The sequence below is a fragment of the Butyricicoccus porcorum genome (genome assembly GCF_051246315.1).
Classification (GTDB): domain Bacteria; phylum Bacillota; class Clostridia; order Oscillospirales; family Butyricicoccaceae; genus Butyricicoccus_A; species Butyricicoccus_A porcorum.
The window spans coordinates 1,836,114-1,893,424 of the sequence record NZ_CP178353.1 but is presented as its reverse complement, the minus strand read 5'-3'; the positions used below and the strand labels follow the sequence as shown (position 1 = coordinate 1,893,424).

The 57,311-nt window shown below is 55.2% G+C and carries 56 protein-coding genes and 1 other annotated feature (1 of these 57 only partly in view); of the genes, 25 read left to right on the top strand and 31 right to left on the bottom strand.

Annotated features, from left to right (window positions below):
• Positions 1-266: 266 nt before the first annotated feature.
• Together ACLM7Z_RS09380 and ACLM7Z_RS09375 are read left to right on the top strand one after the other, a co-directional pair.
• Entirely contained in the window at positions 267-2,882 is a 2,616-nt protein-coding gene (locus ACLM7Z_RS09380; protein WP_435644940.1) for a calcium-translocating P-type ATPase, PMCA-type, read from the top strand.
• 140 nt (positions 2,883-3,022) lie between these two features.
• Positions 3,023-4,183, top strand: a complete 1,161-nt coding sequence (locus ACLM7Z_RS09375; protein WP_087020187.1) for a DUF4317 domain-containing protein — start codon at positions 3,023-3,025, stop codon at positions 4,181-4,183.
• 58 nt (positions 4,184-4,241) lie between these two features.
• Here ACLM7Z_RS09375 and xdhC read toward each other — a convergent pair whose 3' ends face one another.
• The 19 genes from xdhC to ACLM7Z_RS09280 all read right to left on the bottom strand — a co-directional run bounded on the left by xdhC (position 4,242) and on the right by ACLM7Z_RS09280 (position 19,132).
• The gene (xdhC, locus tag ACLM7Z_RS09370) at positions 4,242-4,736 is read right to left on the bottom strand and encodes a xanthine dehydrogenase subunit XdhC (protein ID WP_087020184.1); all 495 of its coding nucleotides are present in this window, start codon (positions 4,734-4,736) and stop codon (positions 4,242-4,244) included.
• A complete protein-coding gene (gene xdhB, locus ACLM7Z_RS09365; RefSeq protein ID WP_435644939.1) occupies positions 4,729-5,619 on the bottom strand; it encodes a xanthine dehydrogenase subunit XdhB in 891 nt (296 codons plus the stop codon). Before xdhB ends, xdhC begins: the two co-directional genes overlap by 8 nt.
• A 26-nt stretch (positions 5,620-5,645) precedes the next feature.
• Complete coding sequence (xdhA, locus tag ACLM7Z_RS09360) at positions 5,646-8,072, bottom strand: xanthine dehydrogenase subunit XdhA (RefSeq protein WP_435644938.1); 2,427 nt, start codon at positions 8,070-8,072, stop codon at positions 5,646-5,648.
• Between the two features lie 58 nt (positions 8,073-8,130).
• Positions 8,131-9,093 carry a GTP 3',8-cyclase MoaA gene (gene moaA, locus ACLM7Z_RS09355; protein ID WP_435644937.1) on the bottom strand — a complete coding sequence of 321 codons (963 nt, stop codon included), beginning with the start codon at positions 9,091-9,093 and terminating at the stop codon, positions 8,131-8,133.
• Positions 9,094-9,251: 158 nt separating this feature from the next.
• On the bottom strand, positions 9,252-9,623 hold the full coding sequence (locus ACLM7Z_RS09350; protein WP_435644936.1) for a DUF4186 domain-containing protein: 372 nt from the start codon (positions 9,621-9,623) through the stop codon (positions 9,252-9,254).
• 20 nt (positions 9,624-9,643) lie between these two features.
• Positions 9,644-10,054 carry a peptide deformylase gene (locus tag ACLM7Z_RS09345; protein WP_087020172.1) on the bottom strand — a complete coding sequence of 137 codons (411 nt, stop codon included), beginning with the start codon at positions 10,052-10,054 and terminating at the stop codon, positions 9,644-9,646.
• 31 nt (positions 10,055-10,085) lie between these two features.
• Positions 10,086-10,445: a YccF domain-containing protein gene (locus ACLM7Z_RS09340; RefSeq protein ID WP_273350496.1), complete on the bottom strand. Its 360-nt coding sequence runs from the start codon at positions 10,443-10,445 to the stop codon at positions 10,086-10,088.
• A 123-nt stretch (positions 10,446-10,568) separates the two neighbouring features.
• Positions 10,569-10,946: a YaiI/YqxD family protein gene (locus ACLM7Z_RS09335; RefSeq protein WP_087020541.1), complete on the bottom strand. Its 378-nt coding sequence runs from the start codon at positions 10,944-10,946 to the stop codon at positions 10,569-10,571.
• A 37-nt stretch (positions 10,947-10,983) separates the two neighbouring features.
• Positions 10,984-11,550, bottom strand: a complete 567-nt coding sequence (locus ACLM7Z_RS09330; protein WP_087020166.1) for a GNAT family N-acetyltransferase — start codon at positions 11,548-11,550, stop codon at positions 10,984-10,986.
• 79 nt (positions 11,551-11,629) lie between these two features.
• Complete coding sequence (locus ACLM7Z_RS09325) at positions 11,630-11,815, bottom strand: hypothetical protein (RefSeq protein WP_087020161.1); 186 nt, start codon at positions 11,813-11,815, stop codon at positions 11,630-11,632.
• Positions 11,816-11,947: 132 nt separating this feature from the next.
• Entirely contained in the window at positions 11,948-12,421 is a 474-nt protein-coding gene (gene ispF / locus ACLM7Z_RS09320; RefSeq protein WP_087020158.1) for a 2-C-methyl-D-erythritol 2,4-cyclodiphosphate synthase, read from the bottom strand.
• A complete protein-coding gene (gene ispD, locus ACLM7Z_RS09315; protein ID WP_087020155.1) occupies positions 12,418-13,161 on the bottom strand; it encodes a 2-C-methyl-D-erythritol 4-phosphate cytidylyltransferase in 744 nt (247 codons plus the stop codon). The genes ispF and ispD overlap by 4 nt, the downstream gene beginning before the upstream one ends.
• Positions 13,162-13,182: 21 nt before the next feature.
• Entirely contained in the window at positions 13,183-13,671 is a 489-nt protein-coding gene (locus ACLM7Z_RS09310) for a CarD family transcriptional regulator (RefSeq protein ID WP_165761114.1), read from the bottom strand.
• A gap of 53 nt (positions 13,672-13,724) precedes the next feature.
• Entirely contained in the window at positions 13,725-14,363 is a 639-nt protein-coding gene (locus tag ACLM7Z_RS09305) for a peptidase M50 (protein WP_273350498.1), read from the bottom strand.
• Positions 14,318-14,524: a hypothetical protein gene (locus ACLM7Z_RS09300; RefSeq protein WP_087020145.1), complete on the bottom strand. Its 207-nt coding sequence runs from the start codon at positions 14,522-14,524 to the stop codon at positions 14,318-14,320. The genes ACLM7Z_RS09305 and ACLM7Z_RS09300 overlap by 46 nt, the downstream gene beginning before the upstream one ends.
• A 103-nt stretch (positions 14,525-14,627) precedes the next feature.
• Entirely contained in the window at positions 14,628-15,578 is a 951-nt protein-coding gene (locus ACLM7Z_RS09295; protein ID WP_087020142.1) for an ROK family glucokinase, read from the bottom strand.
• A gap of 128 nt (positions 15,579-15,706) precedes the next feature.
• The gene (mutY, locus tag ACLM7Z_RS09290; RefSeq protein ID WP_087020139.1) at positions 15,707-16,747 is read right to left on the bottom strand and encodes an A/G-specific adenine glycosylase; all 1,041 of its coding nucleotides are present in this window, start codon (positions 16,745-16,747) and stop codon (positions 15,707-15,709) included.
• Positions 16,744-18,864: a glycogen debranching protein GlgX gene (gene glgX, locus ACLM7Z_RS09285; RefSeq protein WP_435645769.1), complete on the bottom strand. Its 2,121-nt coding sequence runs from the start codon at positions 18,862-18,864 to the stop codon at positions 16,744-16,746. Before glgX ends, mutY begins: the two co-directional genes overlap by 4 nt.
• Positions 18,865-18,961: 97 nt before the next feature.
• Positions 18,962-19,132, bottom strand: a complete 171-nt coding sequence (locus ACLM7Z_RS09280) for a hypothetical protein (protein WP_435644935.1) — start codon at positions 19,130-19,132, stop codon at positions 18,962-18,964.
• A gap of 123 nt (positions 19,133-19,255) precedes the next feature.
• Here ACLM7Z_RS09280 and ACLM7Z_RS09275 point away from each other — a divergent pair, with 123 nt between their 5' ends.
• The 3 genes from ACLM7Z_RS09275 to ACLM7Z_RS09265 are packed head-to-tail and all read left to right on the top strand — an operon-like array spanning position 19,256 to position 22,724.
• Positions 19,256-20,014: an FAD binding domain-containing protein gene (locus ACLM7Z_RS09275; RefSeq protein WP_087020130.1), complete on the top strand. Its 759-nt coding sequence runs from the start codon at positions 19,256-19,258 to the stop codon at positions 20,012-20,014.
• Positions 20,005-20,457: a (2Fe-2S)-binding protein gene (locus tag ACLM7Z_RS09270; protein WP_087020127.1), complete on the top strand. Its 453-nt coding sequence runs from the start codon at positions 20,005-20,007 to the stop codon at positions 20,455-20,457. The genes ACLM7Z_RS09275 and ACLM7Z_RS09270 overlap by 10 nt, the downstream gene beginning before the upstream one ends.
• Positions 20,454-22,724: a xanthine dehydrogenase family protein molybdopterin-binding subunit gene (locus tag ACLM7Z_RS09265; protein WP_435644934.1), complete on the top strand. Its 2,271-nt coding sequence runs from the start codon at positions 20,454-20,456 to the stop codon at positions 22,722-22,724. Before ACLM7Z_RS09270 ends, ACLM7Z_RS09265 begins: the two co-directional genes overlap by 4 nt.
• Positions 22,725-22,773: 49 nt before the next feature.
• On the opposite strand, the gene ACLM7Z_RS09260 is transcribed toward ACLM7Z_RS09265, so the two are convergent.
• The gene (locus tag ACLM7Z_RS09260) at positions 22,774-23,517 is read right to left on the bottom strand and encodes a tRNA threonylcarbamoyladenosine dehydratase (RefSeq protein WP_087020121.1); all 744 of its coding nucleotides are present in this window, start codon (positions 23,515-23,517) and stop codon (positions 22,774-22,776) included.
• Between the two features lie 173 nt (positions 23,518-23,690).
• On the opposite strand from ACLM7Z_RS09260, the gene epsC reads away from it, so the two are divergent.
• Positions 23,691-24,614, top strand: a complete 924-nt coding sequence (epsC, locus tag ACLM7Z_RS09255; RefSeq protein WP_087020118.1) for a serine O-acetyltransferase EpsC — start codon at positions 23,691-23,693, stop codon at positions 24,612-24,614.
• Between the two features lie 53 nt (positions 24,615-24,667).
• Here epsC and ACLM7Z_RS09250 read toward each other — a convergent pair whose 3' ends face one another.
• A complete protein-coding gene (locus tag ACLM7Z_RS09250; RefSeq protein WP_435644933.1) occupies positions 24,668-25,102 on the bottom strand; it encodes an RrF2 family transcriptional regulator in 435 nt (144 codons plus the stop codon).
• A gap of 207 nt (positions 25,103-25,309) precedes the next feature.
• On the opposite strand from ACLM7Z_RS09250, the gene ACLM7Z_RS09245 reads away from it, so the two are divergent.
• Positions 25,310-25,924, top strand: coding sequence for a DUF5067 domain-containing protein (locus ACLM7Z_RS09245; protein WP_273350369.1), 615 nt, complete (start codon positions 25,310-25,312; stop codon positions 25,922-25,924).
• A gap of 48 nt (positions 25,925-25,972) precedes the next feature.
• Here ACLM7Z_RS09245 and ACLM7Z_RS09240 read toward each other — a convergent pair whose 3' ends face one another.
• Positions 25,973-27,301 carry an FtsW/RodA/SpoVE family cell cycle protein gene (locus tag ACLM7Z_RS09240; RefSeq protein ID WP_435644932.1) on the bottom strand — a complete coding sequence of 443 codons (1,329 nt, stop codon included), beginning with the start codon at positions 27,299-27,301 and terminating at the stop codon, positions 25,973-25,975.
• Between the two features lie 345 nt (positions 27,302-27,646).
• On the opposite strand from ACLM7Z_RS09240, the gene ACLM7Z_RS09235 reads away from it, so the two are divergent.
• The 5 genes from ACLM7Z_RS09235 to ACLM7Z_RS09215 all read left to right on the top strand — a co-directional run bounded on the left by ACLM7Z_RS09235 (position 27,647) and on the right by ACLM7Z_RS09215 (position 32,112).
• The gene (locus ACLM7Z_RS09235; protein ID WP_087020109.1) at positions 27,647-29,317 is read left to right on the top strand and encodes a formate--tetrahydrofolate ligase; all 1,671 of its coding nucleotides are present in this window, start codon (positions 27,647-27,649) and stop codon (positions 29,315-29,317) included.
• Between the two features lie 2 nt (positions 29,318-29,319).
• A complete protein-coding gene (gene tsaE, locus ACLM7Z_RS09230) occupies positions 29,320-29,748 on the top strand; it encodes a tRNA (adenosine(37)-N6)-threonylcarbamoyltransferase complex ATPase subunit type 1 TsaE (protein ID WP_087020105.1) in 429 nt (142 codons plus the stop codon).
• Positions 29,745-30,476: a tRNA (adenosine(37)-N6)-threonylcarbamoyltransferase complex dimerization subunit type 1 TsaB gene (tsaB, locus tag ACLM7Z_RS09225; RefSeq protein WP_087020102.1), complete on the top strand. Its 732-nt coding sequence runs from the start codon at positions 29,745-29,747 to the stop codon at positions 30,474-30,476. Before tsaE ends, tsaB begins: the two co-directional genes overlap by 4 nt.
• A 6-nt stretch (positions 30,477-30,482) precedes the next feature.
• Positions 30,483-31,112, top strand: coding sequence for a uracil phosphoribosyltransferase (upp, locus tag ACLM7Z_RS09220; protein WP_087020099.1), 630 nt, complete (start codon positions 30,483-30,485; stop codon positions 31,110-31,112).
• Between the two features lie 76 nt (positions 31,113-31,188).
• Complete coding sequence (locus ACLM7Z_RS09215; protein ID WP_087020096.1) at positions 31,189-32,112, top strand: TIGR01212 family radical SAM protein; 924 nt, start codon at positions 31,189-31,191, stop codon at positions 32,110-32,112.
• Here ACLM7Z_RS09215 and ACLM7Z_RS09210 read toward each other — a convergent pair.
• The 6 genes from ACLM7Z_RS09210 to ACLM7Z_RS09185 all read right to left on the bottom strand — a co-directional run bounded on the left by ACLM7Z_RS09210 (position 32,109) and on the right by ACLM7Z_RS09185 (position 40,991).
• Complete coding sequence (locus tag ACLM7Z_RS09210; RefSeq protein ID WP_273350370.1) at positions 32,109-32,561, bottom strand: DMT family transporter; 453 nt, start codon at positions 32,559-32,561, stop codon at positions 32,109-32,111. The genes ACLM7Z_RS09215 and ACLM7Z_RS09210 overlap by 4 nt on opposite strands.
• Positions 32,562-32,662: 101 nt before the next feature.
• Positions 32,663-33,427 (bottom strand): helix-turn-helix domain-containing protein, encoded by a 765-nt coding sequence (locus ACLM7Z_RS09205; RefSeq protein WP_165761111.1) that lies wholly within the window; start codon positions 33,425-33,427, stop codon positions 32,663-32,665.
• Positions 33,428-33,581: 154 nt separating this feature from the next.
• Entirely contained in the window at positions 33,582-34,523 is a 942-nt protein-coding gene (locus ACLM7Z_RS09200) for a substrate-binding domain-containing protein (protein WP_273350367.1), read from the bottom strand.
• A gap of 14 nt (positions 34,524-34,537) precedes the next feature.
• Positions 34,538-36,013 carry a WG repeat-containing protein gene (locus ACLM7Z_RS09195; RefSeq protein ID WP_087020084.1) on the bottom strand — a complete coding sequence of 492 codons (1,476 nt, stop codon included), beginning with the start codon at positions 36,011-36,013 and terminating at the stop codon, positions 34,538-34,540.
• Positions 36,014-36,181: 168 nt separating this feature from the next.
• Entirely contained in the window at positions 36,182-38,365 is a 2,184-nt protein-coding gene (ppk1, locus tag ACLM7Z_RS09190; RefSeq protein WP_165761110.1) for a polyphosphate kinase 1, read from the bottom strand.
• 244 nt (positions 38,366-38,609) lie between these two features.
• Positions 38,610-40,991, bottom strand: a complete 2,382-nt coding sequence (locus ACLM7Z_RS09185; RefSeq protein WP_087020078.1) for a glycogen/starch/alpha-glucan phosphorylase — start codon at positions 40,989-40,991, stop codon at positions 38,610-38,612.
• A 364-nt stretch (positions 40,992-41,355) separates the two neighbouring features.
• Positions 41,356-41,604: a binding site (T-box leader), on the top strand.
• A 75-nt stretch (positions 41,605-41,679) separates the two neighbouring features.
• Here ACLM7Z_RS09185 and ACLM7Z_RS09180 point away from each other — a divergent pair.
• The 13 genes from ACLM7Z_RS09180 to ACLM7Z_RS09120 all read left to right on the top strand — a co-directional run bounded on the left by ACLM7Z_RS09180 (position 41,680) and on the right by ACLM7Z_RS09120 (position 54,039).
• A complete protein-coding gene (locus ACLM7Z_RS09180) occupies positions 41,680-43,149 on the top strand; it encodes an anthranilate synthase component I family protein (RefSeq protein ID WP_435644931.1) in 1,470 nt (489 codons plus the stop codon).
• A 14-nt stretch (positions 43,150-43,163) separates the two neighbouring features.
• The gene (locus ACLM7Z_RS09175; RefSeq protein ID WP_435644930.1) at positions 43,164-43,724 is read left to right on the top strand and encodes an anthranilate synthase component II; all 561 of its coding nucleotides are present in this window, start codon (positions 43,164-43,166) and stop codon (positions 43,722-43,724) included.
• A 36-nt stretch (positions 43,725-43,760) separates the two neighbouring features.
• Positions 43,761-44,783: an anthranilate phosphoribosyltransferase gene (trpD, locus tag ACLM7Z_RS09170; RefSeq protein ID WP_435644929.1), complete on the top strand. Its 1,023-nt coding sequence runs from the start codon at positions 43,761-43,763 to the stop codon at positions 44,781-44,783.
• Positions 44,784-44,824: 41 nt separating this feature from the next.
• Complete coding sequence (gene trpC / locus ACLM7Z_RS09165; RefSeq protein WP_087020067.1) at positions 44,825-45,607, top strand: indole-3-glycerol phosphate synthase TrpC; 783 nt, start codon at positions 44,825-44,827, stop codon at positions 45,605-45,607.
• 4 nt (positions 45,608-45,611) lie between these two features.
• Entirely contained in the window at positions 45,612-46,208 is a 597-nt protein-coding gene (locus ACLM7Z_RS09160) for a phosphoribosylanthranilate isomerase (protein ID WP_087020064.1), read from the top strand.
• A 2-nt stretch (positions 46,209-46,210) separates the two neighbouring features.
• Positions 46,211-47,395: a tryptophan synthase subunit beta gene (gene trpB / locus ACLM7Z_RS09155; protein WP_087020062.1), complete on the top strand. Its 1,185-nt coding sequence runs from the start codon at positions 46,211-46,213 to the stop codon at positions 47,393-47,395.
• Positions 47,388-48,167 (top strand): tryptophan synthase subunit alpha, encoded by a 780-nt coding sequence (trpA, locus tag ACLM7Z_RS09150; protein ID WP_205703628.1) that lies wholly within the window; start codon positions 47,388-47,390, stop codon positions 48,165-48,167. Before trpB ends, trpA begins: the two co-directional genes overlap by 8 nt.
• A gap of 80 nt (positions 48,168-48,247) precedes the next feature.
• Positions 48,248-49,072, top strand: coding sequence for an MBL fold metallo-hydrolase (locus ACLM7Z_RS09145; RefSeq protein WP_435644928.1), 825 nt, complete (start codon positions 48,248-48,250; stop codon positions 49,070-49,072).
• A gap of 311 nt (positions 49,073-49,383) precedes the next feature.
• On the top strand, positions 49,384-50,772 hold the full coding sequence (locus ACLM7Z_RS09140; protein ID WP_087020056.1) for a pyruvate carboxylase subunit B: 1,389 nt from the start codon (positions 49,384-49,386) through the stop codon (positions 50,770-50,772).
• A 12-nt stretch (positions 50,773-50,784) separates the two neighbouring features.
• On the top strand, positions 50,785-51,120 hold the full coding sequence (locus ACLM7Z_RS09135) for an OadG family transporter subunit (protein WP_435644927.1): 336 nt from the start codon (positions 50,785-50,787) through the stop codon (positions 51,118-51,120).
• Between the two features lie 18 nt (positions 51,121-51,138).
• Positions 51,139-51,534 carry a biotin/lipoyl-containing protein gene (locus ACLM7Z_RS09130; protein WP_273350502.1) on the top strand — a complete coding sequence of 132 codons (396 nt, stop codon included), beginning with the start codon at positions 51,139-51,141 and terminating at the stop codon, positions 51,532-51,534.
• A 15-nt stretch (positions 51,535-51,549) separates the two neighbouring features.
• Complete coding sequence (locus ACLM7Z_RS09125) at positions 51,550-52,710, top strand: sodium ion-translocating decarboxylase subunit beta (RefSeq protein ID WP_087020047.1); 1,161 nt, start codon at positions 51,550-51,552, stop codon at positions 52,708-52,710.
• A gap of 117 nt (positions 52,711-52,827) precedes the next feature.
• Complete coding sequence (locus ACLM7Z_RS09120) at positions 52,828-54,039, top strand: aminotransferase class I/II-fold pyridoxal phosphate-dependent enzyme (RefSeq protein ID WP_273350501.1); 1,212 nt, start codon at positions 52,828-52,830, stop codon at positions 54,037-54,039.
• 104 nt (positions 54,040-54,143) lie between these two features.
• Here ACLM7Z_RS09120 and ACLM7Z_RS09115 read toward each other — a convergent pair whose 3' ends face one another.
• The 3 genes from ACLM7Z_RS09115 to ACLM7Z_RS09105 form a co-directional block, all read right to left on the bottom strand.
• Positions 54,144-55,160, bottom strand: a complete 1,017-nt coding sequence (locus tag ACLM7Z_RS09115) for a Gfo/Idh/MocA family oxidoreductase (protein ID WP_435644926.1) — start codon at positions 55,158-55,160, stop codon at positions 54,144-54,146.
• Between the two features lie 58 nt (positions 55,161-55,218).
• Complete coding sequence (gene iolE, locus ACLM7Z_RS09110; RefSeq protein ID WP_087020039.1) at positions 55,219-56,118, bottom strand: myo-inosose-2 dehydratase; 900 nt, start codon at positions 56,116-56,118, stop codon at positions 55,219-55,221.
• A gap of 350 nt (positions 56,119-56,468) precedes the next feature.
• A protein-coding gene (locus ACLM7Z_RS09105) for an AraC family transcriptional regulator (RefSeq protein ID WP_273349553.1) crosses the window boundary here: on the bottom strand, positions 56,469-57,311 show its 3' portion. Its footprint extends 90 nt past the window's final position; 843 of the gene's 933 nt are visible here — the last part of the coding sequence; its start codon lies beyond the right edge, outside the window — the gene reads right to left on this strand; it ends in the stop codon at positions 56,469-56,471.

The window sequence follows — 57,311 nt, the reverse complement described above, 5'->3', positions numbered from 1 at the left end:
TGTATAATGTCCAAAAGCGCAGCAGATTCTGTAATCTGAGGAAATATCGAACTTTTTCCAGGCGCTATCTAAAAACCAAGAAAATGACGAATATTTCGCAAAGGCGAGGTCGATTCTCGACAAAAGCTCGCAGGAATCCGTTCGGATTTCAAGTGTTTTTAACGATGAAGCGATCCGCACTTGTAGAAAGAGTCAAACGTTTCGACTTTTCTGATACGCCCTAGCTGTCTTGATATTCCAATATTCCCAAACAAGGAGGATGCTCTATGATATTCCATCATGAAACGGGTGAGACCGTCATGCAGGAGCTTGCTTCCAGCCTGTCCGACGGTCTGAGCAGCAGCCAGGCTGTGCAGCGCAAACAGCAGTATGGATCAAACAGGCTGCGTGAAAAGAAGAAAAAAAGCAATCTGCGCCGGTTTATCGATCAATTCAAGGATGTTATGATCCTGATTCTGATTGCAGCTGCCGCAGTTTCCTTTGTCATCGCCTGTATCGAAGGCGATCCGGAAGGCTTCTTTGAGCCAGTGCTCATCCTGCTCATTGTCGTACTCAACGCAATGATGGGTGTCCTGCAGGAGAGCAAGGCAGAAAAAGCGCTCGACGCGCTCAAAAATCTCTCCGCACCGCATGCCCGTGTCCTGCGCGACGGAAAAGAAACCGTTATTGACGCGAGTGAGCTTGTCCCAGGCGACATTATCCGCCTGGAAGCAGGCGATTTTATCCCCGCAGATGCGCGGCTTATCCAGAGTGCCAGTCTGAAAAGTGAAGAATCCGCCCTCACCGGTGAATCCGTCCCCGCAGAAAAGGACGCACAAGCGGTCATTGCAGAGGACGCCCCGCTGGGCGACCGCACCAACATGGTCTTTTCCGGTTGCAGCATCACCTACGGCACCGCAACAGCTGTCGTCACCGCTACCGGTATGAACACCGAGATGGGTAACATTGCCAACCTCCTCGAAGCCGAGGAGGAAAGCATGACGCCGCTCCAGAAAAAGCTGGCGCAGCTCGGCAAATATCTGGGCATTCTCGCACTCGCTGCCTGTGCAATTATCTTTGTTGTCGGCATTCTGAACGGTATCCCGTCGATGGAAATCTTCATGACCGCCGTTTCCCTCGCTGTTTCCGCAATTCCAGAGGGTCTTCCGGCCATTGTCACCATCGTTCTGTCCATCGGCGTGCAGCGCATGGTCAGCAAAAACGCAATTATCCGCCGCCTCCCCGCTGTCGAGACACTGGGAAGTGCGTCTATAATTTGCTCGGATAAAACCGGCACGCTGACCCAAAACCGCATGACGCTCACCAAGGCATGGCTCGACGGTATGGACAGCCCGGAGGACATCTCCACAGACAATTCCAAAGAAATCAAACAGCTGCTGCGATATGGTGCGCTCTGCTGTGATGGCTCCGTTGTATTTGAAAACGGCCAAGAACAGCACATCGGCGACCCGACTGAAACCGCTATTATTCTTGCCGCCCACAAAAACGGCATGCCGAAGAACGAGCTCAACCGGGCATGCCCCCGTTTGGCAGAAATCCCATTCGATTCCGACCGCAAACTCATGAGCACGATAAATAAAATCGATGGCAGGTATGTTGTCATCGTCAAGGGTGCGTTTGATGTGATGGCGTCGCGCTGTATCAGCGGCAATCTGGAAGCCGCACAGCGTATCACCGAACAGCTGAGCGCCTCCGCCCTGCGCGTGCTGGCAGTCGCATACAAAGAAATCGACTGTGTCCCCACCGTGCCGATTCCGGAAGAGCTGGAAAGCAGGCTGATCTTCCTGGGTCTGGTCGGCATGATCGATCCGCCGCGCCCGGAAGCACAGAAAGCCGTCGGCGTCTGCCGCAAAGCCGGCATTAAGCCAGTGATGATTACCGGCGACCATGTTGTAACTGCCACAGCTATCGCGCGCGAACTGGGTATTTTTCAAGACGGCGACCGCGCTGTTACCGGAACTGAGCTCGATGCGATGAGTGAAACGGAACTGGACGCACAGGTGGAACACATCTCCGTCTATGCGCGCGTTTCACCGGAAAATAAAATCCGCATCGTCAAGGCATGGCAACGCAAAGACCAGATCGTGTCCATGACCGGCGACGGCGTCAACGACGCACCCGCACTCAAGGCCGCTGATATCGGCTGCGCGATGGGCATCACCGGCACGGATGTCGCCAAGGGCGCCGCTGATATCACACTGACAGATGACAACTTTGCCACCATTGTCGACGCAGTGCGCGAAGGACGCGGCATTTATGCAAACATCAAAAAGGTCGTCGGCTTCCTGCTCGGAACCAACATCGGCGAGGTCATTGCTGTCTTTGCCGCCATGCTGCTGTGGCACAGATCACCGCTGTTGTCCATGCAGCTGCTGTGGACCAACCTCGTCACCGACAGTCTGCCCGCTATTGCGCTCGGCATGGAGGCAGTTGAATCGGATGTCATGGATCAGAAACCGCGCCCGAAAAATGAGAGCTTATTTGCCCACGGCTTTGGCGTGCGCATCGTACTTCAAGGCGTTCTGTTCGGTGCGTTGTGTCTGCTTGCCTTCCACATCGGACAGACCGTCACCGGCGAGCTGGCTGGCGGACAGACACTGGCATTCCTCGTCCTTTCGCTGTCCCAGGTCATTCAGGCATTTAACATGCGCTCTGAGCACTCGCTGTTCCGCATCGGCGTGTTCCGCAATCGAAGACTGAATCAGGCAGCACTGGTATCCATTGTGCTGGTCGCTCTGGTGCTGTTTACGCCGCTGTCCATCCCGTTCGGACTGGTTCGCCTGCCGGTAAGCCTGTATCTCATCGGGCTGGTGCTGATTTTCGTCCCCGTGGCAGTCATGGAGTTTTCCAAGGCATGTGGTCTGATTCGGCACAGTCACTAAGCCTGTCTGGCTTTTGCCCGGTACCGCGTCATCTGCGCGGACGCCGGGCTTTTTTCTGCGGCACACCCATGTTGACAATTCCTCCGGTTGCGCGGTAAAATGGCAATACATTTTCGATTACCCAGAACAGGAGTTATGCTATGATTGAAAAAGAAGTTTCCGAACTGCGCCGTCAGCTTCGCCCGGATCGCAGTGGAATTTCAAAGGTATATGGCTGCTATGTCAATGAAAACCGCACGATTGTCTCCACCTTCGAGCAGTCTCTCGGGCTGACGACACAAGAGGAATCCGAGGCATATCTCGGGCTGCTGAAAAAAAGTCTTTCGGGCACGCTCGGCAAAAATCTGCTCGATATCCCGTTCAGCAACGAACAGGTGATGCATGGCGAAGCGCACGCGCTGCTGATGAAGCTGCGCGACAGCCGTCTGGAGGACGCCGATGCGCGCAATACCTTCTATCAGAAGGTCATCTCCTGCGTATCGCTTGGGGAAAATTACCTCATCCTGATGGCGCACAACGCCTATGATGTGCCATATCGTGGAAAGGATGACCTCGAGCTGTCCGACGGTTCCGAGGATGTATTCTCCCATATTATTTGCAGCATTTGCCCGGTGAAAAAATCCAAACCGGGGCTGGGCTATGATTATCAGCAGCAGTCGTTCTGCACCATTGCCGGAAACTGGCTGGTTTCCCCGCCGCAGCTCGGCTTCCTGTTCCCCGCCTTCGACGACCGCACGACCAACCTGTATAATTCACTGTGCTATACCCGCAGCGATGACGATGCGCATGAGGAATTTATCAGCACAATTTTCCAGGCAGAAGCGCCCAAACCCGCCATGGAGCAGCGGCGCAGCTTTGAGACAGTGCTGTCCGCTTCTCTGGAAGAAGAGTGCAGCATGGAGGTCGTGCAGGCGGTGCACGAGCAGCTCAGTGATCTGATCCAGATGCACAAGGAAAGCAAAGTGCCCGAACCGCTGATGATTAACCGCGAAACAGTCGAAGAGGTATTGGAGGACTGCGGCGTTTCCGAACAACATCTCGATGCCTTTCAAGAGCAGTTCGATGCCGCTTTTGGCGCAGGACAGACAGTCAGCCCGAAAAACATCATCGACAACCGGCGCTTCGATATCAAAACAACCGGTGTGACCATTCAGGTCAAGCCGGAAGCGCGCGACCTGATTCAGACAAAAACCATCGACGGCATCAAGTACATCCTGATTCGCGCCGAGGACAATGTGGAAGTCAGCGGCGTAACCATCCAGTTTGAGCCGGAGCTTGCCACGGCGCAAGCAGGAGAATAAATTCCCTGTTATGCAGCAATGCACACCCCCGAACGAGGGTGTGCATTTTTATGTGTTGTTATCTGTCGTCCGATGCTGTCTGCTCCCGTTTTTCTCCGGCAATGCGTTCCATGGCGTTTAAAATGCTCTCATAGCCGGTGCAGCGGCACAAATGGCCGGAAATCAGCTTTTTCAGTTGCTCCCTGCTGTATGTCTTACCGGTTCCGACGATTTCTACTGCGGTCAGGATCAGTCCGGGCGTACAGAAGCCGCACTGCACGGCAGCTTCATCAATGAAGGCCTGCTGGATGGGCGACAGCTCACCGTTCGGCCCCTTCAGCCCCTCTACAGTCAGCACATGTTTGCCATCTGCCCACATGGTCAGATACAGGCAGCTGTCTACTGCCTCGCCGTCGACCAGCACCGTACATGCCCCACATTCGCCGACCTCACAGCCTTTTTTGACCGAGGTCAGATGCAAGCGATTCCGCAATGTATCCAGCAGAGACTCACGCACATCAACAGCAAGCTCCTGTTCCTTCCCGTTGACCGTCATATGTACAATGTTAAGCATATGGGATCCCTCCTGCCTTCTGTACTGCTGCGTACAGCGCGCGTTTGGCGAGTTCCTCTACCAGCTGCAAACGAAATTCCTTCGATGCGCGCCACGACGAGCGCGGATTGACCTCAGTCAGCGCGGTTTTGGCAAATGCTGCGGCTGCTTGGCTGTCCGCAACCGCACAGCCGCGCAGCACATCCTCCGCAGCCCGGCAGCGCACCGGCGTCGGTGCGGCCACGCCATAAGCCAGCCGCACATCTTCAAAGCGCGTTTTATCCTGTGACAGCTTGACGCGCACGGCACAGCCGAGCGTCGCAATTTCCATCGCCCGGCGCTTGCCGTACTTGATATACTCGCCCGACCATCCCTCAAAATTTTCCCGCCGGATGAGAAAATGCGTGCAAACCTCCGTCCGCTCGCGCACGGTCTTGCCCGGTCCAGTGTAAAACTCGCACACCGGGACAACACGCTGCCCGTTCGGGCCGCTCAGTACGACCTCTGCTTCCAGTGTGCACATGGTAGACGCAGAATCCGCCGATGTCGCACCGTTGCAGATGTTGCCGCCGATGGTGGCGACATTGCGAATCTGTGGGCCGCCGACCTGATCGACTGCTTCGCCCAGCATCGGCACATATCGTTGAATCAACGGATCTGCGGTGATGTGAGAAAATGCAGTGCCCGCACCAATCCAAAGGTCGCCGTCTTCCGTCAGGCGCACGCCCTTCCATTCGTTCAGATTGTGGATGGAAACGAGTGCTTTCCCGGTGTCGCGTCCATTTCGCACGCGGATGAGCACATCTGTGCCGCCGCTGATAATCTCCGCATCCGGCTCGCGCACCAGCGCATCGACCGCATCCGAAACACTCGAAGCCTCGTAAAACGATTTGATGTCATACATGGTATGCTCCCTCCGATCTCAGAGACTTAAATCAACCCATGCTGCCGGAACGCCGCAATCAGCCGCTGTGCAGTCATGGGCGCCGTGTCCATTGCCACACCGGTCGCGTTCAGAATCGCGTTGCGGATGGCGGGTGCCACCGGGATGGCAGGCGGCTCGCCGAGTGATTTGTTTCCATACGGCCCGGTGGGGTCATCCAGTTCAATAAATTCCACATGCAGATCAGGTGTATCCATCGCAGTCGGAATTTTATAATCCAGCAGGTTGTCATTCCGTACGCGACCGGTCTTTTCATCTATCAGCAACTCTTCAGAAAGACCGTAGCCAAGACCCATGCTCATGCCGCCCTGTACCTGCCCGCGCGCGGTCTGCGGATTGATGATCGTACCCGAATCATGCACATTGATGATATCCTTCACGGTGACAAGTCCGAGCGGGAGGTCAATCTCAATTTCCACGAAGCAGCAGCCGGACGCAAACGAATTGTCCTTGCACTGGTTGGTGACCTCCGCAGTCAGGTGCCGCGAATCATCGAGCGAATAAAACGCCGTCGTAGCGACCTCAGCGACGTCGAACAGCACCGGTTCGCCGCCGGAAACGACAATTTTGTTGTCCACGATGTCCAGCATATCCGCAGAGACCGGCTCGCCGTCACGCAGGCCAATCGACTGCTGTAATTTTTGGACAGCCTGTTTCACCTGACCGGCATAAATGGTCTGCTCCATCTGGATTCCGTCCTGATTGAGCATGCGCACCGCATACGCCAGAATTTTGGCGCGCAGCTCTTCGGCGCACTTTTTACACGCCATGCCGGAGACATAGGTCTGTCGAGAGGCATATGCACCGGTATCAAACGGCGTGATATCCGTATCCTGTGTTGAAACGGCATAGATACGGTCGGGTGTGATGCCGGTTGTTTCTGCCGCCATCTGGGTGAACACGGTATCCGCACCCTGCCCGATTTCCGTCGCTCCCATGCACAACTGTATCGAACCATCCTGGTTGAGCACCATGCGGACGGATGCGGTCTCGAGTGAAATCGGATGCACGCCTGTCTTATAGCAAAAAATCGCCATGCCCACGCCGCGGCGCACAGAGCCGGTCTGATGACGGTAATTTTCCCACTTTTCATCCCAGCCAATGTGTTTTCGTCCCGCTTCGATGCATTTCTTCAGACCATAGGAATGGAATGTGATGCCGTTCGCGGGATCGACAAAGCCAGCCTGCATGCAGTTGTCCAGTCGAAACTGGCAGGGGTCTGCGCCGATGGCATATGCCAGATCATCCGTCAGACATTCCGCCATCCAGATGGACTGCGGAATGCCATAGCCACGCATGGCGCCCGCCGTCGGGGACGAGGTATACACCGTCCAGCAGTCGATTTCCGCGCCCATCTCGTCACGGTACAAATCCTTAAAGACATTGCCGCAGTTGGCACAGATGGCATGCCCGTGCGACGCATACGCACCGTTGTTGGCATACGCCTCCAACTGGCGCGCCAAAATGCGCCCGTCCTTGGTGACGATGCCGCGGCAATGCCCGTCAATGGCATGGCGGGTGCGCGTGCTGACAATGGTCTCCTCACGGCTGATTTCCAGCCTGACTGCCCTGCCGCCGACTGAAAGCGACAGATAGGCATTGAGTGGCTCATACAGGGTATCCTGCTTATTGCCGAAGCCGCCGCCGATATACGGTTTAATGATGCGCACCTGTCCCACCGGGACGCCGAGCGCCTGCGCCGTACACCGGCGCACAATATGCGGAATTTGTGTGGAAGTCACAACGGTAATTTTGCCGTTGGTTTCCACATATGCCCATGAAGTCGGAAGTTCAAGGTGACAATGTGAAACACGCGGGGTATGATAAACCCGGTCGACAACTGCGATGTTGTCCGCCCCGTACTGTTCCTCCGCCTGTTTTCTGCCTTCTTCAAAAGTAAAATCCGACGGTCCCATTGTCATATGGGAATGTACGATGACGTTGTCCTTTCTCAGCTCAGGGTGCAGTGGGGTTGCGCCCTCGCGCATCGCCGCCTCCGTCGTGACAATCGGCTGGTATTCCTCGTATTGTACTTTTACCAGCCGCGCCGCTTTTTCCGCAGCCAGCTCAGTCTCCGCCACAACCGCCGCAATATCATCGCCGTAATAGCGCACGCGCTGATTGAGCAGTTTTCGGTCACGGATATCCTGATGGCGTGTTTCCACGCTCCACGGATGTCCGGCGGTCGGGAACGGATGATCCGGCACATCAAAGCAGGTCACAATTTTGACGACACCGGGTACAGCCAACGCTTTCTCCAGATCAAAACCCGTAACTACACCATTTGCAATGGTGGAGTGCACCACCTTCCCGTGCAGAATACCGGCGGGTTCCAGATCGGCGGTATATTTCGCCTCGCCCGTCACTTTGCCGCGGATATCCACGCGCGGCAGCGCTTTTCCTACGACATGCATACGTTCCCCTCCCTGTTCTGTTATTGTATTCCGCCGACTGTCCTGCCATGCGGATTGTCTATCCGCCGATGCGCGACATACACGCAGTTTCAATCCCGCGCTGCTCAAAGCAATGCGCCTGCGGCTTTTCCTTCAATGCTTCCTGCACAGTGGAAATCAATTCTGCTGTGCGCCCGCCGCGCACCAGCGCCCGCAGGTCGACCATTCGGTCGGATTGCAGGCACAGCCGGAGCTTCCCGTCCGCCGTCAGGCGGATGCGGTTGCAGTCCGCGCAGAATTTGTGACTCACTGCGCTGATAAACCCGACTTTGCCCAAAAAGCCTGCAAACTGTACATAGGTGCTCGGGCCGAACCCCATCGGCTTTTCGCACGGCTGCGCCGCGCCGTAAACAGCCTCGAGTGCGGCGAGCACATCGTCCTGCGCACAGCTCTGTGTATCCTCCTCTGCCAGCGGCATGCGCTCAATGAAGCGCACATGCACCGGACAGCGCTTGGCCAGACCCGCAACGGCTACAGCGGTTTGTTCCCACTGTACGCCGCCCAGCACACAATTCAGCTTTACCGTGACCTGCGGATATTTCTGCATCTGCTCCAGCCCGGCGAGCACGCGGCTGACATCGCCACAACGCGTAATACTCCGGTAAACGGCGGCATCCAGTGTGTCCAGACTGATGTTCACGCCATCCAATCCTGCCGCAACCAGCTGCTGTGCCTGCTCCTCCAGCAAAATCCCGTTGGTGGTCAGCGTAACGGTCTGAAGCCCCGGAACACGCCGGAGCTTTTTCACCAGCCGCCAGCACTGCCGCCGCACCAGCGGCTCGCCGCCCGTGATGCGCACATGCTTCAGCCCGATTTGTGCCATCGCGCGGCAAATAGTCTCAATTTCCTCATAGGTCAGGATATCACCGTGCGCCAGGTACGGAATGCCCTCCTCCGGCATGCAATAGGTACAGCGGAGATTACAGCGGTCGGTAATCGAAATCCGCAGATAATCAATGGTTCTTCCGTAACCGTCTTTCACCGAAATCTGCCGCTCCCTTCCATGCATGTTGCCGTATATTTGTTGATTCTATCATACCATATCGCCGCCAGAAACACCAGACCAACTCCGCCGCAGACCTGCAAAATGAGCCGGAACGGATTATTTTGCCCGTTCCGGCCCTCTGTGTACCTTTGTATTCACTGCATGCGCATCTGCCGCGCAATCCATGCCATCATAACATCCACAACATAGTCCTGCTGTGCCTGTGTCAGCGGCACGCCTGCCGGAATATGATGCCATTTAGACAGGCATCCACGGCAGCAGGTCGCCGTTGCATGCTGTGCAACAAAAGCCGGATGGCCGCGCATTGGCGTCTGCTTCCCGTCGTTCGGGATGACAGCAGGCGCAAGGCGCTGGCGGACAAAATCTTCCGCATGGCGGCGGATGGTATCCATGCCCTTGTCATGCACATACTGTTTTTCCTTTTCGTTCAGATAAAACCGGCTGCGGAATTTTGACCGCGACAGCCGGTAAAACAGATCTCCGAACCGGTCTTCCTCATACATCATCTGCTTACCCAAACCTTCTATCAGATCAGAATGCCGTTGCAGTGGTCGACCTCGTGCTGGATGATCTGTGCCGTCCAGCCGCTGAACGCCTGCCGGTGCGGCTTCAACTGCTGATCCTGATATTCCACTTCAATGCTCTGATAGCGCGTCGTGCGGCGCACGCCGGGCAGCGACAGACAGCCCTCCTCTGCCTCATACGACTCGGATTTTTTGACGATTTCCGGGTTGACCATCAGCAGCTGGATCGGCCCGATGCAGACCGCAATGATGCGCTTCTTCACGCCGATCATATTCGCTGCCATGCCGACGCACTCTTCTCTGTGCGCCTGTAATGTGTCCAGCAGGTCGCGCATGACCTGCGCGTCCGCCGCTGCTGCGGGCTCTGATTTCTGCTGAAGGAAAAAGATATCCTTCATAATTGGTTTTACCATACTTCTCTCACTCCAGTTTTTTCTGTCAATTTCAAACAATGCGCGCACCGAACGGCATCAGCGCCAGCTTTGCCAGCTTGAACTGCTGCAAGCCGAACGGAATGCCGATAATGGTCACACACAGCACAGCGCCGGATGCCAGATGCTCCAGTGCAAGCGGGAAGCCGGACACAATCAGCCAGATGATATTGACCAGCATTGACACCGTACCGCCGCCGTATTCGATTTGCTTGCCGAACGGGAAAAAACTCACTTGTGCAAACTTAAAGCACTGTCTGCCAATCGGAATCCCGACAATCGTAATGCTCCACAGCAGACCGGCAAGACACCAACTCAGACCGGAAAGACATCCGCCGAAAATAAACCAGAGCAGATTTCCCAAAGTTTTCATGTCATTTACACTCCTGTTCCAGAAACGCTTGGTTATAGATTCTATTGCTATCATACGTTTCTTTGTACCCGCAGTCAATGACAGACCGGAAACAAAAGTGTAAAATAAAATCGAATTTTGACGTTATCCCGCAATCACAGCGCGCAGTGCGCGCATAAACTTCCGGTCTTCCTCCTTTGTACGCCGCGCATTCCCGTGCAGGCGCCCGCCGGAGCGACGGACTTTTTTCGCCGTGTGCCGCGCCATCAACAGCGCATCCATGTTGTCCGCCGTGTATTCGAGTCCGTCCTGCCGCAGCACGCGCGCACCGCGCGCCAGACACATGGCGGCAAGCCCGTAGTCCTGTGTAACCACGATATCACCGCGCTGCACGCGGTTGACCAGCGCAAAATCCACGCTGTCCGCGCCCTTGGACACGATCAGGGTCTGCGCACCCGGCTTATCAAACACATGTGAGGTGTCACACAGGATCAGGCATTCCAGTCCCGCTTCACACGCCATGTGCACGGTCAAATCGACGACCGGACAGCCGTCTGCATCAATCAGAATTTTTGGCTTCACACAATTCCTCCCACTGCGCACGCGTGATACACGTGATATATTCGGTGCGGATATCGCCCATCAGCGGCCACGGCTGATCTTTGTTGACATGGTGCGGGCGGAAGCCGCATTTTTCCTGCACCCGGCGTGATTTTTCGTTGCCCGCAAAATAGCCGCACCAGATGGTGTGCAGACCAAGCGTCTCAAATCCATGCCGCATCAGCTCATGTGCCGCCTCAGGAATGAGTCCCTGTCCCCAGAATGGCACGCCAACCCAGTAGCCCAGCTCAGCTTCACCTTCACCAAGCGGCAGATTGCTCGCCGTGCCGAACATCAGACCGATGCTTCCAACCGGTCGATCTGCGCTGTCTCCGCGCAGCACAACCGCATAGGTCTCCTCCTCCGACAGCACCTCCTGGATAATCCGGCGGCTGTTTTGCACATCCGTATGTACTGGCCAGCCCGCGGCCGGCCCGATACGCGGGTCACGCGCATATTCATACAGTGCCGGCGCGTCCGATTCGCGCCACGGGCGCAGGACACACCGTTTTGTCTGCAATATCATGTCTCTTCACCTTCTTTTCCCCCTATTTTAGCACAGCGGGCGGCTTCCGACAACGGAAGCCGCCCTGTTTTCATCCCGGTTAAAGCTCCGGATATTCTGTCCGCTCCTGCATCTCGATTTTCTGCACATACTTCTGAAGCTCGTCAAAAGATGTGATCTCCGCGTCCTTCAACTGGCTGCGGATAAAATCCGGCAGCGCCTGATAATATTCATTCACGGTTCGGTCGCGGTCGAGCATTTCGGTCAGGTTCCTATAATCTGCCATTGCTTTTCTCACCTCGACGTTAGCATTTCCCTGTCAGGCGCAGATGATACCCAAAATTATTTCCGCTTTTTTCATAAAAGCGCATGAAAAATTCCCACAAACCGGCTGAACCGGCTGTGGGAATCGGAGCATTCAAATTGTTTCGAGCAGGCATACCGCATGTGCCGCAATTCCCTCGCCGGAGCCGGTAAAGCCCATGTGTTCCTCCGTCGTTGCCTTGACGCTGACGCACGAAAGATCCGCCTCCAGGCAGTCCGCGAGGTTCTGCCGCATCTGTACGATGTGCGGCGCCATCTTCGGTGCCTGTGCGACGACCGTCGCGTCCAGATTGCCCAGCTTCCAGCCGTGCTCCTTCAGCACGCTGTTGACACGGCGCAGCAGCAGCAGACTATCCGCGCCGAGGAATGCATCGTCATTGTCAGGGAACAGATGTCCGATATCCCCCAGCGCCGCCGCACCGAGCAGCGCATCCATGACGGCATGCGTCAACACATCCGCATCGCTGTGCCCGAGAAGCCCCTTTTCATATGGAATATTCACGCCGCCGATGATACAGGCACGCCCTTCCACAAGGCGATGTACGTCATACCCATGTCCAATTCTCATCGGCGCGACCGTCCTTTCAGAATAACCTCGCCGAGGATGACATCCTCCGGCGTTGTGATCTTAATGTTGTCATAACTGCCGCGCGTCATGCTGACCGGCTGACCGAGCTTTGTGACTGCGCCGCAGTCATCCGTCAGGCTTGTGCCGCTGTCAATCGCCTTCGTCAGCGCCGCACGGATGAGGTCAATGTCAAAACACTGCGGTGTCTGCACCGCCATGATGGTCTCGCGGTCGACATTTTCCATCATTTTTCCCTTCTGGACGCGCTGAATGCTGTCCTTGACGCCGACCGCCGGAGCCGCCGCCGAATCGCGCTTTGCCGCCTCCACAGTCTCCCGGATGATGTCTTCCGTAATCAGCGGGCGTGCGGCATCATGAATGGCGACATAGCCGATTTCCTTTCCGCAGGCAAGCACGCCGTTGAGCACCGAATGCTCACGCGACGGGCCACCCTCGACAATCTTCGCCACTTTGTCAATCTTCCAGTCCGCGCACAGCGAGGCATACGTCTTCTGATCCTGCCTGCGGCAGACCAAAATGATGCCGTCAATTACATCGCACGCATTGAAAACCCGGAGTGTCCGGCACAAAATCGGCTGTCCGCCCAGCTCCATTACCAGCTTATTTCCGCCGCCCATCCTGCGCGAGGAACCCGCGGCCGGAATAATGGCATATACCTTCTTGCCGCGTGTTTCCGGCTCGTGCCTGTCCTGCGGTCTTTTCTTAAATAAATCCAGCATATTTTTCCTCTATCCGTTCTGTTATCTCAGCCGTTTCCACAGTTGTTCGAGTCTCTGTCTTACCTCGTCCCGGCTCAGCCCGGCGGCGAGCATCAGCTCAGAATGCAGGATCCGCTCCGCGCATTCCAGCATGCGTTTTTCACTTCCCGCCAGCGCACGCCTGCGGTTTCTCTGCCGCAGGCAGCACACGACCTGTGCAACCTTTCGGATATCGCCGGAACGCATGCGTTCCATATTGTTTCGATACCGCACGCCCCAATCCGATGGCTGCGGCGGCAAAACGCCAATTTCACCGCACAGAATACACTGTGCCTCCTGCGCACTGCAAACCGGGCGCAGCCCGACCTGTTTGCAGCAGGAAATCGGGACATACACCACCGCACCATCCAGCGCCAGATGCAGCACATAATATTTTTGCGCGCCGCTGCCGGTCTGCCGGACGGAAATCGATGTAATTGTGCCCGCGCCATGCAGCGGATGGAGCACATGATCCCCGACAGAAAAGGTCAATTCATCACCCCTGTTTCCACCGTTTTTCATCCGATGGATGTACAGTATGATTTCTATTGTATCATACCATAATTAGTCAGTTCATGCAACAAAGAGCGGTTCGCGCCGAGTAAAAACAACCCCGCTGCCAGCACGGTCGCATTGCGTCCGGTGTGCAGCAGCAGCGCCGCACCGCCCAAAATCAGCATACATGTGCCGGCAAGCGAGAGCTGTACCAGCGCACGCTGTCCTGTTTCTGCGGCGCGCGGCGGCAGCAAGGCAAGCAGGGCGGCCAAGGCACAGCCGCCGTCCAGCGGCAGAAGCGGCAGACAGTTGAACGCTGACAGAATCACATTGGCACCCGCTGCCGTGGGGAAACCCACGGCTGAGAGCAACAAAGCCGCCGTTATGCCTGCCGTCGGTCCTGCCAATGCAATCGCACAGTCGGACAGATCGCTGAGCGGCCTGCTCTGCCGGAGCACTGCACCACACGCGGACAACCTGACATATTCCACCTGTCCGCCGCACGCATAGATGGCGAACACATGTCCCAGCTCGTGCACCAACGCCGCACCTGCGAATACCGGAAGCACACCTTCGCTGTCCAGCAGGCAGAACACCGCCCAGAATACATAAAACGACGGCTCTGCACGCAGCTTTGCCGCCGTTACTCTCCCTGCGCCGCGAATACTGCCACCAGCTCCTCCGACCATCCGTCCTGTGAAACGGCACTGCCGAGCACCGCAGCTGCCTTCCCCGCATCGTTCTCCGGCAGGAAGGACAGCGCGCCGGACGCACGCAGCATCCGGGCTGTCAGAAGAATTCCCAGACAGACCACGGTGCACCACAGCGCACTCCGAATTGTCTCCCCCATTCGGTCGTCCCTCCTTCCCTGTTATCCTATGCAGCGCGGCGCAAAAAAAGACCGCCTGCACCGGAATGTTCTTCGATGCAGCGCGGTCCAGATCTCCTGTTATTTACTTTTCCTGCGAAACCTGTACCAGACGGACGCCGCCTGTGATACCGGCCTCATTGCCGAGCGTCGCACGCAGCACCGGTGTGTCGCGCAGCGGCGGGAATACCTTTTCGCGGTAGACCTTACGAATCGGCTCGAGCAGCAGTTCCCCCGCTGCCGCCATGCCGCCGCCAAACAGGAACGCTTCCGGGTTGAGCACACAGCCAATGCTTGCAATCGCCGTGCCGAGCGCATCCGTCGTGCGACGGATGCACGCCTGTGCCAGCGTATCGCCCGCTGCGCAGCAGTCACAGACATCCTTGGCAGTCAGATTTTCAATTCCGCGCATGGCAGATGGCGCATCGCTCTCCGCCAGACGCCGCTTTGCATCGCGCAGTACGCCTGTCGCGGAGCCAGCCAGCTCCAGACAGTTGTCCTTGCCGCAGTTGCATGCGCCCTCGCTGTGGTCAAATACCGGCATATGTCCGACCTCGCCTGCACCACCGACAACGCCGGTTACAATTCTGCCATCCAGAATGACGCCGCCGCCAACACCAGTGCCCAGCGTCAACAGGACAACGCTCTGGTATGCACTGCCTGCGCCCTTCCACTGCTCGCCGAGTGCTGCAATGTTTGCATCGTTTGCCACATAAACCGGCAAGTTCGTCAGCCCGCCGAGTACATCGGCGACATTGACCACACCCCAGCCGAGATTGACACAGCCGTTGACCGTGCCGTTGCGCAGGACAGGTCCCGGCACGCCCACGCCGATGCCTGCGACATCGGCCATGGAAATGCCGTGCCCGGCGCAGGTCTGCGCAATCGTATCCGCAACATCCGGCAGAATATATGCTCCGCTTTTTTCCGTACGGGTTGGGATTTCCCATTTTTCAACCCATCCGGCTTCTTCACTATACAGGCCCATTTTTACCGTTGTGCCGCCGATATCTGCGCCAATGTAATACTTTTTCATTGCAATCCCTCTCTTTTGAATCAAATGTATCCTGTTTCAAAAAGCCTCTTGTTCCTGTCCATTGTACCATAAATCCGTCCAAAGCAAAAGGTGTATCTCCGCCGCCGGGGGCGAAAATACACCTGTGTTTACAATTTGAATTGTTCAAGCGCAATGGCGCGATAGGCACAGAACGCACTGGGCAGCGCAATGTCGTGTTCCAGTTGCTCCGGCGTGACCCATGTAAACAGACCGCCGTCCTCCGTTCGTGCAGAAATACCGGTCATATGCCACTCCAGATGAGTGAACACATGCTTTGCACGCTTGAGCGGACGAATTTCCATCAGGCGCACACCGAGCTGTTTTTCCGCGTCTTCTCCCTCCAGAAAGTTTGGGAATTCCCACAGTCCCGCCAGAAGGCCACGATTGGGACGCTTGCGCAGCGCGATTCTGCCGTCCTTCCACAGCAGAACAACCGTGCGGTTTTCCACAGGACGCTGTTTTTTCGGCGCGCGAACCGGGAGCCTCTGCTCAACTCCCGCTGCATGTGCCAGACACAGTCCTGCCACTGGACAGTGATCGCACAGCGGTGCACCGTTCGGCAGGCACACCATCGCGCCCAGCTCCATCAGCGCCTGGTTGCAGTCGCCCGGACAGTCCGCCGGAATCACGGCTGTCAGCTCGCGTTCCGCCTGCCGCTTGACTGCCTGCGCCCGGATATCCCATTCGCGTGCAAACAGGCGAGACAGCACGCGCAGCACATTGCCATCCACAGCCGGGCACGTCTGCCCGCCCGCAATGGACGCCACTGCTCCCGCCGTATACGGGCCGATGCCCGGCAGGGCAAGAAGTTCGTCACGGGTGCATGGCATCTCACCGCCGTACTGTGTGCACACCACGCGTGCCGCTTTTTGCAGGTTGCGCGCACGGCTGTAATAGCCAAGGCCTTCCCACAGCTTCATCAGCTGTTCCTCCGGCACCTCTGCAAGCGCCTGCACCGTCGGCAGTGCGCGCATGAAGCGCTCATAATATGGCAGCACCGCCTGCACGCGCGTCTGCTGAAGCATAATCTCCGACACCCACACATGGTACGGTGTAGGCGTCCGGCGCCATGGCAAATCACGATGCCCGGCGCGATACCAGCGGCACAGCGCATCAACTGCCTCATTCAGACGTTCTTTTTCCGTCATTTGCCCTCTGCTGCCACGAGAATCATCACAGAACGCGGCTCAAGCCAGACAATTCCACTGTGCGATACGGGCATATCCTCAATGTTTTCAATACAATCGCTCTCCGGACCGTTAAACGTATTGACTGCGATCCTCCAATACATGCCGTCCGGCAGCTCCGGCAGCTGCACCTGATGCCCTTCCCAGTGAGAATTGAGGGCAATGTGCACAATATCATCCGCCGTGTCGTCTTCATTGCGCCCGGCAAAGGTCACGCCGATGACGCGTGTATCTTCCTGATAATTGGCATCCCACGGCTTTGCGGAGTGCAGGCTGGTCTCCGGGAAGCGACTCTCTGCCGGCTTGGTATGTCCGCGCAGAATCGGATGCTTTTTGCGGAAATGAATCATATAACGGAAGAAATCATGCAGTGACCGGTTTTTCTCCAGCAGATTCCAGTCCAACCAGGAAATTTCATTGTCCTGACAATATGCATTGTTGTTGCCAAACTGCGTATTGCCGAATTCATCCCCCGCGAGGAACATCGGCGTACCGCGGGAGCACATCAGCACCGCAGCCGCATTTTTTTGCAATCGGCGGCGCAGATCATTGACATCCTGGCGATCTGTTTCGCCCTCCACGCCGCAGTTCCAGCTGTTGTTGTTGGATTCACCGTCCGTGTTGTCCCAGCCGTTGGCATCGTTGTGCTTTTTGTTATAGGTATACAGATCATACAGCGTAAAGCCGTCGTGACAGGTAATAAAGTTGACGGATGCACACTCGCCGCGCTTGGTCGGCGGGTATAGATCCTGCGAACCCAGAATGCGGTAAGATGTGGCTTTTGCCATGCCGCTGTCACCCTTGAGGAAGCAGCGCAGGTCATCGCGGTACTTGCCGTTCCATTCCGCCCAGCGGTCGCCGCGCGATGGGAACGAGCCAACCTGATACAGTCCACCTGCGTCCCATGCCTCCGCAATCAGCTTGACGCCCGCGAGCAGCGGATCAGCTGCGAGCGATTCGAGCAGCGGCGGGTTGTGCATCGGTGTGCCGTCCTCATTGCGCCCGAGAATGGATGCCAGGTCGAAGCGGAAACCATCGATGCGGTATTCAATGACCCAATAGCGCAGGCACTCGACAATCATCTGATGGACAACCGGATGGTTACAGTTGACCGTATTGCCGCAGCCGCTGAAATTATAGTATTTTCCGTCCGGTTCGAGCAGATAATAGACGGAATTGTCCACACCCTTAAACGAGAAAATCGAGCCGTCCTCATTGCCCTCGGCCGTGTGGTTGAACACGACGTCCAGAATGACTTCCATGCCGTTTTTATGCAGCGCACGGACCAGACGGCGCAGCTCGTCTCCCTCGTTGGTAAATTCATGCTCGGCAGAATACGCCGTATTGGGCGCAAAGAATGCCACTGGGTTATATCCCCAGTAATCGAGCAGCAGCTTACCGTCATGCACGCGCATATCGCGCATTTCATCGAACTCGAAAATCGGCATCAGCTCGACGGCGTTGACACCCAGATCCCTGAGATATGGGATTTTTTCCATCAGTCCGTCAAAGGTTCCCGGATGTGTGACATCAGACGATTCATGGCGCGTAAAACCGCGCACATGTGTTTCATAGATGACCAGATCCTGCATCTCAATGTGCGGGGAACGCACGCCATGCCAGTCGAAATTGGACGAAACAATGCGTCCGCGGTACTCAAAGCCGGTCTGCGGGCGCGTGCCCCAGGCAGACTGACCCGCAACCGCACGGGCATACGGATCGAGCAGGAGATTTTTCTTATCATACAGCAGGCCTTTTTTCGGGTCATACGGGCCACCAATCCGATATGCATACTCAAATTCATCGATCTGAAGCCCGAAGACAATCATAGAATAGACGCTGCCGACGCGGTATTCATCGGGAAACGGGAGCACCGCAAACGGCTCCGACTGGCGGCGCTTGAACAGAACCAGCTCGACGCTGGTTGCACCCTGCGACGTAATGGTAAAATTGATGCCGCCCGGCAATTCAAAGGCGCCATTTTGCAGACAGTATCCGGGACAGGTCTTAAAGCCGCCAATCTCCCGCATTGGGTGAAAGAAGTTCTTCCGGTTGCGCACGCGCAGCACGGATTCCATGTTTTGTAAAATCGTTTCCATATCATCCTGCCGCATGGAAGCAGGTATATCTCCCGGTACACTGCTGTAAGAATTCGGCCTTGTGTTCCGACTCTGTTCAGACAAGTGACTCACCTCGTTTTATTCTATAGCGAGCGGTAATCAAAACTCCGCCAGTGTAATAATCTTGCTTATTATTATCATCTTTTTTCACTGGATTGTCAATTGTTTTCAATTTCTGTTTCAAAGAAAAATCCGTTCCTTTCGCGCTATCCGTATGTTTTTCCACACCTTTTACTTTTTTGTCCGATATTATCATTGAAATCGTTTGTTTTTCTTGTTTTCTCAGTAAATTTTGTTATAATGATAGTATTTGTATTATGCTCCATTTTGCAGGAGGAGAAGAGAAAATATGTATACCATCCGTCAGTTTCTATGCCCTTCCAGTCTGGAAGAAGCCTACCAGGCGCTGACTGCGGCGCGCAACAACACGGTTCTGGGCGGCTGCATGTGGCTGCGGCTCGGCCGGCGCGCCATCGGCACCGCCATCGACCTTTCTGCGCTGGGTCTGGACCGCATTACCGATACAGGCGATACCATTGAAATCGGTGCCATGGTTTCCCTGCGCCAGCTCGAAACCAGCGAGCTGCTGCGCCAGCAATACGGAACGCTGTTCCGCGACGCGGTTTCCGGCATCGTCGGCACACAGTTCCGCAACACGGCGACCGTTGGCGGCAGCGTGTACGGGCGTTTCGGCTTTTCCGATGTGCTCACCGCGCTGCTCGCCCTGCCCGCACAGGTCAGGCTATACCATCGCGGCACGGTTTCCATCGAGGACTTCGCCGCTATGCCGTATGAAAAGGATATTCTGGAGTGCATCATCCTGCCCAAACAAGCGTATGCCGCATCCTATCAGCATATGCGCTTTCAGGCAACCGATTTTCCCGTGCTGACCTGTGCGGTTTCCTGTCGGGACGGCATACACCGCATTTCGGTTGGCGCGCGCCCGCAGAAGGCATGTCTCGCCTACCAGGGGCAGGCACCGGACGCACAGGCCATTACCGACAGCCTGAATTTTTCATCCAACATGCGGGCCAGTGCGGAGTACCGCCGCAAAATCTGTCCCGTTCTCATCCGCCGTGCGCTTGAGGAGGTACAGGCATGCAGATAACCATCGCCATCAACGGCAAAAAATATACCCGCCTCGTCGATCCGGACACCACACTATACACCTTTGTCCGTGACTGCGGCTGTTATTCCGTCAAGTGCGGCTGTGAAACCACCAACTGCGGCCTGTGTACGGTCTGGATGGATGGCACGCCCGTGCTGTCCTGCTCGGTGCTCGCGGCGCGTGCCGCAGGGCATGAAATCACCACGCTGGAGGGTGTACTGGAGGAATCCAAAAAATTTACCGATTTCCTCGCCGCAGAGGGCGCAGAGCAGTGCGGCTTCTGCTCCCCCGGCTTTATCATGAATGTGCTCGCAATGAAGCGCGAGCTGTCCAACCCGACAGAAGAGGAAATCCGGCAGTATCTGTCCGGCAACCTGTGCCGCTGCACCGGTTACATGGGGCAGATGCGCGCCATCCGCAAATATATGGAGGTGGAAGCGTGAAATACGTCAATACCGCAGTGAAGAAGCTGGATGCGGATGCGCTGGTACAGGGCAAGCCGGTGTATACCGACGACCTCGCGCCGAAGGACTGCCTGATTATCAAGCTGCTCCGCTCCCCGCATGCACACGCAAAAATTGTCGATATCGACACAAAAATTGCGGAAAAGGTGCCGGGTGTCGAGCTGATCCTCACCTGTAAAAACGCACCGCGCCACCGCTATACCTCCGCAGGGCAGACCTATCCCGAATGGTCGCCCTATGACCGCGTGCTGTGCGATGACACCATGCGCTATGTCGGCGATGTCGCAGCCATCGTCGCGGCGGATACCGAAAAACACGCCGAGCAGGCGTGCAAGCTCATCAAAGTCATATATCAGGTACTCGAACCGGTTCTGGACTTTGAAACGGCGAAGGACAACCCAATCCGTGTGCACGACGATGACAGCTTTGCCAAAGCGCCGTTCGGCTATGCCCCGGAACGCAACATTATTACCTCCGGCAGTGAAGATTTCGGTGACTTCGACGCGGAATTTGCCAAATGTGCTTACACGGTCGACTGTACCTATTACACCCCCGCACAGCAACAGTGCATGATGGAGACCTTCCGTTCCTACGCCTATATGGAATATTCCGGCCGCCTGACGCTGGTCTCTTCCACGCAGGTTCCGTTCCATGCCCGCCGCCATGTGGCAACCATGCTCGGCATCCCATACACAAAGGTACGCATCATCAAGCCGCGCATTGGCGGCGGCTTCGGCGCAAAGCAGACCTCGGTCTCTGAATTTTATCCGGCTGCGGTCACTTGGCTGACCGGCAAGCCGTCCAAGCTGATCTTTACGCGGCAGGAGGCGTTTGCCTGCTCCAACAGCCGCCATCAGATGCGCGTGCGTGCGCGTGCAGGCTGTGACGCAGAGGGCAACATCACCGCAATTTCCATGGAATCACTGTCCAACACCGGCGCATACGGCGAACACGGCTCAACAGTCGTCGGCTTGGTCGGACACAAGACCATCCCGCTGTACAACAAGCTCAAGGGCGGACGGTTTACCTGGGATGTCGTATACACCAACATGGAGCCCGCCGCTGCCTTCCGCGGCTACGGCGCGACACAGGGCACGTTTGCACTGGAATCTACCATCAACCAGCTCGCAGAAAAGGCAGGCATTGACCCGGCAGAGCTGCGCCTGCGCAACATCGCAAAGGAAGGCGCAGAGGTCTTTATGACGCCGGAAATCAAATACCTGAACTCCACCGGCCTGCGCGGCTGCATCACCCGCGGCATGGAGCTGAGCGGCTGGAACGAAAAGCCACACCGCCAGGTCATGCCGGACGGAAAAATCCGCGGCATGGGCATGGCAATCTGCATGCAGGGCTCCGGCATTGCGAATGTCGACACCGCCTCTGTCGAGCTGCGGCTGGAGGATTTCGGTTTTTACACGCTGATGATCGGCGCAACTGACATGGGCACGGGCTGTGATACAATTTTTGCACAGATGGTCGCCGATGCGATGAACTGCCCGATGGAAAAAGTCATGGTGCACGGCGTCGATACCGATGTATCGCCGTATGACCCGGGCTCATATGCCTCTGCTTCCACCTATGTCACCGGCATGGCAGTTGTCAAGGCCTGCGAACACATGCAGGAGCTGATTCTGGATGAGGCGGCAGTGCGCATGGACTGCCCGCGTGAAGCGCTCACCTTTGACGGCGCAGCCGTCACCTCCGAGGACGGGAAATCGCTCGCGCTCGACGATCTCGCATCAGCACTTGTTGCAGGCCCGCAGACACATCAGTTGGTCGCAACCGCATCTCATGGCTCCCCGATCTCTCCACCGCCGTTTATGGCAGGCTTTGTTGAAACCGAGACTGACCCGGAAACCGGCAAAACCGATGTCATTAAAATGGTCGGTGTCGTCGACTGCGGCACGCCGATCAACCGCGCGCTCGCCCGCGTGCAGACCGAAGGCGGACTGTCTCAGGGCATCGGCTTCGCCCTGTTCGAAGACGTACAGTATCAGCAGAACGGCAAAATGATGACCGACAGCTTTATGAATTATAAAATCCCAACCCGTATGGATACGGGCGAAATTGTCGTGGACTTCTCCGAAAGCTACGAGTCGACCGGCCCGTACGGCGCAAAATCCATCGGTGAAGTCGTCATCAACACACCCGCTCCCGCGATTGCACAGGCTGTATGCCAGGCGACCGGCGTGCGTGTGACCACCCTGCCGATCAAACCGGAAAAAATCCTGATGGGACAGAAATAACCAATACAGAAAATGCGGACCGTCGTTATCATTCGACAGTCCGCATTTTTCATGCGCGCGAGGAAATCCCCGCCAGATCCTTGAGCACCTCTCCGGCTAAAATCAGCCCGGCAATGGACGGCACAAACGCCAGACTGCCCGGTGCCTGCTTTTTGCTGTTGCCCGGACGTCCCGCTACAGTAGCGTTTGCAATCTCACGTTTGAGCGCAGACGGCTCTTCTCTGGAATATACTGTTTTCAGATGGCGGATTCCGCGTTTTTTCAGTTCGCGCCGCATAACGCGCGCCAGCGGGTCAACGGATGTCTGATAAATATCCGCCACTTCAAAGCGCGTCGGATCGAGCTTGTTGCCTGCACCCATGGAGCAGATGATCGGCACGCCCGCCTGATTGGCCCGGCATACCAGCTCGATTTTGGCTGACACAGTGTCAACTGCGTCGATGATATAATCATATACGCTCAAATCAATGCGGTCTGCGGTCTCCGGCAGATAAAACAGATTGTGCACTGTGACCGCGCAGTCCGGATTGATATCCAGAATGTGCTCTCGCATGACCTCTGTCTTCTGCCGTCCGAGCGTCGCATGCGTCGCCACAAGCTGCCGGTTGATATTGGAAAGCGACACCGTGTCATCGTCAAACAGATCGAGTGCGCCGACGCCGCTGCGCGCCAGTGCATCCACAGCATGACCGCCCACACCGCCGATGCCGAACACAGCAACCCGTGCCCGTTCCAGCCGTTCCATCGCTTCCGTGCCAAATACTGCTTCAGTGCGCACAAATTCTTCCCGCATAGTTTGTCCTCCCGGTTTGATATCAATTGAATTGTATTTGTTCCAGTATAGTGCAGCAGGCTGCGGACTGTCAATGCACTGGTTGTTGCATTGTGCCGCATTTATTGTTATACTAGTACGGTAGGAAATGGCTGCCTCTCGCAGCCGTTTATATGTATAAGGAGATCACCGCCATGTCCCATTTTAACGACCATCTGGACGATATCGTCCGGCAGCTGCAAACCGGCTACCAGTCCAGTGACTTATTTTTTACCCGCGACGGTCTGGAACGGCCAAACCGCAACGCCATCATTCAGATTCTGAATGATTTCCGCCAGCTTCTGTTCCCCGGCTATTTCGGCGACGAGAAGCCGACACGCACCTCTGCGCCTTATTTCGCAGGCCATATGTTGACCCGCATTTATGAAGAGCTGTGTCCACAGATTGAGCTGGCGCTCGCCTACCGAGAAGGCGGCCGCACAAAAAGCATCACGCTGCGCGCCGAGGAAGCTGCCTCCGAACTGCTCATGGAATTGCCGCGCATTCAAAAGCTGCTACTCATCGATGTAGAAGCCGCACTCAACGGCGACCCTGCCGCAGGCAGCCGTGAGCAGGTCATCTTTTCCTATCCGGGCCTGAATGCGATCTTTGTCCATCGTATTGCACATGAACTGTATCTGCGCGATATTCCGTATATCCCACGCATCATGAGTGAATATGTCCACGGCCTGACCGGCATTGATATTAACTCCGGCGCGACCATCGGTGAATATTTCTTCATCGACCACGGCACCGGCGTCGTGATTGGCGAGACCACCACCATCGGCAACAATGTCAAAATCTATCAGGGCGTCACACTGGGTGCACTTTCCACCCGTGCCGGTCTCAAGCTGGCAGGCAAAAAGCGCCACCCGACCATTGAGGACGACGTCACGATTTATTCCAATGTTTCGATTCTGGGCGGCCAGACTGTCATCGGCAAGGGCTGTACCATCGGCGGCAATGCATTTATTACCTCCTCTATTCCGCCCTTCTCGCGCGTCAGTGTCAAAAATCCCGAGCTGACCGTAGATGACTTCGGAGAAAAGGCCTATGAAGCATCGGGAAACCAGCAGTAAACACAACAGCCGGGGCAATGCCCCGGCTGTTTCGCCGTCAGATGGAATCCGATTTATATGGAATAAAAATCGCCCATGTTCTCGCTGCGCTCGACCAAATCAGCCAGTGTCACATGGTCAACTACGCCGTTGATTGCATCATTGAGCTGCTTCCACAGCGTCAGGGTGACACAGTTTTCTGCCTTCGGACAGGTCTCCACGCCCTCCTCCACGCAGGCAACCGGCACGAGTGAACCCTCCGTCAGGCGCAGGATGTCACCTACCGTGTATTCCTCCGGTGCTTTTGCCAGGCGGTAGCCGCCGGATGAACCGCGCACACTCTTGACAAAACCCGCCTTCGTCAGCATACCAATGATCTGCTCGAGATACTTCCCGCTGATGTTCTGACGCTTTGCGATTGTTTTCAGTGCTATATTTTCGCCGGTGTCATGCAGCGCCAGATCAAGCATCAGGCGAAGCGCATACCGGCCCTTTGTCGAAATTCTCATGCCATCTTCCTCCTTTTCCTATTATACAGTAGGAAAAATAGGCATGCAAGCTCTTTTTGTTCTTTTCTGTACGATGTTGACAGAAACCTTCCGATGCGTATGAAACTTCTGTACAAAAACTCGGCAAAGCCCATTTTTTTACTTGTATCTGTGTTAACAAAATGTTATGATATTATTCGACGTTTCACAAATAGGGAGGTTTCTGCCATGAAAAAGCTGGGCGCAATGCTCGCAACCTGTCTTCTGAGTCTTACTTTAACTGCCTGCGGTACAACGCCAGCCACGCCGGCAGGCTCCGCCGATACATCGGATACCGGTTCAGCTCCCGCTGAGCCTGTCATTCCTTCCGGTTCTGCTGTTCCGTCCCCCGGTTCCGCATCCGGATCGTCATCTGCACAGGAGGATCCCAATACACGTGTCTACCGCGACTGTTCTGTGACCATCCTCGGCTACAGCATCCGTGAAGACCGTGACGGCGAGCCGGCGCTGCGTGTAGAATGCCAATTCCGAAATGATTCCAAATCGTCTGCTTCGTTCAGCACAACCGTCATCCCCAATGCGTATCAGGGTGATCCACAGGAAGCGCTGGACTATGCCACCCCGGCCGAGACTGACCCGGAATACTCTGCCCTGCTCACGCTGCTCGATCCCGGGGAATCTATCGTCTGCGCCGGTTATTTCAAGCTGTCTTCTACCGATCTTCCGGTTGAACTGGAAATTAAGGATCTTCGTGACAGCTCTGCGGATGCCCTGTGCCGCACACTGGACATCGCTGGCATGCCAATGGAAGATTATCCCGAAACAAATGTAAAGAGCAAATAATTCACATATCAGCAAAAAACGGAGTTCGCAACGCGCGAACTCCGCTTTTTATTTGTCTCCGGAATTCTCATCCCGTTTCCCGGAGCTGTCTTTTTTCTTTTTTTGGGGCACCCAATCGATTTTCACACGCGATTTCAGATCCTTTGCCCTGTCTCCGAGCTGCTGGAGCTGCTGCCGCAGCGGCACAGCAGTTTCATTGGAACGCTTTTCGCCCAAACGCTCTGCCTCCTCCGAAACGAGGTGTTCCCCTGCCGGAAGTCCCTTCAGCCTGCGCTTTTTTTCACGCCGGGAAACGCTGACTACCATACCGAGTGCCAGATACATCGTTGCAATCGACGAACCGCCATAGCTGAAAAACGGCAGCGTCAGACCCATAACCGGGCCGATGCCGAGGCACATGAAAATATTTTCATAGGTCTGGAACAGCATCATACTGCCCACACCGACGCATATGAGCGATGAAATTTGTCCGTGTGCATGATATGCAATGAAAAAAGTACGGAATATCAAAGCCATCAGTGCGATTACGATGACCATGCATCCGACCAGTCCCCATTCCTCTCCGGCAACGCCGAAAATAAAATCGGTCTGCTTCTCCGGCAACATGTTGTTTTGCGTCTGGTTGCCCTGGAGGAAACCGGTGCCGAACAGCTTGCCTGAACCGATGGCAATGCGGCTCTGCTCCTGCTGCCAATATGTATCCGGTGCAATCGTCGGATCAAACAGAACCAGAATACGGTTCTTCTGAATGCTACTGAGTACCTGCCACAGGATCGGTACTGCCGCGCAGGCCAGAATCGCACCGCCGGCAAACCACTTTAAGCTGAGGCCTGCGGAGAACAGCATAAGCACAGCGATAAAGACATACGGCAACGACATACCGACATCATGCGACGGCAGGATGATTGCTGCCATGATCGCAAGCAGGTGCGCACCCAGCATCAGCAGGCTGCGCACACGATTGAGCCGATAACGCAGCAGGTTGATGTGCTTGGCAAACGTGAAAATAAACAACAGCTTGCCCAGCTCTGCCGGCTGAATGCCGATTCCACCGAAGCGCAGCCAGCTCTTATTGCCGCCGTCCTCATAGCCAAACAGAATCAGCGACAGCTGGAACAGAACATTCACGACGAGGACAATCCGCCACCAGCCCGCCAGCTTTTCCAGATCGACACAGGACACGATCACAAAGCCGATCAGACCGAGTACAATCGCCAGACCCTGGATGACCATATACCGCGTACTGCCGCCATCCAGGCTGTGGGTTGCGGAATAAATCAAAACCATGCCGAACGCCGAACAAAACAGCGCGATCAGCAGCAGAAAATAGTCCATCGTCCGAAAATACCGGCTCATTTTCTCTTTCAAATGTTGCATGAACTGATACCCTTTCCGGAAAACGGAAATCCGTTTCCGCGGCTGCGGAAGACCTGTACACAGACTGGGATTCAACCGCATCCGTTTCAGATTTAATACCTAATAATCATACCACCTTTGTCGCACGTGGTAAATAGTTTTTTGCTGCAAATCGCATTTTCCCGCACGCGGATTGCCGTCATCTCGCACAAATTTACAGTTTTGTACGGAATTCTCCGTAATTTGCAAAACTTAGGCTTCATTTTCCATATATTCATGGTATAATAGGAAATATATTTGGGCCTCCGGCAACGGATGCCATTCGCACACGAACACAAATCTCAGTTTGAAAAAGGAGTTTTTCTTATGCTTACTGATATCGAAATTGCACAGAATTGTTCCATGCAGCCGATCCGCGACGTTGCGGCAAAGGCGGGCCTTCTGGAGGACGAACTGGAGTACTATGGAAAGTACAAGGCTAAGATTTCCGACGATGCCTGGAAACGACTGAAGGACAAGCCGGACGGCAAGCTGATTCTGGTAACCGCCATCAACCCGACACCTGCGGGCGAAGGCAAAACGACCACGACTGTCGGTCTGGGACAGGCGTTGGACAAGATGGGCAAAAGCTCTATCATCGCGCTGCGCGAGCCGTCGCTCGGCCCGGTATTCGGCGTAAAGGGCGGCGCTGCCGGCGGCGGCTATGCACAGGTTGTCCCGATGGAGGATATCAATCTGCACTTTACCGGTGACATGCACGCCATCGGCGCGGCAAACAATCTGCTGTGCGCAATGATTGACAACCATTTGCAGCAGGGCAACGAGCTTCAGATCGACCCGCGCCGCATTGTCTTTACCCGTGTCGTCGACATGAACGACCGCGCACTGCGCAACATTGTCGTTGGTATGGGCGGTCCGATGAGCGGTGTACCGCGCGAGGATCACTATATGATTACTGTCGCCAGTGAGGTCATGGCAATCCTCTGTCTGGCTACCAGCCTGTCTGACCTGAAAAAGCGCTGCGGCGATATTCTGGTTGCATACCGTTATGACGGCTCTCCGGTATTCGCACGTGACCTCAAGGCAGACGGCGCCATGACTGCCCTGCTCAAGGATGCACTCAAGCCGAATCTGGTACAGACGCTGACCGGTTCTCCTTGCCTGATGCATGGCGGTCCGTTTGCCAATATTGCACACGGCTGTAACTCCATCTCCGCGACGCGTATGGCGCTCAAGCTGGCGGATTATACTGTTACCGAGGCCGGCTTCGGTGCAGACCTCGGCGCAGAAAAATTCTTCGACATCAAGTGCCGCAAGGCCGGTCTGCATCCGGACTGCGTTGTCCTCGTCGCAACCATCCGTGCACTGAAGTACAATGGCGGCGTTGCCAAGGCAGATCTCGGTACGGAAAACCTGGAAGCGCTCAAGGCCGGTTCGGTCAACCTTCAGAAGCACATCGAGAACATCGGCAAGTACCATGTCCCGGTCGTTGTCGCAATCAACCGCTTCGCTTCCGATACTGACGCGGAAATCGAATACCTGCGCACGCTGTGCCACGATATGGGCGCACGCTATGCCCTGTCTGAGGTATTTGCAAAGGGCGCAGACGGCGGCATGGAGCTGGCACAGATGGTCATCGAAGAAGCAGACAGCGGCAAGGCCGCTTTCTCGCCGCTGTATCCGGACGAGATGCCGCTCAGAGAAAAGATTGAGACCGTCGCAAAGGAAATCTATGGCGCAGACGGTGTTTCCTATTCTCCGGCAGCGGAAAAGTCCATCGATGCAATCACGAAGCTGGGCTATGGCAATCTTCCGGTCTGCATCGCAAAAACCCAGTATTCTCTGTCTGATGACGCCGCAAAGCTCGGCCGTCCGACCGGCTTCACTGTCAATGTCCGCACGGTGCGCGTCAGCGCGGGCGCAGGCTTTGTTGTCTGTGAGACCGGTGCAATCATGACCATGCCGGGTCTGCCGAAGAAGCCGGCTGCCTTTAACATCGATGTCGATGAGGAAGGACGCATCACCGGACTGTTCTGATTATGGTAATTCAAACACACAATGTTGCTGACACGGAGCGCGCGGGCGGTATGCTGGCCAAAAAGCTGTCCCCGGGTGCACTCGTGGCTTTTACCGGCGACCTCGGCGCAGGCAAAACGGCATTCTGCCGCGGCTTCCTGCATGCGCTTGGCTATACCGGGCGCGTCACCAGCCCGACCTTTGCCATTGTCAACGAATATGACACCGATCTGTGCCGTGTCTGCCATTTCGATATGTACCGCATCCTGGATGAGGACGCGCTGTACGACATCGGCTGGGATGACTATTTCGACGGCGATACCATTTTGCTCGTCGAATGGAGCGAAAACATTGCAGGTGCTCTGCCGGAGCCGCATGTCACGGTCGATATCCGCCGCGGCGCAGGCGAAACCGACCGCATCATCACGATAGACGGAGGGACTACACTTTGAAAATTCTTACACTGGAATCCTCCTCGCTGTCCGCTTCGGTCTGCGTGACAGAAGACACCAAACTGCTGGCACAGTCATTCCAGAACTGCGGGCTGACGCACAGCGCAACCCTGCTGCCAATGATCGACCATGTCATGGCGGCATCCCAGCTGACGATGGATGACATCGATGCCGTCGCCGCCGTCACCGGCCCCGGTTCCTTCACCGGCATCCGCATCGGCGTCGCTACTGCCAAAGGCATTGCAGACGGCAAAAGCCTGCCGTGCATCGGCGTTTCCAGCCTCGCAGGCGCGGCATGGAATGTCACGCTGACCGACCGCATTATCTGTCCGGTTATGGACGCGCGCCGCAGTCAGCTCTACAACGCGCTGTTTACCAGCTCCGGCGGCAATCTGGAACGACTGACGCCCGATCGGCTGATTACCAAAAGCGATCTCAAAAAAGAACTGATTTCTTTGGGAAAATCCGTTCTTTTGGTTGGAGATGGCGCACAAATGTGCTATAATGAGTTCATCGGTTCGGGGGAACTGGATGTTGTCCCCGCACCACCCGGTTTGATTTTCCCCTGTGCCCACGGCGCTGCCATGGAAGCGCACCGCCTTGCACAGGAAGGGCACCTGATATCTGCCGCGCAGCTGCTGCCGTGCTATTTGCGCCAGCCGCAGGCCGTCCGCGAACGGCTCGCACGCGAGGCTGCTCAAACCACCCACATTACAACAAAGGAGTAACGAATCATGGCTCAGGTTCACGTAATGGATCATCCGCTGATTGTACACAAGCTGTCTCTCATGCGCGACAAGTCTACCGGCCCCAAAGAATTCCGCGAGGCAGTTGAGGAAATCTCCACCTTGCTGTGCTATGAGGCTACCCGCGACCTTCCGCTCAAGGAAGTTGAAATTGAAACCCCGATCGCCCGCACCAAGGCGAGCTTTATTTCCGGCAAAAAGCTGGCTATCGTCTGCATTCTGCGCGCCGGCCTCGGCATGGTTGACGGCGTTCTCGATCTGATCCCGAATGCCAAGATCGGTCATATCGGTCTGTATCGCGATCCGGATACCTTGCAGCCGGTCGAATATTACTGCAAGCTGCCGACTGATATCAGCAGCCGCGATGTCATTATTGTAGACCCGATGCTGGCAACCGGCGGTTCTGCCATCGCTGCCATCCAGTTCCTCAAGAACTACGGCGTGCAGAACATCAAGCTGATTTCCATTCTCGCTGTTCCGGAATCGCTTCAGGCCATTCAGGAAGAGCATCCGGATGTCGAAGTCTACTGCGCAGCCATCGACGAAAAGCTCAATTCCAAGGGCTATATCGTCCCCGGCGTAGGCGACGCAGGAGACCGTCTGTTCGGCACCAAGTAAACACAAACAGAAAGCCGACGCTGCTCGCATCAAACGAAGCCGCGTCGGCTTTTTTCTGTCCGGGGAGGTTTTTTCCATGTCTCTGCCTTTTGACGGCTCGGGCAAACGGTTTTATCCGTATTTCTGGTATCTGAAAACAACATACGGCGGCCGCATCGCAAAGGTTCCGCTGGACGGTGGTTTCACCTGTCCCAACCGCGACGGCACGAAGGGCACCGGCGGATGCAGCTACTGCTCCGCCGCCGGGAGCGGAGATTTTATCGCCGCACCGGAATCCTCTCTGCGCGCACAGTTCGACCGCTATCGCACACAAATGCTCCGCAAATGGGAGCCGGTCGGCTATATCCCCTATTTCCAGTCGTTTACCGGGACATATGCGCCTGTATCCCGCCTGCGCGAGCTGTACACACAGGCACTTTCGCTCCCGGATGCAGTCGGGCTGTCCATTGCCACCCGCCCGGACTGCGTCGGAGAGGAGGTCTGTGCGCTGCTCGCGGAGCTCGCACAACAGGCTGACCTGACCATTGAACTGGGTGTGCAGACGGTATTCGATGCTACTGCCGCGCGGTGCAACATGCACCACACGTTTGCAGATTTCGAGCGTGCACTCGAACGGCTGCGCCGCATGCCGGTATCCGTGTGCGTCCATCTGATCGACGGTCTTCCCGGCGAAACACCGGAACAGATGGTGCAATCCGCCCGTCTGATCGGCAGCATGGGCATCGACGCAGTCAAGCTGCACGCGCTGCACATCCTGCGCGGCACACCGCTCGCCGAAACAGAATATTCATGTCTGACCATGGAACAGTATGTCTCCGTCATCTGTGACCAACTGGAGGTTCTGCCGCCGCATGTGGTCATCCAACGTCTAACCGGTGACGGCAAAGGCGAAGATCTGCTCGCGCCCGACTGGAGCCGCAACAAGCGCGCTGTGCTCGCCGCCATCGACCGCGAGCTCAAACGCCGCGACAGCGTGCAGGGCTGCCGCCTGCGCAGTTAATCCCAGCGGAGCGGGCAGGCCTTCCGGCTTGGTCTGCCCTCCGTCGACGCAAAATATGTCCCGGCTGCCATGATTGCAAGCGCAACGAGGAACGAAACCGATGGCCGCTGTCGAAACAGGAGCAGCGACAGACCAGTTCCGATAAAGGGTGCAATTGCATAATACGCGCTGGTTTTTGCCGCGCCAAGCTCGCGCTGTGCGCGAACATAGAAGAAAATACTCAATCCATATGCGACAAAACCCAGCAGCATTGTAAGCGCAATAAAACCAGGCTCAGGAAACGTCTCCCCTACCGCCAGTGCAAGCAGCAGCGAGCCGCAGCCCGAGCACAGTCCCTTAATGACGACAATCTGCCCGGCATCCTTCTGTGACATGCGGCGCGTGCAGTTATTTTCAAATCCCCAGCAGACGCATGCCGCCCTGCAAAATGCAACCTGAGCTGGTTTTATTCTCCTACCTCAAGGGTTGTTGTGTCATTGTCCGTTTTTGCCGGTTCCGTTCACATCAACTGCAAGGGGTTTATCTTCCTCGAAAGATAAACCCCTTTTTCTCAGTCAGCATATTCACGTACCATTTTAAACAGCTGTGTCCGGTTGCGGATACTCAGCTTTTTGTAAATGTTTAAAATATGTTTCTTCAGCGTGTTATTGGTGATGGTCAGCTGTGCGCAGATGACATCATTCGGCAGACCCTGCATCAGCAGACCGAGGATGGTTGTCTCCCGCGCCGTCAGATGAAAGCGCTCCTCACATTCATGGATGCTCAGCTTCTCGTGCTGGCGCGCACGGTCTTCATAATACCGTGCAGTGCGCAGCGCCAGATGTTCCTTGAACATATCCAGCAGGAAGACATCGTCATACAGGAAATCCGGCTGCCCGCGACGGCGGTAAAATGAAATTTTTGCGAGTACTTTTCCCTCAAATGCGGGCAGGATATGGACACTGTGATGAAAGCCCTCCGCCTTGGAAAAGCGCTGATAACACTCGGTTTCCATGCGTTCGTCCTCAGAAAAGACATCACTCTCGCGGTAAACCATGCTCTTGCCGCCCATAAGCAGGCCGCGGCTGAAGTCCAGCTTCTGATAATTGTCGAGATATTCCTTTGCAACGCGCTCTGAATAGGAATTGCAAACTGCATGCCGCAACTGTGGCAGCTCCTGTTCGGAGGAATAATAAAAGACCGCGCCATCAAAATCCATCAGGAGATGCATCTGTTCCAGAAAATTCCGGCACATTTCATTGAAGTCGCTGATCTGATGGATCTGATATGTGATATTGTTAAAAATTACCCAATCATTGGCTTCCTGTATATGCAAATTTGTCGCCTCCAACATAAAAAAAGAAGGCGTTCTACGGTAAAAAACCATAAAACGCCTTTGTTTTACAGGGATATGATATCATGCTGTCAGCAAACTGTCAAGCACTAACCCAAAATAATTCTGAATAAGTATACTCCTGCAAGAAGGAGTATCAGCTTTCACCGGAACCGGCTTCCTCTTCGCTTTGCGTGTTATCCGCAGCATCCCCGCCCTGGAGTGCAGCAACAGCTTCCGCAAGCCAGTTCATGCCGTCCTCCGACGTCAGCCAGCGATAAAACAGCATCGCGGGATCGTCTTCCTCCAGCCCGCCGCATACGGCAAGAGAATACTGTGCCCGCAGCGGATACACCGCAGAACCTGCGGCCTCTGTCAGCGTCTGCACAGTCGGCATGATACCATCCACCGCAACGACCGCAGTGCCCTGCGGAATGCCGTTTTCCTGCATCTCCAGCCAGGTTGTATAGCAGAGGGTTCCTGCTGTATGCGGGCAAGCCGCTGTCAGCATATCCTCTCCATCCTTTACCTGCACGCCAGCGCTGTCCGCACCAAACAGCTGTGCAAACAGCTTTCGGCTGTCCGCGCTGGGCGCGGATGCATAGCCCTTCCAGTTTGCCGAGCTGCCCTTATAGGCTGCTGCAATCTCGTCCCGTGTCAATGCTGCGGAAGATTCCTGTGCGCTGCCTGCCAGAAAGACCAGTGCATCTGTGCCGACCGGCTGCAATAAAACGCCCTGTTCCTTCAGCTTCGCCTCGGTCTCACTGTCCGGCGCATACGCCAGCACGATATCCAGATCTCCGTCCAGCAGTCGCTGCCACGCCTCCTCACTCGTGCCATAAAACGAAGTGAGGGCGGAAGCATCCTCATAATCGCCGCCAGTCGCCGCGGCTGCCGCCAGATTTCCGGGCAGGCTGAGCGATTCACAGCCGCCAAAGGCTTCCAGTCCGTCTGCGGGAATCTTTTCCACCGTCGCAGACTGTGCCGGTTCCTCAGAAGCCGAGCCTGCTGCGCTTCCCTCCTGCACCGGAGCCGCACCGCAGCCCGCCAGCAGGACGGTGCACAGCACCGCCGCGAACAAACCGTTTCTGTTCTTCATCGTCGCTCGCCTCCTCAATTTATACCCGTGAGCATTGTCCGGACAATCCAATCGCCATTGGAATCCACAATGCCCGACCAGCAGCCGGATACTGCCGCAAAATACGAACCGTCCACGCTGGAAATGCTGTTATATTCCGGCTCGAGCACAATGCGTCCCTTGGTATCGCCGATGCCCTGCAAGCCGGTCTCCGGATCGGTAATCGTAAACACAGAGTCGTCATATGCGGCCTGCGTTTGCGGCGCGGTATATAGATACGGGCGCAGCTTGCCGACCTTGGCCTCTTCGAGATCAAAGACCTGATAGCCGTCCTCCAGAGCGACTATCATCCGCTCTCTGCCCTGCCGGTAAAACGATGCCTCGCCCTCAAACGCAAAGCTCTCGAGATCGTCAAATACAACCGAATTTCCCTCCGCATCAGTATAGGCGAAGTAGCTCTCCGGCAGTGCAATCAGCTGCTGTGCATTCAGATCCTTCGGCAGCATCAGCTTCTGCCCCATCGCGGCGCTGAGAACCATGCATTCGTCCTCTGTTTCCCACAACTGATACAGCGGAAGCGCATCGCCGCACTGCGTGCCATTGCTATACTGGAATTTTGCCACAGTCTTGCCGGATGAATCGAGCACGCCGAACTTGCCTTCGGCATTCTTTGCCAGCGCATAACCGTCACAGCTCTCATCCAGCCAGGCCGCATCCACCTCTGTTACCGTGCCGTCCTCGTCGATAAAGCCCCATTCATTCTCTGTGAGCTGTACCGTCGCAGTACCGTCAGAAAATGCACCGACCTTCACAGCCGCGAGCGCAGCGCGGCTCTCAGTGGAATCTGCGTCACTGATATGCCAGATCGTGGTGTCCTCTGCGCTCTCCCGACTCACAATGATGCCATCCGTGCACGACGAGACAACGCCGTTCACTTGCCCGATGATCTTACCATCGCTGTCATACACCGTTGTGACCGAGTTTCCGGTGCGCTGAACAAAAATACAGCTTTCGTTCACGGTAATGCTGCCGTCAAACGGGCCGAGTACCCAACTGCCGTCGTGTGCGGCACAGGAAACACGTGTACCCTCCTCCGTGTCCTGCACCATCAACCAGATCAGCTGATCCTGACAGGTTTTGCGCTCCACAGAGGTATAAACCGGATTGGTGACCAATTCTCCGGCAGAATCCGCAAGTGCATAGCGGTAAACCGGTGTGCCATCCTGCTTCCAGCCAATCACTTTTGCAGCATACGGCAGAATCTGCCCATAATCGGAGGCGGGCGTCAGTGTATCCCTGACGCCGATGGCGCGCGCAATGCCGACCGGTTCCTGTATCTCAAACAGGACATCCTCTGTATTGGGCCTCAGCTCTGCGGCCGCCGGTTTTTCCTCCGGCGCGGAGCCTGTGTCCTGCGGCGCACGCGGCTGTGGCTGCGCCGCAACAGCCGCGCAGAGCAGCGCAGATACAACAATCATGCCGGCTGCCCGGCCAGCTGCCCGCTTTTTCATACTATCACTCCTACTTGTTTGTATTCGGTATCATTTTATTATTCTAAGCAGGTATTATCGCGCTGTCAAGGTTTGTATTGTAAACATTCTGCCATAATGCAAAAACGGCACAGCCGCCCGTCCGATTTGGGCAGGTCAGCTGTGCCATCTGCGCTGTATAATTTTGTATTATTTTTTGAACAGACTATCCAACAGCCGCCGGAAAAATCCGGGTTTCGGCTGTGATTTCGGCTGCGACGCTTTCGGCGCGGCAGCAACAACCGGCTTCTGTTTCGCTGCGGGTGGAATGGCGGATGCCGTCACGGTATCGCAGTTAAAATAGTCATACAGCTTCATCTGGCTGTTGACTGGGCGTTCTCCTTCGCGACAGACGACGCGCTCATAGGTGCCATCCGGCTGCATCAGCCACGACTGGCTGTTGTCGGTTTCCAATGTCTTCATAATATACAACAGCTGCTTGCGAATTTCCTTCGATTTCGGCTCCGCAAAAATCTCGACGCGGCGCTGCGTATTGCGGTTGAGCAGATCGCCCGAACCGAGATAAATGCGCTGGCGCTCGCCCTCGCCAAAGACAAAGATGCGCGAATGCTCCAGATAGCGGCCAATTATCGCACGAATGGTAATGTTGTCCGTACTGCCCTCAATTCCCGGGCGCAGACAGCAAATACCACGGATATACAGATGGATTTCTACACCCGCCTGTGACGCCTCGATCATTTTTTCCATGATACCGACATCGTTGAACGAATTGATCTTCATCGCTACATAACCATGCCCGCCGTTCTTCTGCACCTCGATCTCGCGGTCGAGCAGCTCCAGCACATGTGTGCGGTAGCAGTGCGGCGCAACCCAAAGCGATTCCGTCTGTTCCGTCGTCTCACCGATGGAGAGATTATTGAACACTTCGGTCGCATCGCGCCCGACGGCCTCCTCGTTGGTGATAAAGCACAGATCGGTATACTGCTCGGACGTCTTCTCGTTATAGTTGCCCGTGCCGACCTGAGTGGTATAGCTGACGTTGCCGTCGGCATCCTTGCGCGTAATCAGGCACAGCTTTGCGTGCACCTTGTAGTCACTCAGTCCGTAGATGACGCGGCAGCCTGCCTCCTCCAGGATTGCGGAATAATCAATGTTGCTCTGCTCGTCGAAGCGCGCACGCAGCTCCAGCATGCACAGCACATCTTTGCCACGGTCCGCCGCATAGCACAGCGCGGAAACCACCTTGCTGTGCCCAGCCAGACGATACAGGGAAATCTTGATGGAAACGACCTCCGGGTCATCTGCCGCCTCATACAGCATGTTGAGGAACGGATTATAGCTGTGGAACGGATACGCCAGCAGGATCTCATTGTCCGCCAGTGTACGGATCGGGATATTCTGATGATACACTGCCGGAACCTGCGGCTTGCGCTCCGGATAAAACAGCGAGATATCGGTTTCCTTCGCCTTCCCGGCAAGGGAAAAGCCAAAGCCAAAATCAAGCGGAATTTTTTGGATGAAAACGCCCGGAAGCGTGACTTCCAGATGCTCACAGAGATATTTCTGAATTTTTTCCGACTTGCAGGACATCTGCAAACGGACAGCAAACAGACGGCGGCGCTTTTTGAGCAGCTCCTGCATCACGCCGCGGAAGTCCATATCATAATCCAGCAATGCCTCATCCACCGCAATATCCGCATTTCTCGTGACGCGAATGGTCGCCTTTTCAACGATTTTCTGCTTGGTAAACAGCTGCCCAATAAAGTGCTCCACAATGTCGCACGTGAACAACACCTTTTTGCGCCCGTCAAAGCTGACGACGAAATAATCCGGCAGATGGCCGATCGGGATAACCCCAAACCGTTCCCCGCCGTTTTTGTTGTTGTGACAGGTGACGACATATTTTTCCTTGTTGCGCAGGAATGGGAACGGATGATGTCGGTCGACAATCTGCGGCGAAAGCAACGGCTTGATCTCCTCGGTAAAATACTTCTGCGCAATCATCTCGTCCATATTGCTGATCTTCTTAAAATTGATGAAGTCGATGCTGTGCTGCTTGAGCTCAATGACAAGGGAGGTATACATCTCTTCGGTCATCGGCTCAAAGGAGTGCACCATTTCGAGCATACGTGCAACCTGTTCTGCCGCATTCCAGCCGGTCTTGTCATCGAGCTTATCGGGATCCATAATGCTCTGGTCGGTCAGCGAGCCGACGCGCACCATGAAGAACTCGTCCAGATTGGAAAAATAGATGGCAGCAAATTTCAGCCGTTCAAACAGCGGCACATCCGCGCGCAGCGCTTCGGAAAGCACTCGTTTATTAAATTCCAGCCAGCTCAACTCCCGGTTGACCAGCAATTCCTTGGGAAGCATGTCAGCCGCCCTCCTTCTTATCCTGTTATTCATTCTGTTGTATCACAGCAGGGCTGTCCCTGTTTCATTATATCGCAATCATGCACAAATTACGAGGGGGCTTTCGTCATTTTTTACATTTTTTCCCGACGCATATATAGAAAAGCCGTATTGTTTCATTATATGACGTTCCTGTGCAAAAAAATGTCGGCATCGCCGCAAGGGCGATGCCGACATTGGCATATCTGTTATTTCAAACGGTGAATTACTCGAACTCAACCGGATCAATGTGCCAGATGTTGGCAGCATAGTCCTGGATGGTGCGGTCAGAGCTGAACTTGCCTGCATTGCAGATGTTCATCCAGCACTTGGATGCAAATGCATACTTGTCGCGGTAATCGCGGTTCAGACGCAGCTTGGTGTCGACATAGCTCTGGAAGTCGTACATGAGGAAGTACTTATCCGGATGGCTCTGACCCCAGTCAACCTTATGGATGATGGAATCATACAGCTCGCGGAAGATACCCGTGCCGCCATCGTTGAGCGTGCCGTTGACCAGTGCTTCCATAACGCGCTTGATCTTCGGATCGCCGTTGTAAATGTTGTACGGGATATAGTTGTTGTTCTCCTGACGCTCGATCTCTTCGACTGTGCCGCCGAAGATGTATTCGTTCTCGAGACCTGCCTCTTCGACAATCTCGACGTTTGCACCGTCCATCGTACCCAGCGTAACTGCGCCGTTGAGCATCAGCTTCATGTTACCGGTACCGGAAGCCTCGGTGCCTGCGGTAGAAATCTGCTCGGATACATTTGCAGCCGCAACCAGCTTCTCCGCATAGGATACGTTGTAGTTGGAGACAAAGACAACGCGGATCTTGTCACGTACCTGACCGTCATTCTCAATCAGACGCGCAATCTCGTTGATGAGCTTGATGATGCCCTTTGCACGGTCATAGCCCGGAGCAGCCTTTGCGCCGAAAATGAACGTGGTCGGGTAGAAGTCCTGGATGGAACCGTCCTTGATACCGTAGTAAATGTACAGGATGGACAGTGCGTTCAGGAACTGGCGCTTGTACTCATGCAGACGCTTGATCTGGATATCATAGATCGAGCCCTTGATCGGCGCAGTGCCGTCGTGCTTGAGCATGAACATGCCGAGCTGGCGCTTCTTCTGGTGCTTGATGTTCCAGAACTCGTCCAGAACCGCTTCGTCATGCGCATACTTCTCCAGCTTCTTGAGCTGAGTCAGGTCGGTAACCCACGCATCCGAGCCAAGCAGGCGGGTAATCAGCGCAGACAGCTCGCGGTTGTTCATCGCCAGCCAGCGGCGCTGCGTGATGCCGTTGGTCTTGTTCTGGAAGCGCTCCGGCCACAGTTCATAGAACGAGTGCAGGGTGTTCTTCTTCAGAATCTCGGTGTGGATCGCAGCAACGCCGTTGACGTAGCTGGAGCCGTACATCGCAAGGTTTGCCATGTGAACCATGTCGTGCTTGATGATCTGTACATCCTGGATGAAATCCGGGTTGCGCTGCTGCTTGTACAGCTCGTCAATGAACATGTTGTTGATCTTCTCGATGATCTCGTAGATTTCCGGTACAACAGCAATCAGCAGATGCTTGTTCCACTTCTCCAGCGCCTCCGGCAGGATGGTGTGGTTGGTGTAAGCGAAGGTCTTCTGCGCAATCTCAACGGCCTGACGGAACTCAACGCCCTCATAGGTGGTCAGCAGGCGGACGAGCTCCGGAATCGAGATAACCGGATGGGTATCGTTCAGCTGGATTGCGTTGAACTCAGCAAAACGGGTGAAATCATTGCCGTGATTTGCCTTGTACTTCTTGATGATGTCCTGAAGGGATGCAGAGCAGAAGAAATACTGCTGCTTCAGGCGGAGCTTCTTGCCCTCGTCGGTGGAGTCGTTCGGGTACAGAACGCGGGAGATGTCCTCTGCGCGGTTCTTCTCGCGGACGGATGCATCGTAATGCTGCGCATTGAACTCGTTGAAGTCGAAGGAAGAGATGGACTCTGCCTGCCACAGGCGCAGGTTGCCGATGTGCTTGGTGCCGTAGCCGATGATCGGAATATCATACGGTACTGCGCGGACGGTCTGGTCTGCAAACTTGACCAGAACTGCATCGGAGTCGGAACGGATGCTCCACGGATCGCCGAAACGGGTCCAGTCATCCGCGGTCTCCTTCTGGAAGCCGTCCTGAATATACTGCTTGAACAGGCCGTAGCGGTAGCGGATGCCATAGCCGTCGAGCGGCAGGTCGAGCGTTGCTGCGGAGTCCAGGAAGCAAGCTGCCAGACGGCCCAGGCCGCCGTTGCCGAGCGATGCGTCCTCAACCTCTTCCAGCATAGACAGGTCGAGACCCCTTTCCTTGAACTTCTCCTCGACCTCGTCGTAGATGCCAAGGCAGAGCAGGTTGTTGTAAATCGCGCGGCCGATGAGGAATTCCGCAGACATATAATATGCATGGCGTCCTGCCTGGTGAAGAAGCAGGCTTTCTTTCCACGGCTCGGCAATTTCTGACATGATCGCCTTGGACAGTGCATGGTGCAGGTCCTGCGCATTGGCCTCGTCGAGGTCTTTGCGAAGGTCACTTCGCAGGTAGACCTCCATGTTGTCCATAATTTTTGAGCAATTCATCGTGTGAATATACCACCTTTCTGATCGTAAGCAACAGGCTCCGCCGGAGGCATACGCAGCGGTTTACGCCGTCGTACTGTCATGCTTCCTCTGCCCAATCCGGCAAGACCCTATCTGAGATATGAATATTATACCATGATTTGAAATGTTTTCAACTAAAACCTGCCTTACATCCCCCATTTTATAACGCATTGCCAAATTCTCCAACATATTTTTACAGATTTTCGTCAGATTTTCTCGGTAAAAAAATTCGTTTTGTGCATATTGCCCTCACTTTTTCAAGATTAGGTTTTTTCTGGTAACACCGTTTTTTCAATTCCCTGTTGACAATGTCGCAATTCTGTGATATCTTTAATGCAATAAAGTAAAACCGTTGAACGAGAGAAGTACGCTTTCGAGATACGCATGCAGAGAGCCGCAGGTGGTGGGATTGCGGCGGCGCACAGATCGCGGAATGGACTCGTGAGGGCAGCCTGAACGCTTCGGCCAGTAGGCGCTGACGGTCTCCGACCGTTATATCGGAACGCACATGATGGTGTGCGGCGAGTGGTCGATTCCTTTCGGATCGGCAATACAGGGTGGCACCGCAGAGGCTTTGGCTTTTGTCCCTTGAGTTTGGAACAAACTCGGGATGAAGGCTTTTTTTGTTGCCCTTCCCGCCGCAAATCGTAAGAAAGGAAGATTCTCCATGCTGAAACCAACTGCTTCAGAAATTCAGGCTTATGCAGCCGATTATTCCACAATTCCGCTGTGCCGCGAAATTTATGCGGATATCACGACGCCGATTGCGCTGCTGCGCAAAATCGCACAGGTCTCCGACCGCTATTTCCTGCTGGAAAGCGTCGAGGGCGGCGAGCGCTGGGGCCGGTATTCGTTCCTCGGCTTCGATCCGATTGTGCACGTAACCTGCAAGGATCATGTCGTCACGACAGAGTACACCGACGGACGCCCCACGGAGACCGTCACGACCGACACCCCGAATGAAGTGCTGCGCACACTGATGGCACAATACAAGGCGCCCCGCATTGAGGGCTTCCCGCCGTTCACCGGCGGTCTGGTCGGCTACTACGCCTACCGCATGATCGGCTATGCCGAACCGACCCTGAACCTGCGCTCGAGCGATGTCGATGACTTCGACCTGATGCTGTTCGACAAGGTCATCGCCTATGACCACCTGTCGCAGAAAATCGACGTCATTGTCAACATGCGGACGGACGATATGCTGGAGAATTACGGCACTGCACGCGCGGAAATCGAAAAAATCATCCGTCTGATCCGCGAGCCGATGCCGCTGCCCGTCACGCGCAGCCACTGCAAGCCGAACTTCACCTGCAATGTAACAAAGGAAGAGTACTGTGACATTGTAAACAAAACCAAGCAATATATTGTAGACGGCGATATCTTCCAGGCAGTCCTTTCACGCCGGTTTGAAACGCCGTATACCGACAGCCTGCTCGATGCCTACCGCGTCCTGCGCACCACTAACCCGTCGCCGTACATGGTTTACCTGCATCAGAACGACATTGAACTGATGAGCACCTCTCCGGAAACACTTGTCCGCCTGCGCAACGGCCGTCTCGCCACCTTCCCGGTCGCCGGCTCCCGCCCGCGCGGTGCAACACAGGCCGAGGATCAGGCGCTGGAAGCTGACCTGCTATCGGATGAGAAGGAGCTTGCCGAGCACAATATGCTCGTCGATCTCGGCAGAAACGACATCGGCCGCCTGTCTGAATTTGGCTCGGTCGAGGTCACCGATTATCAGATGATCCACCGCTATTCACGCATCATGCACATCACTTCCGTGGTTGAAGGCGATATCAAACCGGAGTTTGACGCCTTTGACGCCATCTCCACCCTGCTCCCTGCCGGAACTCTGTCCGGCGCACCCAAGATCCGCGCCTGTGAGATCATCGAGGAGCTGGAGCCGTGCGCACGCGGCGTATATGGCGGCGCACTCGGCTATGTCGATTTCACCGGCAACATGGACACCTGCATTGCCATCCGCATGGCAGTCAAGAAAAACGGCCGTGTTACCGTACAGGCGGGCGGCGGCATTGTCGCCGACTCCGTACCGGAAAACGAATACATGGAATCACAGAACAAGGCAGGCGCGGTCATCTCCGCCATCGAGCGCGCCGCAGAAGTTGATGCGGACTGAGAGGGGGTTGCAGCATGCTTTTACTGATTGATAACTACGACAGCTTTTCCTATAATCTGTACCAGATGTGCGGCGCAATCGAGCCGGATATCCTCGTTGTACGCAACAATGCGATTACATTAGATGAAATCCGTGCACTCGCGCCGTCACATATCATCCTCTCGCCCGGCCCGGGTCGTCCCTGTGACGCCGGTATCTGCGAAGATGTGATCCGCGAATTTGCCGGAAAAATCCCGATGCTCGGCGTATGCCTCGGTCATCAGGCCATCTGTGAGACCTTCGGCGGTACTGTCACCCATGCGCGCCGTCTGATGCACGGCAAGCAGAGCGTCGTTTCACTCGATCCCGCATGCCCCCTGTTTGACGGGCTGCCCGATCACATTCCGGTCGCACGTTACCATTCCCTCATCGGCACCGACCTGCCGGATGCTCTGACCGTTGTTTCCGCTGACAGCGTGGGCGAGGTCATGGCAGTCATGAACCGTGATAAGCAGGTATACGGCCTGCAATTCCATCCGGAATCCATTCTGACGCCGGACGGCGCCGTTATCCTGACGAATTTTCTTGCTCTGTGAGCATGCGTGTATGGATCGGAAAAAGGAGCGTTTACCATGATTAAAGAAGCAATTGAAAAAATCGTTATGAAGGAAGATCTGACCTATGACGAAGCATATCAGGTCATGAATGAAATTATGAGCGGCGAAACCTCGCCCACACAGAATGCTGCATTTCTCGCGGCATTGTCCACCAAGAGCGCCAAGGCAGAAACCGTCGATGAAATCTCCGGCTGTGCCGCTGCAATGCGCAGCCATGCGCTGATGGTCGATACCGGTGACATTGAATGCCTGGAAATTGTCGGAACCGGCGGCGACCGCTCCAACTCGTTCAATATTTCCTCCACTGCTGCACTCGTCATCGCAGCAGCCGACCAGCCGGTTGCAAAGCACGGCAATCGCGCCGCTTCCTCGAAATCCGGCGCAGCGGACTGTCTGGAAGCACTGGGCGTCAATATCGACCAGTCCCCGGAAAAATGTGTGGAAGAACTGAAAACCGCAGGTATCTGCTTCTTCTTCGCACAGAAATATCACACTTCCATGAAGTATGTCGGTGCAATCCGCAGGGAGCTGGGCATCCGCACCGTATTCAATATTCTCGGGCCGATCACCAATCCGGCCAGCCCGTGCTACCAGCTGCTCGGTGTCTATGACGAGTATCTGGTTGAGCCGATGGCACGCGTGCTCACCAATCTGGGTGTCAAGCGCGGCCTGGTTGTCTATGGTCAGGATCGCATGGATGAAATCTCTATCAGCGCACCGACGACAGTCTGCGACTTTGGCGGCGGTGAATACAAGACCTACACCATCCAACCGGAGGACTTCGGCCTGTCCCGCGCACAGAAGAGCGATATCACCGGTGGCAGTGCGGAAGAAAATGCACAGATCACCCGCGCAATCCTGTCCGGCACGGAGCGCGGCGCAAAGCGTGATATCGTCCTGATGAACGCAGGCGCTGCCCTTTACATCAGCGGCAAGGCAGCTTCGATTGCCGATGGCATCAAGCTGGCGGCGGAGATGATCGACTCCGGCAAGGCAATGGAAACGCTGAACGCATATATTGCCGTTTCCAATGCCTGAGTATATCGCGTTGCAAGTATAATATGATAAGGTAGAAAATCATGATTTTAGATCAACTTGCCGATTATGCCCGCGTGCGCGTCGCGGCTGACAAAGAAAAAACTTCTCTCGATGCGCTGCAACATCTGTGCGCAGACGGTGCGGCTCCTTCCCGCCCGCCGTTTTGCTTTGAACGAGCGCTGCGCGGCGACGGCCTTTCCTTTATCTGTGAGGTTAAGAAAGCCTCTCCGTCCAAGGGCATTATTTCAAAATCGTTCCCCTATCTGGACATTGCCGCAGAATATGAGCAGGCAGGCGCGGACTGCATCTCCTGTCTCACTGAGCCGAAATGGTTCCTCGGCAGCGACAGAATCTTCACCGATATCCGCAGCCGCGTGAACACACCGATGATTCGGAAGGATTTTACGGTAGACGAATACCAGATTTATCAGGCAAAGCTGATGGGTGCGGACGCCGTCCTGCTCATCTGTGCGCTTCTGGACACACAGACCATCGCGCACCATCTGGAAATTTGCGAAAAGCTCGGCCTGTCCGCTCTCGTGGAAACACATGACGAAGCGGAAATCCGTTCCGCAGTTGAGGCCGGTGCCCGACTCATCGGCGTCAACAACCGAAATCTGAAGGATTTTTCTGTCGACTTTTCCAACGCCGCACGCCTGCGCGACCTGATCCCGGCGGACTGCGTATATGTCGCGGAATCCGGCGTCAAAAACGCGGCTGATGTCGCCGCTCTGCGCAGCATCGGCGCGGACGCCGTGCTGATGGGTGAAGTCCTGATGCGCGCCCCGGATAAAGCTGCTCTGCTGGCACAGATGCGGGGGTAATCCGATGAAAGTAAAAATCTGCGGGCTCAAACGCCCGGAAGACATTCAAGTGGTCAATCAATATCGCCCGGATTACATCGGCTTTGTCATCAACTTTCCCAAAAGCCATCGAAGCCTGACCCCGGAACAGGCATGGCTGCTCCGGACAGACCTGTCCCCTGAAATCCCGGCGGTCGGCGTGACCGTCAACCAACCGCTCGCGTACAACGCCGCACTGCTGAACAGCCACACAGTGGACATCATCCAGCTGCACGGACAGGAGGACGATGCCTTTGTCCAAAAATTGCAGGCGCGCACCGGAAAGCCAGTCTGGAAGGCATTCCGCATTCGGTCACAGGCTGATCTGGACGCGGCACGCCACAGCAGCGCAGATCTCGTGCTGCTGGACAACGGATATGGCACCGGCGAAGTGTTTGACTGGACGCTTGTGCGCGATATCGGCAGACCATTCGCACTCGCAGGCGGACTGCGGGCAGATAATCTCAGTGATGCGGCAAAGATGCAGCCGTATGTCATGGACATTTCCAGCGGCGCGGAAACGGACGGCGTCAAAGACGCTGACAAAATCCGCGCGCTGATCGAACAAATAAGGAGTTTCTAAACATGTCTAACGGAAGATTCGGCATTCACGGCGGACAATACATCCCCGAAACCCTGATGAATGCCATTCATGAACTGGAAGAAGCGTACAACCGCTATAAAGACGATCCGGAATTCAACGCAGAGCTGGACGAACTGATGAGGAACTATGTCGGCCGCCCCTCCCTGCTGTACTATGCCGAGAAAATGACCAAAGACCTCGGCGGTGCAAAGATTTATCTCAAGCGTGAGGATCTCAACCACACCGGCTCACACAAAATCAACAACGCACTCGCACAGTGCCTGCTCGCAAAGAAAATGGGCAAGACACGCGTCATCGCGGAGACCGGCGCAGGTCAGCATGGCGTTGCCACCGCAACCGCAGCCGCACTGCTCGGCCTGGAATGCGAGGTCTATATGGGCCGTCTCGACACCGAGCGTCAGGCGCTCAATGTCTACCGCATGAAGCTGCTGGGCACCAAGGTACACCCGGTCGACAGCGGCACAGCGACGCTCAAGGACGCCGTTTCCGAGACCTTCCGCGAGTGGGTCAGCCGCATCGACGACACGCACTATGTCCTCGGGTCGGTCATGGGTCCACATCCGTTCCCAACGATTGTCCGTGATTTCCAGTCGGTAATCTCGAAGGAAATCAAGCAGGAAATGCTGGAGCGTGAAGGCCGCCTGCCGAATGCGGTTATCGCCTGTGTCGGCGGCGGTTCCAATGCCATCGGCGCGTTTTACAACTTTATTGACGATCCTGAGGTACAGCTGATCGGCTGTGAGGCCGCAGGCCGCGGCATCAATACAAAGGAAACCGCCGCAACGCTGTCCACCGGACGCCTCGGCATTTTCCACGGTATGAAATCCTACTTCTGTCAGGATGAATACGGTCAGATTGCACCGGTTTACTCCATTTCTGCCGGTCTGGACTATCCGGGCATCGGCCCGGAGCACGCGATGCTGTTCGATTCCGGCCGTGCCAAGTATGTCCCTGTCACCGATGAAGAAGCGGTTCAGGCATTCGAGTACCTGTCCCGCACCGAGGGTATCATTCCGGCTATCGAGTCCGCACATGCCATTTCTTATGCGTGCAAGCTCGCACCGACTATGTCGCCTGATCAGATTATTGTAATCAACGTCTCCGGCCGCGGCGACAAGGATGTCGCTGCCATTGCCCGCTACAGAGGGGAGGATCTCCATGACTAAAATTGCAGATGCCTTTGCAAATGGCAAGGCGTTTATCCCGTTTCTGACCTGTGGAGATCCCGATTTGGAGACCACAGAAAAACTCATTTCCGCCATTGCAGACGCAGGAGCAGATCTGATTGAGCTGGGTATCCCGTTCTCTGATCCGACCGCCGAAGGCCCGGTCATTCAGGACGCAAACCTGCGCGCGCTGTCCGGCGGCGTGACCACCGACAAGATTTTTGATATGGTTCGCCGTGTGCGCCAGACGGTCAGCATCCCGATGGTTTTCATGACCTATGCGAATGTCATCTTCTCTTACGGTGCAGAAAAATTCCTCAAAACCGCCGCAGAAATCGGCATGAACGGCATTATTGTGCCGGATGTTCCGTTTGAGGAAAAGCAGGAATTCGAGCCTCTGTGCAAAAAGTATGGTCTGGCACAGATTTCCATGATTGCGCCGACCTCGCATGACCGCATCCGCGCCATTGCGGAGCAGGCAGAGGGCTTCCTGTACTGTGTCTCCTCGCTCGGCGTCACAGGCACGAGAAGCAATATCACCACCGACATCGGCGCGATGGTCAAACTCGTCAAGGAAGTCAACGACATCCCGTGCGCAGTCGGCTTTGGCATCTCCACGCCGGAACAGGCGGAGTCCATGTGCCGTCAGGCAGACGGTGCCATCGTCGGCTCGGCAATTGTCAAGCTGATTGCAAAATACGGTCGTGACAGCGTGCAGCCGGTCGCAGAATATGTGAAGTCCATAAAGGACGCCTGCCGCCGCGCGGATTGATTTCCCGCCTCCAATTTGATACACTGACAGTGCAGGAATGCTTCCTGCACTGTTTTTTTACTGAGAAAGGATATTTGAAAATGAAGCTGATTTCCCTGCTGGAAAATACCTCGCATGTGCCGGAAATCCAATCGCGGCACGGGCTGTCGCTGTATCTGGAAACTGCGGCGCACCGCATTGTATTCGATTTCGGTCCGGATGACACATTCCTGCACAACGCGGCGGAACTGGGTGTGGATATCGCCGCGGCAGACCTCGCAATTCTGTCGCACGGGCACTATGACCATGGCGGCGGACTGCCTGCTTTTTTGCAGGTTAATGACCATGCACCGATTTACCTGCACAAAAATGCCTTCATCCCTCATTGGTCATCCGCCACGCGGTATATCGGACTGGAACAGTCTCTGAAAACAAGCCCGCGCCTGCATTACACCGACGGTGTGACGCATCTGGGGGATGGATTGACGCTGATTTCCGGCGCACCCGGACACCGATTCCTCGCCTCCTCCTGCGCAGGCCTGCAAATGGAGCAGGCAGACGGCTCCCGCCTGCCGGATGATTTTTCTCATGAGCAGAGCCTGATCGTCGAAGAGGGCGATATCTGTCTGCTGGTCGCAGGCTGTGCACACACCGGCATCCTCAACATCATGGAGCAGGCACAGCAGGTCGCAGGCCGCCCGATGACACACGTTGTCTCTGGTTTCCATCTGTGCCAGCCCTCGCGCGGCATCCATGAACCGGAGGAGACTGTCTGTGCGATTGCCGACGAGCTCCGACGCACTCCAGCGCGCTATTTCACCTGCCACTGCACCGGCATGCCGTCCTATGAAATCCTGCGTCGCGAGCTGGGTGCACAGGTTTCCTATCTGTCCGGCGGCATGCAGATTGCGCTTGCAACGGGTTAATTCTTGCATCACTTGCACCAATTTTGTCAACAATACCATAGTTTACACTTTATTCACATTTTTCTTTGTGCATTTCTACAGCAAAGATTTCAATCGATTGCAAACTCTGTTAATTTTCAGGCAAAAATGCCTGATTTTTCGAATTTTTCGTTGCAAATGCACACGATTCTGTTGTATAATATTCCTGTTTGGTGGAGGTGTTTTTCGCCCGGATTACCATCATTTTCACCAGAATCGACTGGTATCGGCATTTCCCCTTCCAAACTGTATCTATTTGTCATCTTTTATCTTTCAAAAGGAGCTGATACACTGTGCCAAAAAAACTGAAGATCACAGAGACCGTCCTTCGTGACGCCAACCAGTCTCTGTGCGCAACCCGTCTCCCGATGTCGGAGTTCAAGCCGATTCTCGAGACCATGAACAAGGTTGGTTATCATTCCGTCGAATGCTGGGGCGGTGCAACGTTCGATTCCTGCCTTCGTTACCTGAACGAAGATCCGTGGGTTCGTCTGCGCACCATCCGTGAGCTGATGCCGGATACCAAGCTGCAGATGCTGCTTCGCGGCCAGAACATCCTGGGCTACAAGCATTATTCTGACGATACCGTCCGCGCATTTGTCCGCAAGAGCGTGGAAAACGGCATCGACATCATCCGCATCTTCGACGCACTGAATGACATGCGCAACATCGAGACCGCTGTTGACGAGTGTCAGAAGGCTGGCGGCGAAGCGCAGGGCACCATTTCCTACACCCAGTCCCCGGTACATACGCTTGAGAACTACGCAAAGCTCGGCAAGCGCATCGAAGAGCTGGGCTGCACCTCCCTGTGCATCAAGGACATGGCCGGCGTCATGAGCCCGCAGGAGGCATTTGACCTCGTCACTGCGCTCAAGTCCGAGGTCAAGATTCCGATTGTCGTTCACACCCATGCCACCACCGGTCTGGGCTCCATGACCTACCTGAAGGCTGTCGAGGCAGGCGCTGAGGTCATTGACTGCGCGATCTCCCCGTTCGCCGGCGGTACGTCCCAGCCGTGCACCGAGGCAATGGATCACGTTCTGACTCAGATGGGCTATGAAACCGGTCTGGACAGAGCGGAAATGCGCAAGGTCAACGAGTTCTTTGAGCCGATCAAGAAGGCTTATGTCACCGAGGGCAAGATCAATCCGTTCGTCATGAACGTCAACACCAACGCCCTGCACTACAAGATTCCGGGAGGCATGCTGTCCAACCTGATCGCAAACCTGACCGATATGAAGGCACTTGATCGCCTGAACGAGGTTCTGGCAGAGGTTCCGAATGTCCGCAAGGATATGGGTTACCCGCCGCTGGTTACCCCGCTGAGCCAGATGGTTGGTTCGCAGGCTGTTAACAACGTCCTGATGGGCGAGCGCTACAAGAACATCACCAAGGAAATCCGCGCTTATATCCGCGGCGAGTACGGCACCTCCCCGGCACCTGTCAATCCGGAACTGGTCAAGAAGGTTATGGGCGATGAGAAGCCGATGGAAGGCCGTTACGCTGAGACCCTCGAGCCGGAAATCCCGGCAGCTGTCGAGAAGCTGGGCGATCTGGCTACCTGCGAAGAGGACGTTCTGTCCTATGTTGCTTTCCCGCAGCAGGCAGAGAAGTTCTTCCAGTACCGCGAAGAGCATAAGGGCATGAAGGTAACGTATTCCATCCAGAAGGTTGACGACTAAGGAGGGGCAACTATGAACATTGGCGTAGGCGAAGCCCTGCTGATTTCTCTCTGTGGCTTTGTAACCGTATTCCTCCTTCTCCTGTTCCTGATTCTCGTCATCAAGGTCATTTCTGCTGTCGTTATGACAATCGAGGGAAAGGGCAAGGCTGCCGCTCCGGCTGCTGAGACCGCAGCTCCGGCTCCCGCTCCGGCGAAGGAAGAGGAAAAGCCCTCCAAGCCGTGGGACGGCAAGCTTCAGCTCATCGATGTCGATGAGGAAACTGCTGCCTGCATTATGGCCATCATCAGCGATGAGACCGATATTCCGCTGGGCGAGCTTCAGTTCAGACGCATTCAGGCGCTTTAATTGGGAGGTACAAACAACATGAAATATATTGTAACGCTGAATGACAAACAGTATGAGGTCGAAGTAGAAAAGGGCAAGGCTGTTGCTGCTTACATCGGCGAAGCACCTGCTCCGGCTCCGGTTGCTGCTGCTCCGGCTCCGGCCGCTGCACCGGCTGCCGCTCCGGCTCCGGCTGCTGCTCCGGCCGCTCCGGCAGGCGCAGGCGATCCAATCACTGCTCCGATGCCGGGCACCATCCTCGATGTCCGCTGCCAGCAGGGCCAGACCGTCAAGAACGGCGACATCCTGTTCATCCTGGAAGCAATGAAGATGGAGAACGAAATCTTCGCCAGCAAGGACGGTACGGTCACTTCCGTATGTGTATCCAAGGGCGCGTCGGTTGATACCGGCAGTGTTCTGTGCACCATCTCTTAACGGAGGTCGCGTGTAATGGATTTTTCTTTCACTGCCGTTCTCGGCAAAATTCTCGGAGAATCCGGCTATGCAGGCTTTTTCATGGATGGCGGTTGGAAAAACCTGCTTATGATTCTCATCGCGTTTGTCCTACTGTATCTGGGCATCGCAAAGAAATTCGAGCCGCTGCTGCTCGTCACCATCGCTTTCGGCATGCTGCTGGCGAATCTGCCGTTCTCCAACATGATTTCCAATGTGGATAATGACGGATTGCTGCACTGGCTGTATACCGGCGTAAAGCTGGATATTTACCCGCCTTTGATCTTTATGGGTGTCGGCGCGATGACCGACTTCGGTCCGCTGATTGCGCGCCCGTCCTCGCTGATCCTTGGCGCTGCCGCACAGTTCGGTATCTTCACCGCATTCCTCGGCTCGCTGCTGATCTTTAAGTTCCCGGTCAACGTCGCCGCTGCCATCGGCATCATCGGCGGCGCAGACGGCCCGACTGCCATCATGGTTACCTCCAAGCTGGCACCGGAGTATCTGTCCGCAATCGCAATCGCCGCGTACTCATACATGGCGCTGATCCCAATGATTCAGCCGCCGATTATGCGTCTGTTTACCCGCAAGAAGGATCGTCAGATCAGGATGACCCAGCTGCGCGAGGTATCCAACACCGAGAAGATCGTCTTCCCGATCGCGGTTGCAACTGTCGTCATCCTGCTGCTGCCGGATACCGCTCCGCTGATCGGCATGCTGATGCTCGGCAACCTGTTCCACGTCTGCGGCGTAACCGCTCGTCTGGACGAAACCGTACAGAATGCCCTGATGAATATCGTCACCATTTTCCTGGGTCTGTCTGTCGGCGCTACTGCTGCTGCTGATACGTTCCTGACTTGGCAGACGCTCGAGATCATCCTGATGGGTCTGGTTGCATTTGCACTGTCTACCTTCGGCGGCGTCATTTTCGGCGATATCATGTGCTGGATTAGCAAGGGCAAGATCAACCCGCTGATTGGTTCCGCAGGCGTATCTGCCGTACCGATGGCTGCACGTGTTGCACAGATTGAAGGCCAGAAGGAAAACCCGTCCAACTTCCTGCTCATGCACGCCATGGGCCCGAACGTTGCCGGTGTTATCGGCTCCGCTGCTGCGGCAGGCTTCTTCTTGAAGCTCGTCCCGATGCTGATGGGCTGAGTCTTTTCATACGGCTTGTATCCCCTTCCGGAAAATCCGGAAGGGGATTTTTTTGCCCGCAAACGATATGTGTGTTACAATAGGTGCAATCACATAACAGAGAAAGGAGCATCTGCCATGAAATATGATTTCACTTCGATTCTGGATCGCCATGGCAAGGACGCCATCGCAGTTGACAGCCTTGGAACTATGCCCGGCTTTGCGCCGGAAGCGCCCAAGGAGGGCTTTGATGCCATTCCGATGTGGGTTGCAGATATGAATTTCCCCACTGTTCCTACCATTCCGCAGGCGATTCTTGCACGCGCCCAGCATCCGGCGTTCGGCTATTTCAATCCAACCAAAGAATATTACCAATCGATCATTCAATGGCAGGAATGCCGCAACGGTGTGACCGGCCTGACAGCCAGCTGTATCGGCTATGAAAACGGTGTGCTTGGCTGTGTTATTTCCGCGCTAACCGCATTCGCCGCCCCGGGCGACGCCGTGCTGCTGCACAGCCCGACCTACATTGGCTTTACCAACAGCATCGAAGACAACGGCTTCCACATTGTCCACAGCCCGCTCCAATTGGATACAGACGGTGTCTGGCGCATGGATTTCGATGACATGGATGCAAAAATCAAACAGCATCACATCCATGTTGCTGTCTTTTGCAGCCCACATAACCCCACCGGGCGCGTCTGGGAGCGCTGGGAGCTGGACAAGGCCATGGAGGTCTATCGTGCCAACGACTGCGTTGTTATTTCGGACGAAATCTGGTCAGATCTTCTGCTGTCCGGACACAAACACATCCCCACCCAGTCGGTCAGTGAGGACGCAAAGAACCGTACAGTTGCCGTCTATGCTCCGAGCAAGACATTCAATCTCGCCGGTCTGGTCGGAAGCTACCACATTATCTACAACCGCTATCTGCGCGACCGCGTGCGTGCAAAGAGCGGCAAGCCGCATTACAACAGCATGAATGTGCTTTCCATGCACGCACTCATTGGTGCATATCAGCCTGAGGGATATGAATGGGTGGACGAGCTGTGTCAGGTTCTGACGCAAAATATAGACTATGCGTATGACTTCATTGTACAGCATTTTGATGGCATCCGGGTCAGCAAGCCAGAGGGTACCTATATGCTGTTCCTCGACTGTACGGAATGGTGTGAAGCGCACGGCAAGACCGTGCAGGAACTGCAAAAAGCCGGCTGGAATGTCGGCGTTGCCTGGCAGGATGGCTGCATGTTCCAAGCCCCCTGTGCCATCCGCATGAACCTTGCCCTGCCCTTCAGCCGTGTGCAGGAAGCATTCCGCCGTCTGGACAAATACGTTTTCAATACCTGAACATGGAAAAGCCTCGCCAGCTTCCAAACGAAGCGGCGGGGCTTTTCAGAGACTTATATTCAGATAGGAGATATTAGCAATAAAATGGGGGAATCGAACTGGATTTACTCCAGCATCAGCAGCTCATTCTTGAGGAACGATTCCTTGCAGCGGAACGCGATGTTGGTGGATGCAGTGCCGTCATATACATTCGGGCTGCCCTGACGACCCTTTGCAACACAGTCACAGAACTCTTCCATCTCGGTGATGTAAGCATCATGCCAACGGGTAACGAAGTCCTGATAGCACTCACGGCATACGCCATGCTCGCTCATAACTTCAACCATGGAGCTTGCCGGTACGCCTGCGATGCGCAGCGTGCCACGGGTGCCGACGATTTCGGTCTCAACATGGGAGCCATGTGCTGCTGCACGGCCTGCGAAGAAGAATGCCATTGCATCGTTCTCGCACTGCATCAGGCAGGAAACATTGTCGCCGTCGTCCCAATCCTTGTACTGCTTGAACTCGAAGCAGCCGCCGATTGCCCACAGCTTCTTCGGCTCGGAGCCGGTCAGCCAGCGGATCAGGTCGATATCATGAATGGACATGTCGATGAACTGTCCACCGGAGCGCGGTGCATACTCGAGCGTGCCCTGAATGATGGAAATCGGATCCTGAGAATAGCAGCGAACGAGGATAACATCGCCGATGTCACCATTTTCCATCTTCTGCTTGGCAACCTGATAGGAATGATCGTAGCGGCGCATGAAGCCCAGCATGAAGATCAGTTCCGGATGGGACTCGATGATCTTCTCCGCTTCTTTGCACTTCTCAACCGTGTCTGCCAGCGGCTTTTCGCAGAAGACATGCTTGCCTGCATCCATGGCAATCTGAATCATTTCAACATGGGATGCAGTGTTGGTGACGATGGCAACCGCCTCAACCTCCGGATTTGCACACATTTCCTTCGGATCGCTGTAAACAGCGGTCACACCCAGTTCCTCTGCAACTTCCTTTGCACGTGCAAAATTACCATCACAGATTGCAACCAGTTCAGAACCCGGTACGCGGTTTGCGATATTGCAGGCATGCTCATAGCCCAGACGGCCGACACCAATGATACCGATTTTCAGCTTTTTCATACGAACTCTCTCCTTACGTATGGTTATATGATAGAAATAAACTCGTTATTGTGTCCGATTACAGGCCAGTATACTTGTTGACATAGGCGCGCGCCATGCGTGCATAGTCAAGCGGATTTGCCTTTGCCGGATCCTGCTCCGCTTCGACAACCAGCCAGCCTTCATAATTGTACTCATCCAGCAGCTTGAAGACGGTCGGGAAGTCTACGCAGCCCTCCGGGTCGCCCGGTACCGTGAATACGCCTTCCGGAATCGAGCGCAGGAAGCTCTTGTTTTCTGCATAACACTTTTCCATTGCCGGCTTGCGGACATTCTTCAGATGTACATGGCCGATGCGGTCGTGATGCTTCTTGAGGATTTCAATCGGATCTTCGCCGGAGAAGGTCAGATGACCGGTATCATAAATCAGGCTGACATACTTCGGATCAGTCATCTCCATCAGGCGGTCGATCTCCCCCGTCTTCTGTACGGTGGTCGTCATGTGGTGATGATAAACGATCTTCATGCCGCTGTCATAAGCGATCTTGCCCAGATGATCGAGGCCCTTGGTGAGAACCTCCCACTCATCATCGTTCAGAACCTTCTTGTTCGCCAGCGGGGTGTTCCACTGATGCTGAATCGAGAAGCTCTGGTCAGAGACATTGATGACCTCAGCACCGATGGCCTTCAGGAAATTCATGTGGTCGACAAATGCGCGTTCATTCCACCACATCGGCTGCTCGTTGAGATACGTGCTGATCCATGCCGTGATGGCAGAGATGCCGCGGCGGCCGAATTCCTCATTCAGGACTGCCGGATTTCTCGGATACTGGCAGCCGATTTCTGTGCCGACATAACCGCTCAGTGCGATTTCACTGATGGTCTGGAGAAAGCTGTTCTCCGCGCCCATCTCCGGCATGTCATCCTCTGTCCATGCAATCGGAGCAATTCCAATTTTTACTTTCTTCGGGTCCAACATATTCAAAATACCTTCCTTTCCTCTTCGGTATGTTTCGTTTCTTTATTGTGACTTTAGTATATCATCCGGCGGCAATTTCGTCTTTCAACTTCTTGGCTTATCTGTTTTTACCAAAAAAATCTGTTTCCCGTCCGTTTTTTTATCAAAATTGATATTCCTGTGTATTTTTTATTCCCTTCATCTTAAAATCCCCGTATATGCAGACAGCGTCCGCCGGAACGAATTTTATAAAATCCTGCGATTTCACAAAATATCAGCCCATGATCCGCACCGTTTTTCCACGTGATGGGCACAAAAAAGCTGCCGAAACCCGGAATATTTCCTGTTTTCGGCAGCACCTTCTTGTTTTTTTATTCTTTTTTCTTCTTCTTTTTTGCCCGCTTGGTTTCCTCCTCGACGCTGACAATATAATTTTGCCGGTATTTTTTCGGCGGCATACCGACATTTTTCGTAAACTGGAGATTAAAATAGCTCTGGGTATCGTAACCTACCATACCGGCAATTGTTGTAATCGGCAAATCGGTCGTGATAAGCAGTGTCTGCGCCTCGCCGATGCGGCGGCGCAGCAAATACTGCACCGGGGAATATCCGCTCATCTGCTTGAACACATGTGAGAGATAATACGGACTGATATGCAGCGCCTCCCCCATGCTCTGCAACGTAATTGGTTCCATATAGTGCTCGTCGATGTACGATTTAATGCGCAGGCCAAGTACATGCGGTTCCTCAACCTCCGGTTCATCCGCAGCAGCCTCTCTTCCGCCGACAACAGTCAGCGCCTTGACCAGCAGCGCATGCATCAGGCTATGGCAGAACGCTTCTGCACGCGGCTCTCCGGAGGACAGACTGTGAAACATCATTTCACAGATTGTGCGCATGGCTTCAAAGTGTTCTCCGGTCGGGAAAATATAACCCGCATCGTCGGGAATCAGCGCATTTTCACGCAGGCCGGGCATATGTAGCCCGCCGACCGCAACACAGTAACTGCCGACTTCGATGCCCGGTCCGGAAATTTCATCGTGCACAACATTGGCATTGTAAATCAGCAGATCACCCGGCTTGATGAGCTGTTTCTTGTCATGAATCAGATATTCACTGCTGCCGCTGCAAATCAGGAGCAGCTCTACAAAATCCCTGTGTGCATGCATCACGCGCGGATGTGTGCTTGCATCCGGCGAAATCCTGCTGACGTA

What these genes read in the sequence shown, in the direction of transcription:
- ACLM7Z_RS09380 (WP_435644940.1), top strand. Translation starts at nt 267, where the DNA reads ATGATATTCCATCATGAAACGGGTGAGACCGTCATGCAGGAGCTTGCT.
- ACLM7Z_RS09375 (WP_087020187.1), top strand. Translation starts at nt 3,023, where the DNA reads ATGATTGAAAAAGAAGTTTCCGAACTGCGCCGTCAGCTTCGCCCGGAT.
- xdhC (WP_087020184.1), bottom strand. Translation starts at nt 4,736, where the DNA reads ATGCTTAACATTGTACATATGACGGTCAACGGGAAGGAACAGGAGCTT.
- xdhB (WP_435644939.1), bottom strand. Translation starts at nt 5,619, where the DNA reads ATGTATGACATCAAATCGTTTTACGAGGCTTCGAGTGTTTCGGATGCG.
- xdhA (WP_435644938.1), bottom strand. Translation starts at nt 8,072, where the DNA reads ATGCATGTCGTAGGAAAAGCGCTGCCGCGCGTGGATATCCGCGGCAAA.
- ACLM7Z_RS09350 (WP_435644936.1), bottom strand. Translation starts at nt 9,623, where the DNA reads ATGATGTATGAGGAAGACCGGTTCGGAGATCTGTTTTACCGGCTGTCG.
- ACLM7Z_RS09345 (WP_087020172.1), bottom strand. Translation starts at nt 10,054, where the DNA reads ATGGTAAAACCAATTATGAAGGATATCTTTTTCCTTCAGCAGAAATCA.
- ACLM7Z_RS09340 (WP_273350496.1), bottom strand. Translation starts at nt 10,445, where the DNA reads ATGAAAACTTTGGGAAATCTGCTCTGGTTTATTTTCGGCGGATGTCTT.
- ACLM7Z_RS09335 (WP_087020541.1), bottom strand. Translation starts at nt 10,946, where the DNA reads ATGGCGTGTGAAGCGGGACTGGAATGCCTGATCCTGTGTGACACCTCA.
- ACLM7Z_RS09330 (WP_087020166.1), bottom strand. Translation starts at nt 11,550, where the DNA reads ATGATATTGCAGACAAAACGGTGTGTCCTGCGCCCGTGGCGCGAATCG.
- ACLM7Z_RS09325 (WP_087020161.1), bottom strand. Translation starts at nt 11,815, where the DNA reads ATGGCAGATTATAGGAACCTGACCGAAATGCTCGACCGCGACCGAACC.
- ispF (WP_087020158.1), bottom strand. Translation starts at nt 12,421, where the DNA reads ATGAGAATTGGACATGGGTATGACGTACATCGCCTTGTGGAAGGGCGT.
- ispD (WP_087020155.1), bottom strand. Translation starts at nt 13,161, where the DNA reads ATGCTGGATTTATTTAAGAAAAGACCGCAGGACAGGCACGAGCCGGAA.
- ACLM7Z_RS09305 (WP_273350498.1), bottom strand. Translation starts at nt 14,363, where the DNA reads ATGGTCGGAGGAGCTGGTGGCAGTATTCGCGGCGCAGGGAGAGTAACG.
- ACLM7Z_RS09300 (WP_087020145.1), bottom strand. Translation starts at nt 14,524, where the DNA reads ATGGGGGAGACAATTCGGAGTGCGCTGTGGTGCACCGTGGTCTGTCTG.
- ACLM7Z_RS09295 (WP_087020142.1), bottom strand. Translation starts at nt 15,578, where the DNA reads ATGAAAAAGTATTACATTGGCGCAGATATCGGCGGCACAACGGTAAAA.
- mutY (WP_087020139.1), bottom strand. Translation starts at nt 16,747, where the DNA reads ATGACGGAAAAAGAACGTCTGAATGAGGCAGTTGATGCGCTGTGCCGC.
- glgX (WP_435645769.1), bottom strand. Translation starts at nt 18,864, where the DNA reads ATGGAATCCGTGCTGCGCGTGCGCAACCGGAAGAACTTCTTTCACCCA.
- ACLM7Z_RS09275 (WP_087020130.1), top strand. Translation starts at nt 19,256, where the DNA reads ATGTATACCATCCGTCAGTTTCTATGCCCTTCCAGTCTGGAAGAAGCC.
- ACLM7Z_RS09270 (WP_087020127.1), top strand. Translation starts at nt 20,005, where the DNA reads ATGCAGATAACCATCGCCATCAACGGCAAAAAATATACCCGCCTCGTC.
- ACLM7Z_RS09260 (WP_087020121.1), bottom strand. Translation starts at nt 23,517, where the DNA reads ATGCGGGAAGAATTTGTGCGCACTGAAGCAGTATTTGGCACGGAAGCG.
- epsC (WP_087020118.1), top strand. Translation starts at nt 23,691, where the DNA reads ATGTCCCATTTTAACGACCATCTGGACGATATCGTCCGGCAGCTGCAA.
- ACLM7Z_RS09250 (WP_435644933.1), bottom strand. Translation starts at nt 25,102, where the DNA reads ATGAGAATTTCGACAAAGGGCCGGTATGCGCTTCGCCTGATGCTTGAT.
- ACLM7Z_RS09245 (WP_273350369.1), top strand. Translation starts at nt 25,310, where the DNA reads ATGAAAAAGCTGGGCGCAATGCTCGCAACCTGTCTTCTGAGTCTTACT.
- ACLM7Z_RS09240 (WP_435644932.1), bottom strand. Translation starts at nt 27,301, where the DNA reads ATGCAACATTTGAAAGAGAAAATGAGCCGGTATTTTCGGACGATGGAC.
- ACLM7Z_RS09235 (WP_087020109.1), top strand. Translation starts at nt 27,647, where the DNA reads ATGCTTACTGATATCGAAATTGCACAGAATTGTTCCATGCAGCCGATC.
- tsaE (WP_087020105.1), top strand. Translation starts at nt 29,320, where the DNA reads ATGGTAATTCAAACACACAATGTTGCTGACACGGAGCGCGCGGGCGGT.
- upp (WP_087020099.1), top strand. Translation starts at nt 30,483, where the DNA reads ATGGCTCAGGTTCACGTAATGGATCATCCGCTGATTGTACACAAGCTG.
- ACLM7Z_RS09215 (WP_087020096.1), top strand. Translation starts at nt 31,189, where the DNA reads ATGTCTCTGCCTTTTGACGGCTCGGGCAAACGGTTTTATCCGTATTTC.
- ACLM7Z_RS09200 (WP_273350367.1), bottom strand. Translation starts at nt 34,523, where the DNA reads ATGAAGAACAGAAACGGTTTGTTCGCGGCGGTGCTGTGCACCGTCCTG.
- ACLM7Z_RS09195 (WP_087020084.1), bottom strand. Translation starts at nt 36,013, where the DNA reads ATGAAAAAGCGGGCAGCTGGCCGGGCAGCCGGCATGATTGTTGTATCT.
- ppk1 (WP_165761110.1), bottom strand. Translation starts at nt 38,365, where the DNA reads ATGCTTCCCAAGGAATTGCTGGTCAACCGGGAGTTGAGCTGGCTGGAA.
- ACLM7Z_RS09185 (WP_087020078.1), bottom strand. Translation starts at nt 40,991, where the DNA reads ATGAATTGCTCAAAAATTATGGACAACATGGAGGTCTACCTGCGAAGT.
- ACLM7Z_RS09180 (WP_435644931.1), top strand. Translation starts at nt 41,680, where the DNA reads ATGCTGAAACCAACTGCTTCAGAAATTCAGGCTTATGCAGCCGATTAT.
- ACLM7Z_RS09175 (WP_435644930.1), top strand. Translation starts at nt 43,164, where the DNA reads ATGCTTTTACTGATTGATAACTACGACAGCTTTTCCTATAATCTGTAC.
- trpD (WP_435644929.1), top strand. Translation starts at nt 43,761, where the DNA reads ATGATTAAAGAAGCAATTGAAAAAATCGTTATGAAGGAAGATCTGACC.
- trpC (WP_087020067.1), top strand. Translation starts at nt 44,825, where the DNA reads ATGATTTTAGATCAACTTGCCGATTATGCCCGCGTGCGCGTCGCGGCT.
- ACLM7Z_RS09160 (WP_087020064.1), top strand. Translation starts at nt 45,612, where the DNA reads ATGAAAGTAAAAATCTGCGGGCTCAAACGCCCGGAAGACATTCAAGTG.
- trpB (WP_087020062.1), top strand. Translation starts at nt 46,211, where the DNA reads ATGTCTAACGGAAGATTCGGCATTCACGGCGGACAATACATCCCCGAA.
- trpA (WP_205703628.1), top strand. Translation starts at nt 47,388, where the DNA reads ATGACTAAAATTGCAGATGCCTTTGCAAATGGCAAGGCGTTTATCCCG.
- ACLM7Z_RS09145 (WP_435644928.1), top strand. Translation starts at nt 48,248, where the DNA reads ATGAAGCTGATTTCCCTGCTGGAAAATACCTCGCATGTGCCGGAAATC.
- ACLM7Z_RS09135 (WP_435644927.1), top strand. Translation starts at nt 50,785, where the DNA reads ATGAACATTGGCGTAGGCGAAGCCCTGCTGATTTCTCTCTGTGGCTTT.
- ACLM7Z_RS09130 (WP_273350502.1), top strand. Translation starts at nt 51,139, where the DNA reads ATGAAATATATTGTAACGCTGAATGACAAACAGTATGAGGTCGAAGTA.
- ACLM7Z_RS09125 (WP_087020047.1), top strand. Translation starts at nt 51,550, where the DNA reads ATGGATTTTTCTTTCACTGCCGTTCTCGGCAAAATTCTCGGAGAATCC.
- ACLM7Z_RS09120 (WP_273350501.1), top strand. Translation starts at nt 52,828, where the DNA reads ATGAAATATGATTTCACTTCGATTCTGGATCGCCATGGCAAGGACGCC.
- ACLM7Z_RS09115 (WP_435644926.1), bottom strand. Translation starts at nt 55,160, where the DNA reads ATGAAAAAGCTGAAAATCGGTATCATTGGTGTCGGCCGTCTGGGCTAT.
- iolE (WP_087020039.1), bottom strand. Translation starts at nt 56,118, where the DNA reads ATGTTGGACCCGAAGAAAGTAAAAATTGGAATTGCTCCGATTGCATGG.